This window comes from Halomonas sp. DP8Y7-1 (assembly GCF_019801685.1).
GTDB classification, from domain to species: Bacteria; Pseudomonadota; Gammaproteobacteria; order Pseudomonadales; family Halomonadaceae; genus Halomonas; species Halomonas litopenaei_A.
On sequence record NZ_JAHVIN010000013.1, the window covers coordinates 1 to 55,309 of the forward strand.

Annotated in this window: 58 protein-coding genes and 1 tRNA gene (1 of these 59 cut by a window edge); 29 read left to right on the forward strand and 30 right to left on the reverse strand. The window is 60.1% G+C overall.

What is annotated here, in order from left to right:
- From KUV41_RS15940 to KUV41_RS15950, 3 genes are all read left to right on the forward strand, one after another.
- A partial coding sequence (locus KUV41_RS15940; RefSeq protein WP_222486828.1) for a TRAP transporter large permease subunit occupies positions 1 to 177 on the forward strand: 177 nt, incomplete at its 5' end.
- A gap of 88 nt (positions 178 to 265) precedes the next feature.
- Positions 266 to 934, forward strand: coding sequence for a 2-dehydro-3-deoxy-6-phosphogalactonate aldolase (locus KUV41_RS15945; protein WP_222238757.1), 669 nt, complete (start codon positions 266 to 268; stop codon positions 932 to 934).
- Positions 931 to 1,851 (forward strand): 2-dehydro-3-deoxygalactonokinase, encoded by a 921-nt coding sequence (locus tag KUV41_RS15950; RefSeq protein ID WP_222238756.1) that lies wholly within the window; start codon positions 931 to 933, stop codon positions 1,849 to 1,851. Before KUV41_RS15945 ends, KUV41_RS15950 begins: the two co-directional genes overlap by 4 nt.
- 278 nt (positions 1,852 to 2,129) lie before the next feature.
- On the opposite strand, the gene KUV41_RS15955 is transcribed toward KUV41_RS15950, so the two are convergent.
- From KUV41_RS15955 to KUV41_RS16000, 10 genes are all read right to left on the reverse strand, one after another.
- A complete protein-coding gene (locus KUV41_RS15955) occupies positions 2,130 to 2,438 on the reverse strand; it encodes a hypothetical protein (protein ID WP_206943606.1) in 309 nt (102 codons plus the stop codon).
- 299 nt (positions 2,439 to 2,737) lie between these two features.
- On the reverse strand, positions 2,738 to 3,289 hold the full coding sequence (locus KUV41_RS15960) for a gluconokinase (protein WP_261396084.1): 552 nt from the start codon (positions 3,287 to 3,289) through the stop codon (positions 2,738 to 2,740).
- Between the two features lie 88 nt (positions 3,290 to 3,377).
- Complete coding sequence (locus tag KUV41_RS15965) at positions 3,378 to 4,235, reverse strand: nitrilase-related carbon-nitrogen hydrolase (RefSeq protein WP_222486745.1); 858 nt, start codon at positions 4,233 to 4,235, stop codon at positions 3,378 to 3,380.
- A 60-nt stretch (positions 4,236 to 4,295) separates the two neighbouring features.
- The gene (locus KUV41_RS15970) at positions 4,296 to 4,472 is read right to left on the reverse strand and encodes a hypothetical protein (protein ID WP_222486746.1); all 177 of its coding nucleotides are present in this window, start codon (positions 4,470 to 4,472) and stop codon (positions 4,296 to 4,298) included.
- Positions 4,473 to 4,753: 281 nt separating this feature from the next.
- Positions 4,754 to 5,503: an SDR family oxidoreductase gene (locus KUV41_RS15975; RefSeq protein ID WP_222486747.1), complete on the reverse strand. Its 750-nt coding sequence runs from the start codon at positions 5,501 to 5,503 to the stop codon at positions 4,754 to 4,756.
- A gap of 95 nt (positions 5,504 to 5,598) precedes the next feature.
- Positions 5,599 to 6,906: an MmgE/PrpD family protein gene (locus tag KUV41_RS15980; protein ID WP_222486748.1), complete on the reverse strand. Its 1,308-nt coding sequence runs from the start codon at positions 6,904 to 6,906 to the stop codon at positions 5,599 to 5,601.
- 99 nt (positions 6,907 to 7,005) lie between these two features.
- Complete coding sequence (locus KUV41_RS15985; protein ID WP_222486749.1) at positions 7,006 to 7,887, reverse strand: glycine betaine ABC transporter substrate-binding protein; 882 nt, start codon at positions 7,885 to 7,887, stop codon at positions 7,006 to 7,008.
- Positions 7,888 to 7,949: 62 nt separating this feature from the next.
- Positions 7,950 to 8,681: an ABC transporter permease gene (locus KUV41_RS15990; protein WP_206943593.1), complete on the reverse strand. Its 732-nt coding sequence runs from the start codon at positions 8,679 to 8,681 to the stop codon at positions 7,950 to 7,952.
- 4 nt (positions 8,682 to 8,685) lie between these two features.
- Positions 8,686 to 9,840 carry an ABC transporter ATP-binding protein gene (locus tag KUV41_RS15995; RefSeq protein ID WP_206943591.1) on the reverse strand — a complete coding sequence of 385 codons (1,155 nt, stop codon included), beginning with the start codon at positions 9,838 to 9,840 and terminating at the stop codon, positions 8,686 to 8,688.
- A gap of 108 nt (positions 9,841 to 9,948) precedes the next feature.
- Positions 9,949 to 10,614: an ABC transporter permease gene (locus KUV41_RS16000; RefSeq protein WP_206943589.1), complete on the reverse strand. Its 666-nt coding sequence runs from the start codon at positions 10,612 to 10,614 to the stop codon at positions 9,949 to 9,951.
- Between the two features lie 455 nt (positions 10,615 to 11,069).
- Here KUV41_RS16000 and KUV41_RS16005 point away from each other — a divergent pair, with 455 nt between their 5' ends.
- The 7 genes from KUV41_RS16005 (at position 11,070) to KUV41_RS16035 (ending at position 18,063) form a co-directional block, all read left to right on the forward strand.
- Complete coding sequence (locus tag KUV41_RS16005; RefSeq protein ID WP_206943587.1) at positions 11,070 to 11,531, forward strand: SUF system Fe-S cluster assembly regulator; 462 nt, start codon at positions 11,070 to 11,072, stop codon at positions 11,529 to 11,531.
- Between the two features lie 73 nt (positions 11,532 to 11,604).
- Positions 11,605 to 13,047: a Fe-S cluster assembly protein SufB gene (sufB, locus tag KUV41_RS16010; RefSeq protein WP_206943584.1), complete on the forward strand. Its 1,443-nt coding sequence runs from the start codon at positions 11,605 to 11,607 to the stop codon at positions 13,045 to 13,047.
- Positions 13,048 to 13,121: 74 nt separating this feature from the next.
- The gene (sufC, locus tag KUV41_RS16015; protein ID WP_206943582.1) at positions 13,122 to 13,874 is read left to right on the forward strand and encodes a Fe-S cluster assembly ATPase SufC; all 753 of its coding nucleotides are present in this window, start codon (positions 13,122 to 13,124) and stop codon (positions 13,872 to 13,874) included.
- On the forward strand, positions 13,871 to 15,241 hold the full coding sequence (gene sufD, locus KUV41_RS16020) for a Fe-S cluster assembly protein SufD (RefSeq protein WP_222163672.1): 1,371 nt from the start codon (positions 13,871 to 13,873) through the stop codon (positions 15,239 to 15,241). The genes sufC and sufD overlap by 4 nt, the downstream gene beginning before the upstream one ends.
- Before the next feature lie 2 nt (positions 15,242 to 15,243).
- Positions 15,244 to 16,485 carry a cysteine desulfurase gene (locus tag KUV41_RS16025; RefSeq protein ID WP_222486750.1) on the forward strand — a complete coding sequence of 414 codons (1,242 nt, stop codon included), beginning with the start codon at positions 15,244 to 15,246 and terminating at the stop codon, positions 16,483 to 16,485.
- 78 nt (positions 16,486 to 16,563) lie between these two features.
- Complete coding sequence (gene sufT / locus KUV41_RS16030) at positions 16,564 to 17,136, forward strand: putative Fe-S cluster assembly protein SufT (RefSeq protein WP_222486751.1); 573 nt, start codon at positions 16,564 to 16,566, stop codon at positions 17,134 to 17,136.
- A 54-nt stretch (positions 17,137 to 17,190) separates the two neighbouring features.
- Entirely contained in the window at positions 17,191 to 18,063 is an 873-nt protein-coding gene (locus KUV41_RS16035; RefSeq protein WP_222486752.1) for a vancomycin high temperature exclusion protein, read from the forward strand.
- Between the two features lie 54 nt (positions 18,064 to 18,117).
- Here the strand turns inward: KUV41_RS16035 and KUV41_RS16040 are convergent, their stop codons facing one another.
- From KUV41_RS16040 to KUV41_RS16055, 4 genes are all read right to left on the reverse strand, one after another.
- A complete protein-coding gene (locus KUV41_RS16040) occupies positions 18,118 to 18,615 on the reverse strand; it encodes a hypothetical protein (RefSeq protein WP_206943572.1) in 498 nt (165 codons plus the stop codon).
- A gap of 330 nt (positions 18,616 to 18,945) precedes the next feature.
- Positions 18,946 to 19,860 (reverse strand): 30S ribosomal protein S6--L-glutamate ligase, encoded by a 915-nt coding sequence (gene rimK, locus KUV41_RS16045; protein WP_206943570.1) that lies wholly within the window; start codon positions 19,858 to 19,860, stop codon positions 18,946 to 18,948.
- A 33-nt stretch (positions 19,861 to 19,893) separates the two neighbouring features.
- The gene (locus KUV41_RS16050; RefSeq protein WP_206943569.1) at positions 19,894 to 20,331 is read right to left on the reverse strand and encodes an ATP-dependent zinc protease; all 438 of its coding nucleotides are present in this window, start codon (positions 20,329 to 20,331) and stop codon (positions 19,894 to 19,896) included.
- A gap of 43 nt (positions 20,332 to 20,374) precedes the next feature.
- Complete coding sequence (locus KUV41_RS16055) at positions 20,375 to 21,412, reverse strand: DUF3549 family protein (RefSeq protein WP_222486753.1); 1,038 nt, start codon at positions 21,410 to 21,412, stop codon at positions 20,375 to 20,377.
- 589 nt (positions 21,413 to 22,001) lie between these two features.
- On the opposite strand from KUV41_RS16055, the gene KUV41_RS16060 reads away from it, so the two are divergent.
- The 5 genes from KUV41_RS16060 (at position 22,002) to KUV41_RS16080 (ending at position 25,269) form a co-directional block, all read left to right on the forward strand.
- Complete coding sequence (locus tag KUV41_RS16060) at positions 22,002 to 22,748, forward strand: amino acid ABC transporter substrate-binding protein (protein WP_206943567.1); 747 nt, start codon at positions 22,002 to 22,004, stop codon at positions 22,746 to 22,748.
- A 17-nt stretch (positions 22,749 to 22,765) separates the two neighbouring features.
- On the forward strand, positions 22,766 to 23,440 hold the full coding sequence (locus KUV41_RS16065) for an amino acid ABC transporter permease (protein ID WP_206943566.1): 675 nt from the start codon (positions 22,766 to 22,768) through the stop codon (positions 23,438 to 23,440).
- On the forward strand, positions 23,437 to 24,195 hold the full coding sequence (locus tag KUV41_RS16070) for an amino acid ABC transporter ATP-binding protein (protein WP_222486754.1): 759 nt from the start codon (positions 23,437 to 23,439) through the stop codon (positions 24,193 to 24,195). Before KUV41_RS16065 ends, KUV41_RS16070 begins: the two co-directional genes overlap by 4 nt.
- Positions 24,196 to 24,258: 63 nt before the next feature.
- Positions 24,259 to 24,603: a YqcC family protein gene (locus KUV41_RS16075; protein WP_222486755.1), complete on the forward strand. Its 345-nt coding sequence runs from the start codon at positions 24,259 to 24,261 to the stop codon at positions 24,601 to 24,603.
- A gap of 165 nt (positions 24,604 to 24,768) precedes the next feature.
- Complete coding sequence (locus KUV41_RS16080) at positions 24,769 to 25,269, forward strand: gamma-glutamylcyclotransferase family protein (protein WP_222486289.1); 501 nt, start codon at positions 24,769 to 24,771, stop codon at positions 25,267 to 25,269.
- A 111-nt stretch (positions 25,270 to 25,380) separates the two neighbouring features.
- Here KUV41_RS16080 and KUV41_RS16085 read toward each other — a convergent pair whose 3' ends face one another.
- Both KUV41_RS16085 and KUV41_RS16090 read right to left on the reverse strand, forming a co-directional pair.
- Positions 25,381 to 26,022 (reverse strand): OmpW/AlkL family protein, encoded by a 642-nt coding sequence (locus KUV41_RS16085; protein WP_222486756.1) that lies wholly within the window; start codon positions 26,020 to 26,022, stop codon positions 25,381 to 25,383.
- Between the two features lie 202 nt (positions 26,023 to 26,224).
- Positions 26,225 to 26,833 carry an OmpW/AlkL family protein gene (locus tag KUV41_RS16090; RefSeq protein WP_206943560.1) on the reverse strand — a complete coding sequence of 203 codons (609 nt, stop codon included), beginning with the start codon at positions 26,831 to 26,833 and terminating at the stop codon, positions 26,225 to 26,227.
- 554 nt (positions 26,834 to 27,387) lie between these two features.
- Between KUV41_RS16090 and KUV41_RS16095 the strand changes: the two genes are divergently transcribed.
- Positions 27,388 to 27,681 (forward strand): hypothetical protein, encoded by a 294-nt coding sequence (locus KUV41_RS16095; protein ID WP_222238741.1) that lies wholly within the window; start codon positions 27,388 to 27,390, stop codon positions 27,679 to 27,681.
- Between the two features lie 164 nt (positions 27,682 to 27,845).
- Here the strand turns inward: KUV41_RS16095 and putP are convergent, their stop codons facing one another.
- The 4 genes from putP to KUV41_RS16115 all read right to left on the reverse strand — a co-directional run bounded on the left by putP (position 27,846) and on the right by KUV41_RS16115 (position 34,164).
- On the reverse strand, positions 27,846 to 29,324 hold the full coding sequence (putP, locus tag KUV41_RS16100) for a sodium/proline symporter PutP (protein WP_222163665.1): 1,479 nt from the start codon (positions 29,322 to 29,324) through the stop codon (positions 27,846 to 27,848).
- Positions 29,325 to 29,500: 176 nt separating this feature from the next.
- A complete protein-coding gene (gene putA, locus KUV41_RS16105; RefSeq protein WP_222486283.1) occupies positions 29,501 to 32,692 on the reverse strand; it encodes a bifunctional proline dehydrogenase/L-glutamate gamma-semialdehyde dehydrogenase PutA in 3,192 nt (1,063 codons plus the stop codon).
- Positions 32,693 to 32,851: 159 nt separating this feature from the next.
- Positions 32,852 to 33,700, reverse strand: coding sequence for an AraC family transcriptional regulator (locus KUV41_RS16110; RefSeq protein ID WP_206943552.1), 849 nt, complete (start codon positions 33,698 to 33,700; stop codon positions 32,852 to 32,854).
- Positions 33,701 to 33,792: 92 nt separating this feature from the next.
- On the reverse strand, positions 33,793 to 34,164 hold the full coding sequence (locus tag KUV41_RS16115; RefSeq protein ID WP_206943644.1) for a hypothetical protein: 372 nt from the start codon (positions 34,162 to 34,164) through the stop codon (positions 33,793 to 33,795).
- 277 nt (positions 34,165 to 34,441) lie between these two features.
- Between KUV41_RS16115 and KUV41_RS16120 the strand changes: the two genes are divergently transcribed.
- The 5 genes from KUV41_RS16120 to KUV41_RS16140 all read left to right on the forward strand — a co-directional run bounded on the left by KUV41_RS16120 (position 34,442) and on the right by KUV41_RS16140 (position 39,914).
- On the forward strand, positions 34,442 to 35,359 hold the full coding sequence (locus KUV41_RS16120) for a YeeE/YedE thiosulfate transporter family protein (protein WP_222486281.1): 918 nt from the start codon (positions 34,442 to 34,444) through the stop codon (positions 35,357 to 35,359).
- A gap of 237 nt (positions 35,360 to 35,596) precedes the next feature.
- Positions 35,597 to 36,094: a phosphate-starvation-inducible PsiE family protein gene (locus tag KUV41_RS16125; RefSeq protein ID WP_206943550.1), complete on the forward strand. Its 498-nt coding sequence runs from the start codon at positions 35,597 to 35,599 to the stop codon at positions 36,092 to 36,094.
- 1,057 nt (positions 36,095 to 37,151) lie between these two features.
- Positions 37,152 to 38,843, forward strand: a complete 1,692-nt coding sequence (locus tag KUV41_RS16130; protein WP_222486757.1) for a glycoside hydrolase family 55 protein — start codon at positions 37,152 to 37,154, stop codon at positions 38,841 to 38,843.
- Between the two features lie 92 nt (positions 38,844 to 38,935).
- The gene (locus KUV41_RS16135; protein ID WP_206943548.1) at positions 38,936 to 39,235 is read left to right on the forward strand and encodes a hypothetical protein; all 300 of its coding nucleotides are present in this window, start codon (positions 38,936 to 38,938) and stop codon (positions 39,233 to 39,235) included.
- Positions 39,236 to 39,404: 169 nt separating this feature from the next.
- On the forward strand, positions 39,405 to 39,914 hold the full coding sequence (locus KUV41_RS16140) for a M15 family metallopeptidase (RefSeq protein ID WP_224907448.1): 510 nt from the start codon (positions 39,405 to 39,407) through the stop codon (positions 39,912 to 39,914).
- A gap of 34 nt (positions 39,915 to 39,948) precedes the next feature.
- Here KUV41_RS16140 and KUV41_RS16145 read toward each other — a convergent pair whose 3' ends face one another.
- The 8 genes from KUV41_RS16145 to KUV41_RS16180 all read right to left on the reverse strand — a co-directional run bounded on the left by KUV41_RS16145 (position 39,949) and on the right by KUV41_RS16180 (position 47,191).
- A complete protein-coding gene (locus tag KUV41_RS16145; protein WP_206943547.1) occupies positions 39,949 to 40,344 on the reverse strand; it encodes a helix-turn-helix domain-containing protein in 396 nt (131 codons plus the stop codon).
- Positions 40,345 to 40,778: 434 nt separating this feature from the next.
- A tRNA-Gly gene (locus KUV41_RS16150) sits at positions 40,779 to 40,852 on the reverse strand.
- A gap of 269 nt (positions 40,853 to 41,121) precedes the next feature.
- Positions 41,122 to 42,375, reverse strand: coding sequence for a PAS domain-containing methyl-accepting chemotaxis protein (locus tag KUV41_RS16155; RefSeq protein WP_222486758.1), 1,254 nt, complete (start codon positions 42,373 to 42,375; stop codon positions 41,122 to 41,124).
- Between the two features lie 279 nt (positions 42,376 to 42,654).
- The gene (locus KUV41_RS16160; protein WP_206943545.1) at positions 42,655 to 42,996 is read right to left on the reverse strand and encodes an AzlD domain-containing protein; all 342 of its coding nucleotides are present in this window, start codon (positions 42,994 to 42,996) and stop codon (positions 42,655 to 42,657) included.
- Entirely contained in the window at positions 42,993 to 43,718 is a 726-nt protein-coding gene (locus tag KUV41_RS16165; RefSeq protein WP_222486759.1) for an AzlC family ABC transporter permease, read from the reverse strand. Before KUV41_RS16165 ends, KUV41_RS16160 begins: the two co-directional genes overlap by 4 nt.
- The gene (locus KUV41_RS16170) at positions 43,715 to 44,281 is read right to left on the reverse strand and encodes a helix-turn-helix domain-containing protein (RefSeq protein ID WP_224907450.1); all 567 of its coding nucleotides are present in this window, start codon (positions 44,279 to 44,281) and stop codon (positions 43,715 to 43,717) included. Before KUV41_RS16170 ends, KUV41_RS16165 begins: the two co-directional genes overlap by 4 nt.
- 995 nt (positions 44,282 to 45,276) lie before the next feature.
- The gene (locus KUV41_RS16175; protein ID WP_206943543.1) at positions 45,277 to 45,699 is read right to left on the reverse strand and encodes a CBS domain-containing protein; all 423 of its coding nucleotides are present in this window, start codon (positions 45,697 to 45,699) and stop codon (positions 45,277 to 45,279) included.
- 25 nt (positions 45,700 to 45,724) lie between these two features.
- Positions 45,725 to 47,191: a dihydrolipoyl dehydrogenase gene (locus KUV41_RS16180; RefSeq protein ID WP_206943541.1), complete on the reverse strand. Its 1,467-nt coding sequence runs from the start codon at positions 47,189 to 47,191 to the stop codon at positions 45,725 to 45,727.
- 277 nt (positions 47,192 to 47,468) lie between these two features.
- On the opposite strand from KUV41_RS16180, the gene KUV41_RS16185 reads away from it, so the two are divergent.
- The 8 genes from KUV41_RS16185 to KUV41_RS16220 all read left to right on the forward strand — a co-directional run bounded on the left by KUV41_RS16185 (position 47,469) and on the right by KUV41_RS16220 (position 54,030).
- Entirely contained in the window at positions 47,469 to 48,110 is a 642-nt protein-coding gene (locus KUV41_RS16185; protein WP_222486760.1) for a YqaE/Pmp3 family membrane protein, read from the forward strand.
- A gap of 184 nt (positions 48,111 to 48,294) precedes the next feature.
- Positions 48,295 to 49,164: a DMT family transporter gene (locus KUV41_RS16190; RefSeq protein ID WP_206943538.1), complete on the forward strand. Its 870-nt coding sequence runs from the start codon at positions 48,295 to 48,297 to the stop codon at positions 49,162 to 49,164.
- Between the two features lie 71 nt (positions 49,165 to 49,235).
- Positions 49,236 to 50,117, forward strand: coding sequence for an NAD(+) kinase (locus KUV41_RS16195; protein WP_222486761.1), 882 nt, complete (start codon positions 49,236 to 49,238; stop codon positions 50,115 to 50,117).
- 10 nt (positions 50,118 to 50,127) lie between these two features.
- Positions 50,128 to 51,114 (forward strand): metallophosphoesterase, encoded by a 987-nt coding sequence (locus tag KUV41_RS16200; RefSeq protein WP_222486830.1) that lies wholly within the window; start codon positions 50,128 to 50,130, stop codon positions 51,112 to 51,114.
- 201 nt (positions 51,115 to 51,315) lie between these two features.
- Positions 51,316 to 52,161, forward strand: coding sequence for a rhomboid family intramembrane serine protease (locus tag KUV41_RS16205; protein WP_222486762.1), 846 nt, complete (start codon positions 51,316 to 51,318; stop codon positions 52,159 to 52,161).
- Between the two features lie 9 nt (positions 52,162 to 52,170).
- The gene (locus KUV41_RS16210; RefSeq protein WP_206943524.1) at positions 52,171 to 52,455 is read left to right on the forward strand and encodes a YeaC family protein; all 285 of its coding nucleotides are present in this window, start codon (positions 52,171 to 52,173) and stop codon (positions 52,453 to 52,455) included.
- Positions 52,439 to 53,275, forward strand: a complete 837-nt coding sequence (locus KUV41_RS16215; RefSeq protein ID WP_374107044.1) for a DUF2797 domain-containing protein — start codon at positions 52,439 to 52,441, stop codon at positions 53,273 to 53,275. The genes KUV41_RS16210 and KUV41_RS16215 overlap by 17 nt, the downstream gene beginning before the upstream one ends.
- A 74-nt stretch (positions 53,276 to 53,349) precedes the next feature.
- The gene (locus KUV41_RS16220) at positions 53,350 to 54,030 is read left to right on the forward strand and encodes a glutathione S-transferase family protein (protein WP_222486763.1); all 681 of its coding nucleotides are present in this window, start codon (positions 53,350 to 53,352) and stop codon (positions 54,028 to 54,030) included.
- Positions 54,031 to 54,110: 80 nt separating this feature from the next.
- Here KUV41_RS16220 and KUV41_RS16225 read toward each other — a convergent pair whose 3' ends face one another.
- Positions 54,111 to 54,575 (reverse strand): hypothetical protein, encoded by a 465-nt coding sequence (locus KUV41_RS16225; RefSeq protein WP_222486764.1) that lies wholly within the window; start codon positions 54,573 to 54,575, stop codon positions 54,111 to 54,113.
- A 13-nt stretch (positions 54,576 to 54,588) separates the two neighbouring features.
- Positions 54,589 to 55,309, reverse strand: the 3' portion of a protein-coding gene (locus tag KUV41_RS16230; protein WP_222486765.1) for a sulfite oxidase. 596 nt of this gene lie beyond the right edge of the window; only the last 721 of its 1,317 coding nucleotides appear in the window; its start codon lies off the right edge, out of view — the gene reads right to left on this strand; the stop codon is at positions 54,589 to 54,591.

The window sequence follows — 55,309 nt, forward strand, 5'->3', positions numbered from 1 at the left end:
GTGTCGTTCCTGTCGCCGCCATTTGGCCCGGCCGCGTTCTACCTGAAAGGGGTGGCGCCGCCGGAGATCAGCCTGAAAGACATCTTTGTGTCACTGCTGCCGTTCATCGCACTGCAATTATGTGTGCTGGCCGCGCTGCTGATGTGGCCCGAGATGGCCATGTGGCTGGTCGATTGATTGACCTGAGAGGGCGGCCTTGGCCGCCCTTCGTCGTATCATGTGAAACCGTTATTTCTCCGTTGTCGACTCGATGAGGACTGCTGACATGAATGATGCCCAGCGCGCTGTGCTTGATGCTGCCATGAAGGAGATGCCGCTGGTGGCCATCCTGCGTGGCATTACGCCCGATGAGATCGAGCCGGTCTGTGGTGCTCTAGTGGACGCCGGCTTTCGTCTGATCGAGATTCCACTGAATTCACCGCAGCCCTGGGACAGCATCGAGCGTGCCGTTGCCTGTAGCCCTGAGAACGTGTTGATCGGCGCCGGTACCGTGCTGGAAGCGGACGACACGGCCAAGCTGGCGTCACTTGGCGCACCGCTGATGATCACGCCGAACACCGATCCTTCGCTGGTCACGCTGGGTGCTGAGCGGGGGCTTGCCCCGATGATCGGCTGTATGACGCCGACGGAAGCGCTGGCTGCCGCGCGCGCCGGTGCCGTTGCGCTCAAGCTGTTCCCCGCCGCACGTCTTGGGACGGGGTACTTGAAGGACATCAGCGCTATTCTGCCCAAGCACCTGCCGGTGCTGGCCGTCGGTGGTATCGAGCGTTCCAACATGGCGGAGTGGCATGCCGTGGGCGTGGCCGGGTTTGGTTTTGGCAGCAATCTGTACAAGCCAGGCCGCAGCGCAGACGAGGTCGGCAAGATCGCCCGTGAGCTGGTGGACGAATGGCAGAGCCTGGCCGGTAGCGCCAGTGCAGGAGCCGGGGCATGAGCGAGCGCCTGATTGCGATTGATTGGGGAACCAGTAACTTCCGTGCCTTTCTGGTCGATCGGCAGAGTGGAGAGTGTCTGGAGAGCGTACGTTCCGATGCGGGGCTGCGCTCGCTGACGACAGCCGAATTCCCCCATTACTGTGAAGCCCAGGTGGGTGCCTGGCGTGAGGGCGGCAAGGTGCCGGTGTATCTGTCCGGTATGGTCGGATCGGCGCGGGGCTGGAGCGAAGCACCGCAGCTGGAGGTCCCCCGTTCGGCGCTGGATCTGGCCGACAATGTGGTGCCCGCGCCGGGGCTCGACAACGCCTGGATCGTTCCCGGTCTCAAGGTGGTGCGAGACGATCACGTGGATGTGATGCGGGGCGAGGAAATTCAGGCGTTTGGTGCCTTCGCCCTGAAAGGACTCAGTAGCGGTGTATGCTGCCTGCCAGGCACCCACAGCAAGTGGGCCAGACTGGAAGGCGATCGCTTGGTGGATTTTTCGACCATGATGACCGGCGAGCTCTATCACGCCGTGCGCTTCCACACGCTGCCGGGAGAGCCGTCGAGGACGGCCGACAACAGCGGCGATGCCTTCGATGCTGACGGCTTTGCCCAAGGGTTGGCAGCAGCGGAACATCCCGCTGGGCTGATGCACGCGCTGTTCGAAGGCCGCAGCCGCCACCTGTACGCGGGCCTGCAGGCTTCTCAGGTGGGCAGTTTTCTCTCCGGAGTGTTGATTGGTGCTGAGGTGCTTGCCCAGCGCGAGCATCTGATCGAGCAGCAGGCCGGTGTCGTGCTGGTGGGGTCCTCGGGGCTCAACCCGCTGTATCGCCAGGCGCTGGAACGCCACGCTATCGCGGTGGATGAGGTAGACAGCGACAGCGCGACCCTGGCGGGATTGATCGCACTGGCGGAGCGTCATCGGCTGACGTAACGCGGGGGGAGTGGTGCTCGTACGCTCCCCCGGGGCGACTGTCCTGATAAACTGCTCTGACGACCTGCCCTGACGACCTGCCCTGACGAATTGTCTTGGCGGATGACTATCGTCAGGAAAAGACCGGCTCCCATGGAGCCGGTCTTTTTGCTTCTAGTGGATGGCGACTGACGGATAGTCTTTGAGGGACCGCTGTAGACAGACAACTCCGTCGCTTAGCCGGTCATTGGGCGGCATAGTTCCAACGGCACCAACGAGAGGCAGAAGCTGGCAGCCCTTCAGGACGGACGGAACTCGCCGCGGTAGTCGGCGCGAGGGTCGGCGAAGGCTCCGTGGCCAATAAAGGTCATGCTATTGAAGTCGAGGACGTAACGTAGTGCCAGACCTTTGTCCTCCAAGCCATAGACAAAGATTCGGTGATCATCCACAGGTGTTGCGAGATAGGCGCAGCTGGTGTCGCTTGGCTGCGATGTGGTGGGCGAGCCATGCAGGCGATGACGCATGCGCGTAGCGTTTTCGAAGACCACGCCCCAGGTCTTGCCGTCACAGCTGAACTCAAACGTCTTGCCTACCATCGGATCGGACATGGGATTCTCCTTGTTCGACGATCGACTGCGAGAGCCGAGGTAGTGTTGGACATATCAACGGGAAAAACGCCTCATACCCCCTAGTCGGTGACAAAGCTGACGGTCGGTGACAAAGCTGACGGTCAGTGACAAAGCTGACTTGTAACGACATGGCTGACGATCAGCGTAGGGATGAGACGAAACATGACGACTAAGTGACAGAGTGTAAGGCGTTCATTACTGCTGCATTGGCGAGAAAGTATGCTCATGCAGGAAAGGGTAGGAGAAGTCAGCGTTTTCCACACCGCTGGTCATCTTTTTCAGCGCGCTGCATCCGGCGATGTCGCCAGTTCCGAGATAAAGCGGTCGATGATGGCGTCAGGGGTGCTCTCGATGTCGCAACGAATCGCTTCGTCGTCACCAGGCATCTCCAGCGTGGCCAGCTGGTTTCGCAGCATATGCTCACCAGCAAAGAAGTGCTGCCCGCGGCTGTTGAGGCGCGATAGCAGCAGTTCCTGACTGCCGTGAAGGTACAGGATCTTCAGGTCCGCGGCGCCGGCGCGCAGCATGTCTCGGTACTGTCGCTTCAGGGCCGAGCAGCCGATCACCAGGGGCTGGCCGTTCTGCCGATGTTCGCGATACAGGCCGGCCAGGGTGTCGAGCCAGCCCTGGCGATCTTCGTCGTTCAGTGGTTCGCCCCGGGACATCTTGGCGATGTTGTCGCGGCTGTGGTAGTCATCGCCGTCGATGAACTTGGCTCCCGTCCGCTCGGCCAGCAAACGCCCGATGTGGGATTTGCCTGAGCCCGAAACGCCCATGACGAGCATGCTCAGAGGGGGAGTGGACAGGCGAGGGCGAGAAGCTGTGTTCATGTAGAGGGGCGCGCCGATGTTCAGAAAGTGAAAGGCGATTCTAGCATTTCTGGCTCGCGTTTTCGCGGCAGCCTGACCCCGTGTTTTGCTAGCGATAGCCTGCCATCAACTCACGTATCAAGGGGCTGTCCGCATCTCGCAGGGTGGGCAGCTCGAAGCGCGCACGGGCGATGGCGGTGCGCGACAGTTCGGCGTGAATCAGCATTTCGCGATCCTCCGCCTCGGCCAAGGTGTCGCCGCGGGGCCCGAGAATCCGCGACCCTCCCCAGAAGTGACTGTCACCCTCTGCTCCGTATCGATTGGCCATCAATACCGGTGTGCCGTAGGTCATGGCGTAGAAACGCACATTCAGCACCCAGTTGTCTTCATTGGAGAAGTCCTCGGAGACGATGCCGGATGCGGAGTTGATCGGCGCACAGAGGACGGCAGGCCGTGCCAGCAGGGCAGCATGAACCAGCGCTGGGTTCCACAGGTCGGCGCAGATCATCGAGGTGGTGCTCCATCCCGGACGAACCGGAACTTCCGTCAGGCGGCTGCCGTGGCTGAACCACTTGCCTTCCTCAAGACCGCCATAGGTGGGCAGGTTGAGCTTGCGATGCACGGCGGCCACTCGACCGTCCTGTAAAATGGCCAGGGCATTGTAGATCTCGCCGGGGCTGGCTTCCTCGACGAAGCCGACGATGACCTGCATGCCGGCGGCCGCCTTGGCCAGCTGGATCAGCCGTGGGTCCTCCGATGGCATGGCCACCTCCAGCACCCTTGGGCCCAGGCCGTAACCGGTCAATGAGAGTTCGGGAAAGACCAGCAATTCCACGCCACGACGGCGGGCGTCGTGGATCACGTCGAGGTGATGGGCGAGATTGGCCTCGATGTCACCGAGGCGCGTGTTGATCTGGGCGCAGGCGACCTGTAGCTGTTCCTGGTGCTGCTTGGCCTGATGCTGCATGGCTGGGATTCCTGAGGGTGGGGGCAGGGCGCCACAAGGTGCCGTAATTCGCTCGGCGGATCAACGTTCGTCACGACTATCGCTGTTGTCTCTGGAAAGCCCGGGCGTGGCGTCGTGGGGGGTATCGCTTTGCTGGGGCGGTTGCAGCTTGCGCTTGAGCAGGCGAAAGCCGATCCAGTGGATGACGCCCAGCCCGACGAGGACCGCGACGATAAGAAGATAGAAGCGAGTGTCCATGGAGGAGGCTCCGTGTGAGGCCCCGGACCGCCCGGGGCAAAAAATGCCTGACAGCACCATCTTCTATACGTCAACACGACCGACGGCGAGACGACCTGGGTCAAGTCCCGACGAGCTCAGGCACTTTTCGTGCAAGCCCTAGGCTCTGTCCGAAAAGTCGACGAGCGAAGGTGAGACAAGGCAAAAATCGGTGAGAAAGCGCAGTTTACGTGGTGTAAATGAGCATTTTGATCCGATTTTTAACGCCGTATTACCGAGCGCAGGCACTTTTCAGACAAGCCCTAGCGTCCTCCGGCGGGATCAATAAAGGTCCCCGTCACATAGGAGGCCGCGTCGGACAGCAGCCAGACGATGGCCTCGGCGACCTCTTCCGGTCGACCGGCACGTCCCAGTGGGCAGCTGGGACCCAGTTCAGCCAGCCGCTCTGGGCGCCCCGCGCGGGCATGGATCTCGGTCTCGATCAGCCCTGGGCGCACGGCATTGACGCGAATGCCACGGGGGCCCAGTTCCTTGCTCAAGCCGATGGTCAGTGTATCCAGTGCGCCCTTGCTGGCGGCGTAGTCGACGTACTCGTTGGGCGAACCCAGGCGCGAGGCCATGGAACTGACGTTGACCAGGGCACCCTGGTCGACCAGCGCGCGCGCGGCTTCCCGGGCGACCAGCAGGGCGCCCAGCACATTGGTGTCGACCACCTGACGCAGGCGCTCCACTGCCATATCCGCCAGTGGCATGGAGGGCGCCACGATACCGGCGTTGTTGACCACCCCGGTGATCGGGCCCAGGCGTTGTCGCGTACTGGCGAACAGCGCCATCACCTGAGCCTCGTCGACCACGTCGGCCTTGACGGCCATGGCGCCGTCTTCACCGGTCAGTGCCTGACAGGCTTCCAGGGTGTCCCGGGCGGCGGCGTCATCGCTGCGATAGCTGAAGGCGACCCGCGCACCGGCACGGGCGCAGGCCAGGGCGGTGGCACGGCCGATACCGCGGGAGCCGCCGGTGATCAAGATGACGTCGGAGGGGGCGAAAGGCATGTCGAATCCTCGGGTAGCGATGTCGTCTGCCTATCCTTGGCACTTTTACTGCCCTTGTCACCTCCCGTCATGTTCGACGCCTTGGACTCGCACGTTCAAGGTTGTCCCAGCACTCTCAACAACTCGCCGATGGGGCGTGTTTCCAGGGTGGCGACGACCTTCTCGATCTCGCTGGCACGTGCGCCCAGCACCGGGCTCGCCAGGGCCTGAAACTTGGCAGAGATCTCGTCATCGCTCAGCGGATTGTGGGGGTTGCCGCGGGCTTCCATGGCAGGGCTCTGGATACGGCGACCATCGCGTAGATACAGCGTGACGCTGGCCCAGCGCTCGGCCGGGAAGCGTGCGTTGTAGTCATCGCATTCGGTGATCGTCACCCGCCGTGACAGTGCCACCAGAGCATCGTCGCCGAGATCGCGACTGATGGCGGCGACGTCGATGGTGCCGCGATCGAGGGCGCAGGCCACCGACCAGGGCAGGCTGTACTGGGCCTGTTCGGTGGTGGTCGGGGCGATGGTGTGCAGGCGCCTGGCCTCGTGGAAGGTGGTGATCTCGATGCGTTCGATATTGTCCACCTGGCGTTCGGCGGCGGGTATGGCGAGTACCGCCTCCACCGCCGGCTGGGCCCAGCGGCACACCGGATAGGCCTTGAAGTACTGCTCCGACAGGTAGTCGCGTCGTCCCAGATCGCCCCATACCGCGGCGTGCTGCTCGGCACACAGGGTCACCGCCGGGGCGCCGGTGAAGCCGTCCTCGGCCAGCAGGGTGGCCGCGACGCCTGCCTGGGCGCCCCAGCCGGAGCCATCCTTGAGCATGGTCGGGTGATCGATGCAGCGCATCATCTGGCTACGCGGACCATAGAATTCGGCGATGCCGAGGGCGTGTTCCAGCTGGGCCGGGGCGAGGCCCTTGAGGCGCGCCGTCACCGCTGCCACGCCCAGTGCGTTCCAGGCCCCCGAGGTGTGATAGTCGGGACTCGAGGCGTGCAGCGCGATGCCGGCCCGGGTGGCGATCTCGTAGCCCATCGCCAGCAGGCCGAGAAAGGCCCTGCCGCTGACCTGCTCGATCTCGGGCAGCGCCAGCAATCCCGGCAGGATGGCGACGCCGGCGTGGCCCTTGGTCAGCACTTGGCCGTCGTGGGCGTCGAGTGCATCGATCAGCCAGGCGCCGTGCAAGGCGACGCCGGTGGCCGACGCCGTCGACGAGGAGAACAGCAAGGGGCGATCACCTGCGTGCTGCACCCTGACATAGCGGCGGGCGTGTTCGGCCAGGGCCGTGTCGGTGGCGCCGGTGGCGACGCCGAGAAGGTCCAACAGGCAGCGCTTGGCGTGGCGGCACTGAGCGTCATCTAGGTGGTCCAGAGGAGACGTGAGGATCCAGTGGATGACGTCCCGGGAAGTGCTCATGGGGAGGTCCTTTGTCGAACTGGGGGAGCCGCAGGGGGAGAGCGCTCACTGCGCGCTGGTGAGGTAGGAATAAGGCCCCCGAACGGGGGCCTTGAAGGGTCACAGCAGGTCGTTGTCCTTGAGGAAGGATTCGGCGACGTCTTCGATGGTTTCCCGCTCTACGTCAACACGCGCATTGAGGCTGGCCATGGTGTCGTCGTCCAGCAGCGCTGAAAGCGCGTTCATCTGGTCGGCCAGCTCAGGGTTGGCGTCGAGGGTTTGCTGACGCACGACCGGGGTCAACGCGTAGGCAGGGAAGAAGCCCTGGTCGTCTTCCAGCACCTGGAAGTCAAAGGCGGGGATGCGGCCATCGGTAGCGAAGACCAGGCCAACGTCGACCTGGGCGTCACGCAGTGCCTGGTAGACCAGGCCGGAGTCCATGCGTTTCACGGCGTTACGAGCGACGCGAAAATCGTAGGCTTGCTGCAGCGGCCGCCAACCGTCTTCGCGGGCATAGAACTCGGCGTTCATGGCAAAGCTCAGTTCCTGACCGTCGTTGACCGCATTGGCCAGCTCGGACAGGCTGGTGATACCCGTTTCTTCCACGCTGTCTGCGCGCATGGCCAGGGCATAGGTATTGTTGGCGGCGGAGGGCTCCAGCCACACCAGCCCCTTCTCGGCGTCCAGCGACTTGACGCGCTGATAGGTTTCCTCAGCGCTGAGAGATTCGGTCACATCGTTGTAGTTGATCAGCGAGGTGCCGGTGTATTCCCAGTAAAGGTCCACCTGGCCGTTTTCCTGCGCCTGGCGCAGCACGGCTGAGCCCATGCCTGCGCGCTTGTCGACGTCATAGCCCAGTCCGTCCAGGTACTGGGTGGTCATGCTGGCCAGCAGCTGTTGCTCGGTAAAGTTCTTGCCGCCAACCACCACGTCGTTGGCGCTCACGGCGGCGCTCGTGGAGACGAGGGCCAGGCCAGTCAGTGCGGTCATCAATGTCTTCATGCTGCATGCTCCAGTTGAGGTCTTGTGAGGGGAGTCAATGGGGGACAAGGGACGACGCTGCATCAAGCGCGCGCCGGATTGACGCCGCGTGGCACGATCACGAAGGCGATCCCCGCTATCAAGGCATCCACCACGATGGCCAGCATGGCCGTGGGAATGGCGCCAGACAGCATCATGATCGGATCGTACAGATCGATGCCGGTGAAGATCAGCTCGCCCAGGCCGCCTGCACCGATCAGAAAGGCCAGGGGCACGGTGCCAACGTTGATCGTCAGGGCGGTTCTGATACCCGCAAAGATCACGTACAGGGCATTGGGCAGCTCGACCTTGAACAGGCGCTGGACCGGCGACATGCCAATACCGGCAGCGGCTTCCTTCAGGGCCGGGGAAACGCCCTTGAGTCCGGCATAGGTGTTGCGCGTGATCGGCAGCAGGGTGGCCACGAACAGGCCAAACACCGCGGGCACGGTACCAATGCCAAGAAAGCTCATGGACAGCGCCAGCACCGCCAGGGTGGGAATGGTCGTGCCGACGTTGAGGACCTGCATCAATGACTCGGCGGCACGACTCATGCTCGGGCGTGATAGCCAGATGCCCAGCGGAATGGCGACCAGAATCGCGAGGCCCCCCGAGAGGAACGTCAACCACAGGTGCTGGGCTGCCAGGTACTGGACGTCCGGCAAGTACCACAGAAAGTCATCGATGGCGCCGCTGGACTGGGCCCAGACGCCGAGCAGGAAGACAAGGATCAGGCCGAGAATGATGCCGGCGCTGGTCAGGCTACGAATCAGCATCCACTCACTCCTTTGGCTCTGCGGTCACTGTTTCGCGCTGTTTGGTGCGAAAGCGTGCGCCCAGGTGGTGGGTCATGGCCCGCTGGGTGATCTGGCCACACACGCGTCCTTCTTCATCGACGCAGGGCAACCAGGTAATGTCCTGGGCAAACATCAGTGAAGCCACCTTGCGCAGGTCATCATCCAGGCTGACCGTGGCAGGCACGTTCTGGAAGTGATCGCGGCAATAGCCCTTGGTGGTTCTGGCCAGGGAGCGGCTGATCAAGCCGACCGGCTGGCGCTTGTCGTTGATCATCAGAATGGAGTTCTGGTAGCCGAAGTCATCAATGCGCTCCAGCGCTGTGGACAGCGTATCTTCCGGCTTCACCGTGCCGATCTCGTCGCTGACCACCTCTGATACCTTGACCAGGTTGAGTCGTTTCAGCGCGCGGTCTTCCCCCAGGAAGGATTCGACGAAGGCATTCTTGGGCGCGGCCAGCAGGTCATCCGGGGTGGAGTACTGCACCAGCTTGCCCTCGCGGAAGACGGCGACGCGATCGCCCATCTTGATGGCTTCGTCGATATCGTGGCTGACGAACATGATGGTCTTGTTGAGTTCCTGCTGCATTTTAAGGAACTCATCCTGAATCACCGCACGATTGATCGGATCGATGGCGCCGAAGGGTTCGTCCATCAGCATGACCGGGGGATCTGCTGCCAGCGCACGGGCAACGCCGATTCGCTGTTGCTGGCCGCCAGACAGTTCAGAAGGAAAGCGCTTGAGGAAGGCATCCGGCTCCAGCGCGATCATGTGCATCAGCTCCCGCGCACGCTCCTTGTAGCGGCTCTTGTCCCAACCCAGAAGCTTGGGTACCACCGCGATGTTCTCTTCGATGGTCATGTTGGGAAACAGACCGATCTGCTGGATCACGTAGCCGATGTTGCGGCGCAGGTCCTGGGTGTTCATGTCGGTGGTATCGTCACCGTTGATGAAGACCCTGCCGGAGGAGGGTTTCACGATCCGGTTGATCATCTTCAGGGTGGTGGTCTTGCCGCACCCGGACGGACCCAGGAGGATGCAGATTTCGCCGGTGGGAACCTCCATGTTGATGTGGTCAGCGGCGACGACGGCGCCCTTGGGCGTATCGAAGACCTTGGTCAGATTTTCCAGACGAATCATCAGAAAGTCCTTGTGGCTAGTCGGCAGACGCGGGCGATGGGTCATTCAACATGCTGGTTGGATGACGGTGCCCGCTCTTTTTATTGGGGAACCAGGTTGTGGGGGACATCAGGCAGCGCTGGCGGCGCCTTCCATACCCTTGGGCGTAAAGCGCTTCTGGATCGCCAGCAGGCCATAGTCGACGATGATGGCCAGCAGGCTGACCGCAATGGAGCCAATGATCAGCTGGCGCGGGTCGGACTGGGAGATCCCTCGACTGATAAAGGTGCCAAGCCCTCCTGCACCGATATAGGCAGCAATCGCCATGACGCCGATGTTAAGGACGACGGCGGTGCGAACTCCCGCCATGATCACCGGCACCGCCAGCGGTATCTCGACCATTCGCAGACGCTGACGGTGGCTCATGCCGATGCCGCGGGCAGCCTCGCGCAGGGCTGGGTCGACGTTATTGATGGCGGTATAGGTGTTGCGAATGATCGGAAGCTGGGAGTAGAGCAGTACGGCGATCACGGCCGGCAGATAGCCGATCCCCTGACCGATCAGCGACAGCACCGGAATCATGATGCCAAAGAGCGCAATGGAGGGGATGGTGACAATGATGGACGCAGCATAGAGCACCGCTTGTGCGACCCTCTCGTTGCGCGTGATCGCGATGCCAATAGGAACGCCGGTCAGGGTGGCGATGCCTACGGCCACACCCACCAAAGAGATATGCTCAAGCGTTCTGGATAGCAGCAAGTCCGCGTTCGCTATCGCGTATTGAATCAATTCCAAGGCAGTTGCTCCTGTTGAGCCGCGCAGCGTCGGTCACGTCGCGCTGTAAGAGGGCGGCGTGCTTTCAGCCCACGGGCAGTCAACTCGCCCGCTCAGGGCGAGGGCCTTCGTTCACTGGCCGTTGATTGGGCACAAGCTTAGCAGAATGCTCTATCTATTTGGTTTGATCATGAATGACGATATGCAATGAAGGGAATTGATGGATCTGATGCATGTCTTGCTGCATAGGTCGTACAAGATGGCTAAGCGTCATTGTTTTAGTGAATGAGAATGATTGTGTTTTTGTATTCATCTGCGTCGATCATGTCGAGATCCTGGCGGCTATCGGGTCAATAGCGTGGTATAGAGCGGCTCGGCTCTTCACATCGGGTTTATACAGGACTAAAATGGTCCCCAATCGAAGCAGGGGCTGAACTCTGCACCGACGAAGAGGGGAGTTCCCCGAGGAGAGGCGAATGCTGAAGCTGTCTCGCATGACAGACTATGCGGCAGTGGTAATGGCGCAGATTGCGCGCCATCCGCGCGAGCCGCACGCCGCGGGAGAGCTCGCCGACGCGGTGCAGCTGCCTCACCCTACGGTGAGCAAGACGCTGAAGATGCTGGTGAAAGCGGGGCTGCTGGTGTCGCGCAGAGGGGCCCAGGGAGGCTACCAACTGGCTCGTGCCGCCTCCGAGATCACGGTGAGCGACATCATTTCTGCCATTGAAGGGCCCGTCGCCGTCACCGAATGCAGCCATGCCGAGGGCGACTGCGATCTGGCATCCACCTGCGGCGTAGCCGACAACTGGCAGCGGGTGTCGCTGGCCATACGCGAGCTTCTGGACAGTATCACCTTGGCGCATCTGGCAGACAGCTCTCCGCTGAAAATGCCGGTTCGCCTGCCGATTCAAAGCGTTAGCCTGGCGGCGGAAGCCTGACCAGCGTCTCATCGACTTCATTACCCTGGGCGGGTGACGCCCGCCGACCGAACCGTCCGGGAGGGGACACATCATGGCAAGTCAGGAAATGGAACAGCTCGTCCGTCGCGAATATAAAGAAGGATTCGTGACCGACATCGAGAGCGACACGATCCCGCCGGGACTCGACGAAGATACTATCGCGTTCATCTCCAACAAGAAGGGTGAGCCGGCATGGATGCTGGAATGGCGGCTGGATGCCTATCGTCAGTGGTTGAAGATGACGCCCCCTTCCTGGGCTCATCTGGACTATCCGCCGATCGACTATCAGGCGATTTCCTACTTCAGCGCCCCGAAGCGTGAAGAAGACAAGCCCCAGAGCCTCGATGAAGTCGACCCCAAGCTGCTCGAGACCTACGAGAAGCTGGGTATCCCGCTGCATGAGCGTGCCGCACTGGCCGGGGTGGCGGTCGATGCCGTCTTTGACTCCGTGTCCGTGACCACCACGTTCAAGGACAAGCTGGCCGAAGCGGGCGTGATCTTCTGCTCCATTTCCGAGGCGATTCGCGACTATCCAGAGCTGGTAAAGCAGTATCTGGGTACCGTCGTGCCCACCAGCGACAACTACTTCGCGGCGCTGAACTCGGCAGTGTTCACCGACGGCTCCTTCGTGTTCGTGCCGGAGGGCGTGACCTGCCCGATGGAGCTGTCCACCTACTTCCGTATCAACGCCGCCAACACCGGCCAGTTCGAGCGCACCCTGATCGTGTGCGAGAAGAAGGCGCAGGTGTCCTACCTGGAAGGCTGCACGGCGCCGATGCGCGACGAAAATCAGCTGCACGCCGCAGTGGTCGAGCTGGTGGCTCTTGAAGACGCCAGCATCAAGTACTCCACCGTGCAGAACTGGTACCCGGGCGACGAAGATGGCAAGGGCGGCATCTACAACTTCGTCACCAAGCGCGGTGATTGCCGCGGTGATCGCTCGCACATCAGCTGGACCCAGGTGGAAACTGGCTCGGCCATTACCTGGAAGTATCCGTCCTGCGTGCTGCGCGGCAAGGACTCCATCGGCGAGTTCTATTCCGTGGCGGTGACCAACGGTCGCCAGCAGGCCGATACCGGTACCAAGATGATTCACCTGGGCGAGGGCAGCAAGTCCACCATCGTCTCCAAGGGTATCTCTGCCGGCCGCTCCAACCAGTCCTACCGCGGTCTGGTCAAGGTGGGGCCGCGGGCCAAGGGTGCGCGTAACTTCACGCAGTGTGACTCGCTGCTGATCGGCGACACCTGTGGGGCCCATACCTTCCCCTACCAGGAAATCGGTAATTCCACGGCGACCGTGGAACACGAGGCCACGACCTCCAAGATTGGTGAAGACCAGCTGTTCTACTGCCAGAGCCGCGGCATCTCCGAAGAAGACGCGGTCAACATGATCGTCAACGGCTTCTGCAAGGATGTGTTCCAGGAGCTGCCGATGGAATTCGCCGTCGAGGCAGAAGCACTGCTCAACGTGACTCTGGAAGGTGCGGTGGGCTGATCGCCCGCGCCCTCCGCCAACCCTGTTAGTTACACCCCGTCGCCTGGAGCGGCGGGCACTGCAAAGGTGTCAACATGCTCGAAGTCAAGGATCTCCACGTCACCGTCGAGGGCTCTGAAATCCTCAAGGGTCTGACTCTGTCCATCCAGCCCGGTGAAGTGCATGCCATCATGGGCCCCAACGGCGCAGGCAAGTCCACCCTGTCTGCGGTGATTGCAGGCAAGGACGGCTATGAGGTGACCGCCGGAACGATCACCTTCGAAGGCCGCGATGTGCTCGAGATGGAGATCGAGGAGCGTGCTCAGGCGGGCCTGCTGCTCGGTTTTCAGTACCCGGTGGAGATTCCGGGAGTCAAGAACATCTACCTGCTCAAGGCAGCGCTGAATGCTCAGCGTGAAGCCCGTGGAGAAGGCGAGATTCCCGCGCCCGAGTTCATGAAGCTGATCAAGGAAAAGGTGTCCTTCATGAAGATGGACAACAGCTTCCTGCAGCGCGCGGTAAATGAAGGCTTCTCCGGTGGCGAGAAGAAGCGCAACGAGATCCTGCAGATGCTGGTATTGCAGCCGAAGCTGGCGATGCTGGATGAAATCGACTCCGGTCTCGATATTGATGCGATGAAGGTGGTGGCCGAAGGCGTCAACTCGCTGCGCAGCGAAGATCGCGGCATCCTGCTGGTGACCCACTACCAGCGCCTGCTGGACTACATCGTGCCGGATCATGTGCACGTGCTGGTCGATGGTCGTATCGTCAAGAGCGGTAATGCCGACCTGGCGCGTGAACTCGAAAGCCGTGGCTACGACTGGGTCGTAGAGGAGTCTGCTGCATGAACCAGACAGCAAGCCAGGGAGCAAGTGAGGTCCAGCGCTTTCTGGATCGTCTGAGCGAGCGCAGCGCACGTCGCAGCGGTGAGCCGACCTGGATCGCCGCGCGGCGCCAGGCGGGCGCTGCCCGCTTCGAAGCGATGGGGTTTCCCGATCGCCGCGTCGAAGAGTGGAAGTACACCGACGTTCGTGCCATCAGTCGCGGTGATTTCCAGCTGGCAGAGGATGCGGAGTTTTCGCCTGCCAGCGCAGCGGCGCTGACGCTGCCAATGGATGCTCATCGACTGACCTTCGTTGATGGTGTCTTTTCCAGTGCCTTGTCGGACCTGACCGAACTGCCCGGCGGTGTTCAGGTGCAGCCGCTGTCCCAGGCGCTCGAGGAGAATCATGAAGCTGTCGGCGGTCCCTTAGGGCGGCTGACAGGCGTGGAGTTCTCGGCCTTTTCTGCGCTGAATACCGCGTTCTTCGAGGAAGGTGCGCTGGTGCGTCTGGCGCCGGGTACGGTGGTGGAAAAACCCATCGTGCTGCAGTTCCTGTCCCGGGCCAACCAGGCGGCGGTGATGAGCCATCCGCGCATCCTCATCGAAGCGGCCAGTCGCAGCCAGGCCACCGTGATCGAGCATCACGTGGGTGAAGAGGGCGCTGCCAACTTCACCAACCTGGTGGAAGAAGTGATGCTGGATCGTGGCGCCCACCTGACCCATTACAAGTTGGTGGAGTCGCCGGAGCAGGACCTGCACGTGGCCAGCATCCACGTCGAGCAGTGTCGCGATGCCCAGTTCACCTCCTTCAACCTGACGCTGGGTGGTGGTCTGGTGCGCAACGACCTGATCAGTGACCTCAATGGCCAGGGTGCGGAAGTCACCTTCAATGGGCTGTTCTATGGTCAGAATCGTCAGCATGTGGACAACCACACGCTGGCCAACCATAACGCACCCCACACCTTCTCCCACGAGAACTACAAGGGCATCCTCGACGACCGTGCGCATGGCGTGTTCAACGGCAAGGTGATCGTCAAGCGCGACAGCCAGAAGATCGAGGCGGATCAGAGCAACGCCAACCTGCTGCTGTCCGATCGCGCCCAGATCGACACCAAGCCTGAGCTGGAAATCTACGCGGATGACGTCAAGTGCTCCCACGGCGCGACGACCGGCCAGTTGGATGAAGAGGCCGTGTTCGCCCTGCGTACCCGTGGTTTGGACCAGGCGACCGCGCGAGGCCTGCTGACCCTGGCCTTCGCCGGTGAAGTCATGGATCAGGTCGACCTGGATGCCGTGGCGGAGCGGGTCGAGCTGACCGTCGCCGGCAAGCTGCCCGAGCGCTTCCATCTGGCTGGTCTGGTCGAGGCTGCCGTCGCCCTCAACGAGGACTGAGCATGACCCACTTCAGCGATCTGTTGCTCGATGTGGCCCGTGTCCGCAGTGACTTCCCGATCCTTGATCGGGAGGTTCACGGCAAGCCACTGGTGTATCTGGACAATGCGGCGACCAGCCAGACGCCGCGGCAGGTGATCGAGACCTTTGATCACTACTATCGCCAGATCAACGCCAATATCCATCGGGGCTTGCACACCCTGGCGGACGAGGCGACTGCCGCCTATGAAGGCAGCCGAGAAACGGTCCGAGCCTTCATCAATGCGCCCAGCACGCGTCAAATGGTGTTCACTCGCGGCACGACCGAGGCGATCAACCTGGTTGCCCAGAGCTGGGGTCGGGCGAACCTGGGACCTGGTGATGAAGTGCTGGTGTCCCAGCTCGAGCACCACTCCAACATCGTGCCCTGGCAGCTGCTGTCTGCCGAAAAAGGTTTCACCATCAAGGTGATTCCGGTCGATGAGCGTGGTGTGCTCGACCAGCAGGCGTATCAGGACCTGATCGGTGAGCGCACGCGACTAGTGGCGGTCAATCACGTGTCCAACGCGTTGGGGACGGTCAACCCCGTCGCCGACATGGCGCGCGTGGCTCATGACCACGGTGCCTTGATTCTGGTGGATGGCGCTCAGGCGGCACCGCACCAGCCCATCGACGTTCAGGCGATCGACGCTGACTTCTACGCGTTTTCCGGGCATAAGGTGTACGGGCCAACCGGTGCGGGTGTGCTCTATGGCCGTGAGTCGTTGCTTGAAACCATGCCACCCTGGCAGGGCGGTGGTGAGATGATCGCTACCGTATCCTTCGACGCCCCGACCACCTTTGCAGCGATACCCCACAAGTTCGAAGCGGGGACTCCCGCGATTGCCGAGGTCATTGCCCTTGGCAAGGCGATCGAGTGGGTCAACGGCATTGGTCTTGAGCACATTGGTGCCTGGGAGCAGCGCTTGCTGGAGCATGCCACCCTCAGTGTGGGGGCCATTGACGGTCTGCGCATCCTGGGGACGGCCCCTGACAAGGCCGGAGTGCTGTCCTTTGTGGTGGACGGTGTGCATAGCCAGGATATCGGCCTGTTGATCGATCAGTTGGGTGTCGCCATTCGCACCGGGCACCATTGTGCGCAGCCGTTGCTGGCGCAGTTTGGTGTCGATGCGACCTGTCGCGCCTCCTTCGCTGCCTACAACACCCCCGAAGAGATCGATGTGCTGGTCGAGAGCCTGGATCGCGTCATCAGCATGTTGCGTTGACAGGGTCATGGACCTGGGTGCGTCGCGTGGCCCAGGTCCATCGACCGGAGTGACTGGCATCGCCAGCTAAGGATGTGCATGAGCGAGTACGATCAGATTGCTCAATTGAGCAAGGGGCAGCAGCTGCCGCTGCAGCGAGACGTGGACGTCATCTCGATCCCTTTCGGCAAGACCGTAACACTCAACGAAGACAGTGTTGTCTCGGTGATGCAGGCCAAGGGCAGCACGGTCAGTGTCGCCTATGAAGGGCGTCTGTATCTCATTGAAGGCGCCAATCTCGATGCGGTAGGGCTCGAATCGTTGCCGCGACCGACCCTGGATCCCGCAGAGGATGATGACGCCATCGAGGCCTTCGTGTGGGAGCAGCTGCGTACCTGCTTCGACCCTGAAATCCCGGTCAACATTGTGGATCTTGGGTTGGTCTATGGTTGCCGCATAGAGCGGCTGATCAGCGGTGAGCGAATCGTGACCATTCGCATGACGCTGACCGCGCCCGGCTGTGGCATGGGTGACGTGATTGCTGCGGATGCGCGCAACAAGATTCTGGGGGCGCCTCAGATCTCGAAAGTGCATACCGAGATTGTGTTCGATCCCCCCTGGAGTCGTGAGATGATGACCGACGAAGCCAAGCTCGAACTTGGCATGTTCTGATCTTCGCCCCAGCGCTGGATCGGATCCGGGCTCCCGCTGTTACTTGGAACTGCCATGCGCGATTCGCTGCTGAGCATCTTTCGTCGTCTATTACTGGTGCTTGGCAGCCTGGCACTGCTGCTGGCGCTGGCCTTCGTGGCGGCCAACGCCTGGATGGTCATGTCCACCCGCCAGCGGATCGCCCCCAGCCTGGCAGAGTGTCGACCCCATCAAGTCGGGATTGTCTTCGGCACGTCCCACTGGACCCGTAGCGGAGCGCGAAATCCTCATTTCGAGGGGCGGATGATTGCAGCGGCCCGGTTGATGAATGACGGAGTCTTGCGGCACCTGCTGGTATCGGGTGACAACTCGACGCGCTATTACAATGAGCCGGTGACGATGTGGCGAGACCTCAAGGAGCGGGGTGTCCGTGAAGTGGACATGACGCTGGATTACGCCGGATTCAGCACCTTCGACACGCTGGCCCGAGCGCGTGACGTGTTCGAGGTCAAGCGCGCGCTGCTGATTACCCAGGACTGGCACCTGCCGCGAGCGCTGTTTATCGGCGATGCGCTGGGGCTTGAGGTGGCGGGGTGTCCCGCACCGGAGAGAGAAAATACCTGGTGGCTCATTCTCAGGGAGTGGGTGGCTCGGGTGGCAACCTTGGGTGACCTCTACCTGTGGGATCGGGAGCCTCGTTTTCTGGGCCCCCTGGAGCCGCTGAGTATCGTTCCCCCGGAAGCGTCACCCGATGCTCGAGATCTCCACGACATCATTGAGGATGCGCTGGAAGTCGGGATATCAGACGAGGAAGTGCCGGCACTGCTCAGCGAGCCGGCAGACACGTCTGGCGTCGATTCTCGCCGAACGTCTCCTGCCAGTTCCTACGCTGACGCTCATGTCGACCCCGTCGACCAGGCCGAGGAGTCAGCGCCAGCTGGGCGCTAAGATACGCGCTGGTGCATGACGGGACATCCGCCATGGGGGACAAGCGCTGAGCGATCAGCGCTTGCCCGGACGAGAGCCTGCGCGGTTGGGCTTGCGTCCAGTCTGACGGCGTGGGGTTGTCGACTTCTGCAGGTCGTAGAGCTCGCGAATCAGTGCGCGACAACCTTTCCAGATGCTGTCCAGCACCGGCTCGATGGGGGCCGGCAGGGGATGGGTGAACAGCGTCGACAGGGACTGCATGAGCACGCGCTCCTGCTCCAGCAGTTCGTTGATCAGGACCTGAGAATCGTTGCCGACAAAGCTTTTGAGGCGACTCCATAACCACATGTAGTCGTCGCGTTCCACGTCGGCATCGCGAGGCAGAAGATCCAGGTGTTCGCGGGCCAGGCTCTGTAGCTCGCGCATGGTCTTCTTACGCGTCTCGAAATGGGGCTCCAGCGCGTCGCGCAGCGACGGCCGCAGGCGCTCGAGGTTGTCCTGGAAATAGTCAATGCTGTCTGCCAGGGCTTCCAGCAGGCTGTCCATCGCCACCTGGCGATTATCGAGAAACATGCGCGTCACCTCCTCCGGTGACGCAAATTGTGGGGCTCTGACACGAGTTTTGCCACCCCTAATCTGTCAAATATTTATGATTCTTGCCGCGCTGCGCAATTGACTGCGACCTTCGTCTATCTTTGTAAGATATAGCGTCGACTATTTGCGGAAATGTCGCCTTTAGGGACGGCGAAGTCGCGCGAAATAGGTAGCCTGGGCGTCCTCACGTGATCAAGGCGATCATGCTTTCGGCTACCCGGGATCTGGGATGCGGATAACACAAGGGCGACCGCTGATGCGGTCGCCCTTGTGGTGCCCGGCGTTCAGGTCGTCATCGGCGTGACGTCCTCAGCCTTTCGGTTTGGCGGGGGCCCGTGTCCTCGGTCTTGCGGTGGCGCTCTTCTCGAGGTGTTCAATGACCAGGCCGGCGATGTCCTTGCCGGTTGCCGTCTCGATGCCTTGCAGGCCCGGAGAGGAGTTCACCTCCATGACTACGGGACCGTGGTTGGACCGCAGCAGATCTACCCCAGCGACGCGCAGGCCCATGGACTTGGCAGCACGGATCGCGGTGGAACGCTCTTCCGGTGTGATGCGGATGACGCTGGCGCTGCCGCCACGGTGCAGGTTGGAACGGAACTCACCCTCGGCGGCCTGACGCTTCATGGCCGCCACCACCTTGTCGCCGATCACAAAGCAGCGGATGTCGGCGCCCCTGGCTTCCTTGATGTACTCCTGCACCATGATATTGGCCTTCATTCCCATGAAGGCCTGAATCACCGATTCAGCGGCCTGGTTGGTCTCCGCCAGGACCACACCAATTCCCTGGGTCCCTTCCAGCAGCTTGATGACCAGTGGAGCGCCCTTGACCATGGTGATCAGGTCGGGAATGTCGTCCGGCGAGTGGGCAAAGCCAGTCACCGGCAGGCCGATCCCCTTGCGGGACAACAGCTGCAACGAGCGTAGCTTGTCGCGTGAGCGAGTGATCCCGACGCTGTCGTTGAGAACGGTGACGTTCATCATCTCGAACTGTCGCAGGACCGCACATCCATAAAAGGTGACCGACGAGCCGATCCGGGGGATGACGGCGTCGAAGGGCTCCAGCTCTTCCCCCTTGTAATGAATGGAGGGGTGGTGCGAGGCGATGCTCATGTAGCAGCGCAGGGTATCCACGACGCGTGCTGTGTGGCCGCGCTGTTCGGCGGCTTCCACCAGACGACGGGTGGAGTAGAGATTGCGATTGCGGGACAGCAGTGCGATGTGCATGTGCGAGTCTCCAGAGCTGGGGCGGTGGAACCGTCAGGGTTCGCCGTGAAGGAAAGTGGCACCCGGCGCCACCAGCAGGCGGCGTAGGGCACGGCGTCCCAGAAGCATGGGGTGGCGCATATTGCGCCTGTCGGTCAGCGACAGCTCGACGGGAAACTCCAGGTCCCCCATCTGCATGCGTGTGCGCACGAAGTAGCGCCACTCAGCGTGACCATTGGAGCTGGTGACCTTGCGCCGGTCATGCAAGTGCATGCGGTATTGGTGCGCCGGGCTATCAGGCCCGCCCGCGCGACTGACGAAGCTGACCCACAGAATATCGTCTTCCTCGAAGGACTCGATGTCCTCGGCATGCAAGGCTGATGTGCGTGCGCCGGTATCCACCTTGGCACACAGATGCAGGTGCAGGTCCGGCAGGATCACCATCTCGCGACGACCGACAACCGCTTGTGCCTGAAAGGGCAGGTCCTTCATATCGTCTCCTTGTAGGGGTAACCCGAACACACCAGTGGGCAGCTCAATGACCCTGGCGTCCCTTGACGATTGCCAGGCGGCTGGCAGTCGCTGAGCCCTCAGGTGCCTGGCGCAGGGTCATCAGCACCGGCAGGCGTAGCCGCGGGATCTGTGCCAGGTCCCTGGCGAGTGCCATAAAGTCGGCATCCTCGTTGGCTGCCAGTCGCTCGAGAAAGCGGGGCAGGCGTTCGGCGTCCTCTAGATGTTGCCATCCGCGCGCGGCCATGGCCGCCAGCGCATCGGGACCGCAGGCATGGCGGTCGGCCAGTAGTTGATCGAACCAGTCGGCAGCAACCCGACGGGAACCTCCACCGACGGCCCTGATGCAGGCGCAGTAGGTCTCGATATCGCCGTCACGGGCAGCTTGCTCGCCCCGTTGCCGCAGGCTGTCTGCCACGGCCTCATCGATGGCGACATGTTCCAGACAGTAGCATAGCGATGTCAGTACTTCGCTGTGCAGCTGCGGGATTGCATGGCGCAGCTGACGCTCTGTGTCAGTGGACAGTCGCACCACGTAGTCGGCAAGGCCTTGCAGTCCCAGTGCCTGCCAATCATGGCCGGCCTGTCCGGTGAAGAAGGCCTCGACGGGCTCGAGGTGTTCGCTGGCGGGGCGCTCGAGCTCGGCGCTGGCGCGGGCGTGCAACACCGCCTGGAAAGCCAGTGACGGCGTGAAGGCCAGCGGATTGTCCTTCATCAGGTTGTCAATCTCGTCCTCGGCCGATGACTCAAGTTGCTCGGCGCTTCGCCCCAGGGTCGATAGCAGGCGCTCCAGAAAAGCATCCCGTTGAGCCGCATCCAACAAGCCCTGCTCATCCAGCGGAAGGGCCAGAAACCAGATCAATGGGTCCTGCATGTCGCCAAGGCGGAAGACCATGGCCAGCCTGGCCTTGCCTTGCCAGGGTTCTGGCCAGGGCACATCGCCGGCCTCGAAGTCAGCCAGGGTGTCCAGTGAGCAAGGATGTACGCGACGCCCCATATGGTAAAGATGCACATCGGCACCGGTGAGGCGGAAGAAGTCGTGAAGAGAGTGGATCGCTTGCATGGTCGCTCCGGAAGATCAGCGTGCACTCTATCGTGCAGCGGCAGGTCTGTCAGCCGTCTGACCGCTAAATTTACCGCTATGGAATACATGGTGGCACGATCCGCTGGCGATTTTTTGACCAGCTGCCGCTAAAGGCCGCCAGTAGCGCGCTGTGCCAGTCTGTTCAGCGGTTATCCACAGGGACATGCAGGGCTTCTGTGCATGAAAGCGGTCGCTGGTCCCTGTGGGTGTCATGCCTGTCGCTGTTGATAGTGATAAGGCTGCTCTTGCCGCCTAACCACTGCTGCCGGAGGCTCCATCAGGTGTCTCTTCACGTATAGCTCCTCCGCTGTGATGTCCCAGGTCGATGCTGTGGGCGGGACCGACCAGGCGATAGGCGTTGCCAGGAGGGCTGTTGTCTCCTGGTCATAGCCGCAAGCTATGGCTGCTAGGCAGCTTTTCCACTGCGTCTGCTATCTAAATGGAATATAATGGGGGTCGTTTATTCCAAATTATGCTGAGGCGAGGGTGGGCCGTTGGTTGAAATTGTTCAGGTTGCCTCCAACTGTCTCTCCCTTTGCTGTCCATTACTGTCTTGAAGGAGTCGTCCATGGTTCGCCAACTGGCCGCATCTCTCGCTATCGCTGGTGCTCTCGGTCTCGCCAGCAATGCCTACGCTGATCCGCTCAAGGTGGGCATGTCGGGTGGTTATTTCCCCTTCACCTTTGTCGAACAGGACACCCTGAAGGGATTCGAGGTCGACGTCATGGAGGCGGTGGCCGACGAAATGGGCGTTGAGGTTGAGTTTGTCACTGCCAATTTCTCAGGCCTCTTTGGCATGCTGGAGTCGGGCCGTATCGACACCATCGCCAACCAGATCACCATCACTGAGGAGCGCGAACAGAAGTATCTGTTCACGTCGCCCTATGTCTACGATGGCGCCCAGGTGGTTACCCGGGAAGGTAATGACGAGGTGACCGGTGTCGAGGACCTGGCAGGCAAGACGGTCGCCGTCAACCTGGGGTCCAATTACGAGCAGCTGTTGCGTGAGCTCCCTTTCGCTGACGAGGTGGACATTCGCACCTACGAAAGCAATATCGAGCAGGACACCGCGCTCGGGCGTGTTGATGCCTTTGTCATGGACCGCGTCAGTGCGACCCAGGTGATCAAGGAGAAACCGCTGCCGTTGGCCCTCGCCGGCAAGCCGTTTTCCGAGATTCGCAATGCGCTTCCCTTCCGCCAGGAAGACGAGGCACTGCGGGATCAGGTGGATCAGGCGCTCGAGACCCTGCGTGACAATGGCACTCTGGGCGAGATTTCACAGCGCTGGTTTGATGCCGACATCACCACGCCCTGAGTGAGGGTGGCCAGCACATGAAGCTCCTCGATCTCGATTACATGCTTGGGCTGGTGCCCATTCTGTTGAGCTATCTGCCGCTGACGCTAGGCATGGCATTGGCTGGAATGGTGCTGGCCCTGGCCCTTGCCAGTCTGCTGGCGGTGGTTCGGGTCCTCAAGATACCGGTGCTCAATGGATTGACGCTGTGGTTTATCTCGTTCTTTCGAGGTACGCCGCTGCTGGTGCAGCTTTTCCTGTTCTATTACGGGCTGCCCCAAGCGCTGTCCTTTCTGACCGCTATTGATGGCATTACCGCGACCATTATGGGGCTGACCCTGCATTTTTCCGCGTATATGGCAGAGTCCATACGTGCCGCCATTGTCGGCGTCGACCGCAGCCAGACCGAAGCCGCGCTGTCGATAGGCATGACCAATGGACAGCTGATGCGTCGGATCGTGTTGCCCCAGGCAACTCGCATCGCCGTGCCGACGTTGATGAACTATTTCATCGACATGATCAAGGCGACCTCGCTGGCGTTTACCCTCGGCGTTACCGAGCTGATGGGAGCCACCCAGAAAGAGGCGGCGGGCAGTTTTCTGTACTTCGAAGCCTTTATCACCGTCGCGCTGATTTATTGGGCCATCGTGGAGGCGCTGGCGTGGTTGCAGCGACGTCTCGAATACCGACTCAATGAGGCCTATCGGCGATGATCAAGATAGAACAGCTAAGCAAGCGCTTCGGTGATACGCGAGTGCTTGATGGCATCGACCTGAACATCGAGCAGGGCGAGATTATCGTGGTCATCGGGCCGTCCGGTACCGGCAAGTCGACCTTGCTGCGATGCCTCAACTTTCTTGAGCGGCCTGATGGCGGACGCCTTACCCTGGGCTCGCTGAGCCTGGACCTGGCATCTGCCAGCAAGTCCTCCATCCTGGAAGTTCGACGCAGGACTGCCTTCGTCTTTCAGAACTACGCGCTGTTCGCCAACAAGACTGCCCTGGAGAACATCGCGGAGGGCTTGATTGTCGTCAACCGCTGGCCCAAGGCCAAGGCCCACGCCCGTGCCCGCGAGATTCTCGAGCGCATCGGCATGGCGGAAAAGGCGGATGCCTATCCGGCATCGCTTTCTGGAGGGCAGCAGCAGCGCGTGGGTATTGGCCGTGCCATGGCCGCCCAGGCAGAGGTCATTCTGTTCGATGAACCGACCTCGTCACTGGACCCTGAATGGGTAGATGAAGTGCTCGCACTGATGAAGCAGCTGGCCCGGGAGCGACAGACCATGCTGGTGGTGACCCACGAGATGGCATTCGCGAGGGACGTGGCCGATCGTGTGGTGTTCATGGAAGGTGGGCGCATTATCGAGCAGGGGCCACCCTCGGTGCTGTTTACATCGCCCCAGGATCCGCGGACCCGCGATTTTCTACGCAAGGTGCTGCCTGCGGATGACGCACTCTCGCCCGGCTAGGGCGGGCCGGTCCATTGGCTTCAGAGCCCCATCTTTATTCATTTTTAACGACAGGGAGGCTGCATGCCGACCGAACCCACTGTACATGATGATCTTGCCGCGGCCCTGAGGGAGCTTCAGGCCACCATGAAAGCCGCCAACATGTGGCGCATGGACAAGCCTGCGCCGGCGGCATTCAACAGTCAGCAGCCGTTTTGTATCGACACCATGTCACTGCCCCAATGGCTGCGCTTTGTGTTCATTGCACGCCTTGAGGTGCTGGTAGATCAACAGGCAGCGCTGCCCGCCAGCTGTGATGTCGCTCCTGCGGTAGATGCCTATCTGATTCAGGAAGGGGCCAGCGCTCAGGATCGCGTGTTGCTGCGCAAGGTGGTGGAAGATATTGACCGTTTAATCACCGACAACTGAGACCGCACCAGCCTCGGCAGAGCGAGTATCGCCGGTGCGCACCGTGATGCGGATACTGTTCTAGATAGTGTTCTAGATAGCGTTTTAGGTAGTGGTCTAGAGAGTGTCCAGTAGGTCAGCCGACGCTGTCATGAACACTCATGCGTAGATGATGAGGAGCGAAACGTGCCCTGGTACTTTGCCTACGGCAGTAACATGAACCTGGCACGGGTCGAGGCCCGTATCGGAGACACGCGACGCGTGTTGCCTGCGACCCTTGAGGGATACGCCCTGCGTTTCAACAAGGCCTCGAAAGTACCGGGAATCGCCCACGCCAATGTGGTGCCCGCCGCTGGCGAGCGCGTAGAAGGGGCTCTGTTCGAGCTGATGGTGCCTGAGCAGATCGCGTCCATGGATCCCTTCGAAGGCTATCCCCAGGAATACACGCGCCAGCGCTTGCCACTGCAGACGGCCGAGGGGGTGATCGATGCCTGGGTGTATATCGCCAGCGCCGAGCGCCAGGGGGAGGGGCTCAAGCCCGCCCGCGAGTACCTCGAGCACCTGCTGGCCGGTCGTGACTTCCTGAGCGAGGGCTACCACCAGGCGCTGGCAGCGGTGGAGGCCGTCGAGCACCTCGATGATGCCACCCTGGGGCGGTTGGGACTTTCTCGCCACCATCCCCGCTAGAGCCGCTGCCTCGCTCGAGCTTCACGCAGGCTCAGCCACTGGCATCGACAGCACAGCGCCCGCGCCTGCCTGGCAGGAGCGGGCGCTGCATGTATGCGGACGTGCTCTGGATCAGAAGCGGTAGCTGATGCCGGCCATGATCACGTAGGGGTCCACCTCGATCTCGCCGATATCCTCGCCGTTGAGATCGACGTCGCTGTCGATATCCAGGTACCACACCGCCATGTTGGCCGCCCAGTGATCGTCGATCAGCAGGTCCAGTCCCGCCTGGCCAGCCCAGCCCCAGGACTCTTTCAGGTCCAGGTCAGCACCCTGAAGGTCGATGTCTTCATCAGAGAAGTGGGTGTAGTTGACGCCGATGCCGGCATAGGGCTGGACACGGGAAGCGGTGCCACCGAAGGGATAGTATTGCACGGTCAGAGTCGGCGGCAGATGCTCGACGCTCGCGCCAATATCGTTGCCACCCACGTTCAGGTCCACGTCGTGTTCGAACGGCTCGGCGGCCAGCAGTTCGACGCCAAACTTGTCGTGGAAGCGGTAGCCGAGGGTGAAGGCAAAACCGTTGTCGTCATGGACATCGGTGTCCATGGTGCCGCCCATCAAGGAACCGTTGTCGGAGTCAGGCTTGACCTTGGCCACACCGACGCGGGTATAGAAGTCGCCCTTGCCATAGTCGGCAAGCGCTTGTGTGCTGACGAGGGCAGCGGAGCCAAGGGTGGCAATCAGTGCGGTAGTGACCAGGGGATGGCGCATGCAGTTCTCCTTGCGTACTGGCGAATGGGCGGACCCGATGTGAGCCAGTCTATGCTGTAGTGAGAATGCAGTTATTGACCTGCCTCAATACCTCTTTCGGTTCATGCCAATGGATTGGCCAACGAAAACGGCGCCTGGAAAGCCAGGCGCCGTGGTGTCAGCGATCTATGGAAATCAGACGCTGTCTTTCAATTACTTCTGGTTAGAAGCGGTAGGTGACGCCTGCACCGATGGTCATCGGATCGATTTCGGCTTCGCCGACGTCGCTGCCATTCACTTCGATATCGGAGTCGACGTCAGCGTAGCGTGCGTAGGTGCCCACCAGCAGGTTGTCAGTGACGCTCAGGTCAAGACCAACCTGTGCGGCTGCGCCATAGGAGCTATCCAATTCGGCGTTGAAGCTCTCGTCCGAGAAGTGGGTGTAGTTCATGCCCACGCCAACGTAGGGGTGAACACGGGCGTTTTCGACGCCACCCAGCGGGTAGTAGTTGAGCATCAGGTTGACCGGGGTGCGGTCCACGCTACCAATGTTGCCGCCGCCGACAGCAATATCATGCTCCATGGCTTCGGAGCCGTTCAGCTCGACGCCGAACTTGTCGTGGAACAGGTAACCTGCGCCATAGGCAAATCCATTCTCTTCGGAGACATCAATGTCCTGACCAGCGATGTCACCATTGTCTGAAGTGGGATCGGCCTTCTCAAAGCCACCGCGCACATAGAAGTCACCAGCCTGGTAGGCCATGGCGGACTGCGCAGCAAAAGCAGTGGTGGCGAGAAGAGCAGCGGTTCCCATCAGTCGTGTCATTTTCATGGTGGACCTCCTTGATGATCCTATGGCTTCGAAAGGTGAAGCTATGTTGTACAGGGCACAGTTTACGAACAGTGTTTCTAAATGTCTTGTAGAAATAAATAATCGAGTCGATAGGGATAACTAGCGAAAAACTATGGAACTAACGAGCTGGTACCGTGTCACTGAATCAAATCTGTACAACTTTTTTGCACATTTGGGGTGTGTGACGGGCCAAACAGCGGAGTGCCACGAGACAAAAGCTGAGTCCACGGCGCAGGAGCGACGGCCCGAGGGGCAAACGCTAGAGGTCAGAAGGCCAGGTGCCAGAAGGCCAGGGACTAGAAGACCAGGGGATAGCAGTGAGAAAGCCAACACGGGGCGGTCAATTGCCGTGGACGACGCCTCAGGCGAGCAGGGGACACCTGGGCAATGGCAACGGGTGGCCCACGCGAAACCTCGCTGAACGGACGGAAATCGTCTTCACTGTGAGGTAATCATCTACCAATGGCGGGGGCGGCATTGTGATCAGACGTAACCGAAGCCGGTTGCTGGGCGTCTCCAACGTGCCTTGGGGGATGGCAGCCTTAGCGCTGGGCGCCTCCGCCTTGCTGGCGGTGTGGCTGCTGCTGGAGCCCTGGCTGATCAGTGGTCTGACACTGCCTGCTCGTGTGTTGATGGTGGGGCTAGGGCTTTGGGTAGTCGGCGTCGGCTTGGCACTGCCATTGTGCTACCCGTTGGTCACAGCGCCCACTGTCGGCGCGTCTCGCATGCTCATGTGGCTGCGGAGAGCGAGCGCCGCGCCCTGGTACCCCTTGGCCCTGGCGACCTTCGTCACCTTGTTGTTGGCCCGCTCCATTGGAGTGATATAACGGCGACCGAGTGATGCAACGGCCGAGGCGCAGTGAGCAGTGAGCAGTGAGCAGTGACCAGTGACTAGTGACAGGCCAAATACCGCCCCATATGAGAAGGCCGTCCCATATGCAGAAGGCCGCCCATCTGGGCGGCCTTCTGCGTGACGGCTGTCATTCAGCGCTTATGCATCTTCCAGTGTATCGAACTCTTCGGTGATCTCGCGGCTAGGCTCCTGAGTGGCAAGACTCACCACCACGATGGCGATGTAGGCAAAGATCACGCCCGGTACGATTTCATACAGATCAAACAGGCCACCTGACAGTTCAGCCCAGGCCACGACGGTGACGCCGCCGACCACAATGCCGGCCAGGGCGCCCCACTGGTTCATGCGGCGCCAGTACAGCGACATGATCAGGGCAGGACCGAAGGCGGCACCGAAACCTGCCCAGGCATAAGACACCAGACCCAGTACGGTGGAGTCAGGGTTCATGGCCAGCAGGTAGGCGACGATGGCGATACCCACGACAGCCAGGCGTCCCACCCAGACTAGCTCTGATTGGCTGGCATCGGGGCGGAACAGCGCCTTGTAGAAGTCGTCGGTCAGGGCAGAGGAGGACACCAGCAGCTGCGAATCCGCGGTGGACATCACCGCCGCCAGAATGGCTGCCAGCAGAACGCCTGCGACCAGAGGGTGGAAGATGGCGTTGACCATCACCATGAAGATGGTCTCACCGTCACCCAGGTCACGGGTCATGTAGACCAGGCCCAGCAGGCCCACGGCCATGGCGCAGACCAGGCACAGTCCTGACCAGGTCACGGCGATGCGGCGTGCAGTGGGAATGTCCGCTTCGGAGCGAATGGCGGCAAAGCGCGCCAGAATGTGGGGCTGACCGAAGTAGCCAAGGCCCCAGGCCAAGGAGCTGATGATGCCGATGGCACTGAGAGTTTCGCCGGTGGAAGCATCGACGAACCAGCTCAGCATGTCGGGGTTCTCTGCCAGGATCTGCTGGCCGCTGGCACCGAGCCCGCCCAGCTCAGTCAAGGCGATCACCGGAACGATCAGCAGCGCGGCGGCCATCATCAGGCCCTGGATAAGGTCCGTCCAGGATACCGCCAGGAAGCCACCAAAGAAGGTGTAGGAGATGATCGCGAGGGTGCCGACGGTGACCGCGATGGTGTAGTCGAAACCAAATACGGTCTCGAACAGCTTGCCGCCTGCCACCAGACCAGAACTGGTATAGAACAGGAAGAACAGCAGGATGAACACCGCCGAGATGACCCGCAGCAGAGGCGCCTTCTCGCGGAAGCGTTTGGCGAAGAAGTCCGGCAGGGTCAGCGCATCACTGGCCTTGAAGGTATAGATGCGCATGCGGCGTGCGACGATGAGCCAATTCAGCCAGGTGCCGATCAGCAGGCCGACGGCAATCCAGGATGCAGACAGTCCGCTGACGTAAGCGGCGCCGGGAAGACCCAGCAACAGCCAGCCCGACATGTCCGAGGCACCCGCCGAGATGGCCGATGTCCAGGGACCCAGGGAGCGGCCGCCAAGAATGTAGTCTGACAGGTTGGTGGTGCGCTTGTAGGCGATGATGCCGATGACCAGCATCAGTATCAGGTAGAGCGCGAACGTAATGCCAATCGTGGCGTTATTTTCGACCATGGGGTGCGTTCCTTGTGGTTTTTGTCGTGGGTGAATGGCGTTCTCTCGTCACCGTCTTTATAGCAAGACCGATGACCCCTTCAGTGGGCGCGGTGGTCGTTCGCGTCCCTGCGGTGTGGTGGCCTTCCCCGGGGTAACGGAGAAGACCACCGATGCCAGCGGCCGTGGCCGACCGGTCATTCGTCTCCCAGTGCCAGCAGCGACGCATTGCCTCCCAGCGCTGCAGTGTTGTTCGTTACCGTCTTTTCGGTCGCGAAGCGCAGCAGGTAGTGCGGCCCACCGGCCTTGGGGCCTGTGCCGGACAGACCTTGCCCGCCGAAGGGCTGAACGCCTACGACTGCGCCAATGATATTGCGATTGATGTAGACGTTACCAACTCGCATTTTCCGCGCTATTTCAGCGGCAAAGGATTCGTTGCGGCTGTGAACACCAAAGGTCAGCCCGTAGCCACGGCCATTGATGGAGGCAATGACCTTGTCGAGGTCCTTGGACTTCCAGCGCACTACGTGCAATACCGGCCCGAACTGCTCGCGCTCCAGGGCATCGATGCTGTCGATGTTGAAGGCGGCGGGGGCGATAAAGGTCCCATTGCGGGTGTGCTCAGGCTTCAGCGGCGTCTCACTGATCAGGCGTCCCTCGCCCTTGAGCTTGTCGATGTGTGCCTGAAGGTTGCGAGACGCATCCTCGTCGATCACCGGGCCTACGTCAGTACCCAGGTCACGGGGGTCGCCGACGTGCAGCTCTGCCATGGCGCCATCAAGGATTTCCAGCACGCGGTCGGCAACGTCGTCCTGCAGGTAGAGAACGCGCAGTGCCGAGCAGCGCTGACCGGCACTCTGGAAGGCAGAGTGAATCACGTCCGCAACGACCTGCTCTGGCAGGGCGGTAGAGTCCACGATCATGGCATTCATTCCCCCGGTCTCTGCCACCAGGGTAGGCAGTGCAGCGTTCTCACGCTCGGCCAGGGCACGATTAATGATCTGTGCTGTGTCTGTTCCACCGGTGAACACTACCCCGGTGATGCGAGGATCACTGGTCAGCACGCTACCCACGGTAGGTCCATCACCCGGCAATAGCTGGACGACGTGGCGGGGCATGCCGGCCTGATAGAGCAGCTCGACCACGCGATGGGCCACAATCGACGTCTGCTCCGCTGGCTTGGCCAGTACCGTATTGCCCGCAACGGCGGTAGCCACCAGCTGCCCACAGAAGATGGCGACAGGGAAGTTCCAGGGGCTGATGGCGGCGAATACCCCCTTGCCACCCATGTGCAGGCGGTTGGACTCGCCGGTTGGGCCGGGCAGATCAGTAGGCTCGGCAAACAGCTCTTCGGCGCGAACGGCGTAGTAACGACAGAAGTCGACGGCCTCGCGGATTTCATCCACGCCATCGGTCAGCAGCTTGCCCCCTTCGCGAGAACATAGCGCCATCAGTTCCGCCAGGTGCTCTTCCATCAGGTCGGCGAAGCGACGCAGGATATCGGCGCGCTGCTTGACGGGGGTGGCTTCCCAGTCGGGGAAGGCTGCCCAGGCAGCATCAATGGCTTTCTCCGCTTGTTCGCGGGTGGTCCACTGCACGCTGCCGACGGTCTTGCTGCGGTCATAGGGGCTGGTGACCTGATGCGTCTGTGCGGCGTCCTCGGCAATGTCGAAGGCCAGCAGGGGCTGGGCCTTGTAGGTGGTGTCCATGTGCGCGGACATGGCCTCCATCAGCGGCTGGTACTGACTGTTGATGGTCAGGTTGACGCCCTTGGAGTTGGGGCGATGGGCACCGTAGATGTCACGCGGCAGAGGGATCTGCGGGTTGGCGATGGTCTTGTACTGGCGCAGGGTCTCGATGGGGTGTACGCAAAGAGACTCCACCGGCACCTTCGGGTCGACGAGCTGGTGCACGAAGGATGAGTTGGCACCGTTTTCCAGCAGCCGGCGGACCAGGTAGGGCAGCAGGTCCTTGTGTGCCCCTACCGGCGCATAGATGCGGCAGTAGGTGCCTTCGGGCGCGCGCTGAAGTGCGGCATCGTATAGCGCTTCACCCATGCCATGCAGGCGCTGGAATTCAAACGGTCTGCGCGTGTGGTTGGCCTGCTCCAGAATGGTGGAGATGGTGTGGGCATTGTGGGTCGCGAACTGGGGAAAGATGCGGCCCTTGGTGGCGTCCGACAGCAGGAAGCGGGCGCAGGCGAGATAGGCCACGTCAGTGGAGGCCTTGCGCGTATAGACCGGGTAGCCGTCGACTCCCAGCTGCTGGGATTCCTTGATTTCAGTATCCCAGTAGGCGCCCTTGACCAGACGCAGGGGGATTTCGTCGCCCTGGAAGTCGGCCAGACGGTTGAGGTAGTGAAGGACCGGCAAGGCGCGCTTGGAGTATGCCTGTACGACCAGTCCGAAATGGCCCCAGCCCTTGCAAACGTCGCTTTCGTAGACGGCGCGGAAGACCTCCAGGGAGAGCTCCAGGCGGTCGACTTCCTCGGCATCGATGGTAACGGCGACGTCGTTCTCGCGGGCAAGTGCCGCGAGTTCCTTGACGGTGCCGACGAGCTCGTTCAGCACTTGCTCGCGACGGCCGAATTCGTAGCGGGGGTGCAGCGCCGAAAGCTTGATGGACACAGACGGTGCTGGGGTCTTGTCACCCAGCTGACGGCTGGTCTTGCCGACCTGACGGATGGCGGTGGCGTAGTCTTCGTAGTAGCGGCCGGCATCACGGCGAGTACGAGCGGCCTCACCCAGCATGTCATAGGAATAGGTGTAGCCCTTGTCGAACAGCGGCTTGGAGCGCTTGAGCGCTTCGTCGATGTCGCGGCCGAGGACAAACTGCTTGCCCATGACCTTCATCGCCTCAACCATGGCCCGGCGAATCACCGGCTCACCCATGCGATTGACCATCTTGTTGATAAAGCCGCTGGGCTTGCCGTCCTTGGGCTTGTCCAGGCTGACCACGCGCCCGGTCATCAGAAGCCCCCAGGTAGAGGCATTGACCATCCACGACTCGCTCTTGCCGAGGTGCGCTTTCCAGTCCGCGGGACCCAGACGATCTTCGATCAGCGCGTCAGCTGTTTCCTTGTCGGGGATGCGCAGCATGGCTTCAGCCAGACACATCAGCATGAGGCCTTCATGGGTGTCCAGGCTGTACTGCTGCAGCAGCTCGTCGATGGTATCTACTGCGGTGTCCATCTCGCGGACCTCGCGGACGAGTGACGCTGTCTTCTGTGCGACGCGCTCGATGTGCTCGTCCTTGCCATCGATCAGCGCGATCAGCTCACCCACATAAGCGTCTTCCGCGACCACGTAATGGTCGCTGATACGGGTAAAGAGGGTGTCCAGATCCTGCTGCCAGGTGGCGTTGTCGAGCATGTTGTTGGCGTTGAGCATGTCAGTCCCCAAAGAGTGAACCGCCAGGGGGCGGGAAGAGCGAATCGCGATCCGAGTCGCGAAACTTGGGCATGGTGGCAAGCCTAGGTGGCAGACATCTTTCATGCTTGCCATATCCACCGAAGGATTTGCTAAATCCCCGGTCCTTGTGTCTTAACCCTAGCCTTGTTGTGCAGTTTTGGCAGGTTGAGCCGTGTTGGCAGAGAGGTGAGCGTGATTCAACGCGGCAGCGCCGCTCAGGTGGCGTCGTGCTTGGCTGGGCGGGTGGCCAAAGTGCTTGCGGTAGGCACGTGACAGGGCGCTTTGATGGGCAAAACCCGTGAGGGCTGCAATCTCGGAAAGAGGCAGGCGGCTGCGCAGCAACAGCCGTTGCGAGGCCTGAAGGCGTCGGCGCATGACATATTGCCAGGGAGATAACCCTGTCTGGGCGCGGAAACGCTCGGTGAAGTGGGTTTCGCTGAGACAGGCGAAGGCCGCCAGATCAGCGACCTTGAAGCGCCTTGCCAGGTGATCATCGATGTAGCGGTCGAGGGCGCGCAGGTCGATGCGTCGGTGCTGGGCATTGGTTCCGCAGTCAGCCGCTAAGCGCGCATGAAGAGAGCCGAGAAAGGTCGTGGCAAGTCGCTCCTGGTGGAGCGCTGGCACCGGGCCTTCTTCGGCCAGATGGTCAAGCTCTGCCACCAGGAAATCCAGGTAGCGTCTCAGCGGTGCGTCCAGCGTAAAGAAGCGCGGTGCGTCGAACAGGCGCGATAGCTCGTGATGATGGCCGGTCAAGGCGAGGGCGTCATGGGGGAGGTCGACGATCAGTTGGCGGTTGTTGCCAGTGCCAGCGTAGTAGTGCAGATGGTTGGCAGGAACGATGCAACCACAGAAGGGCTCTATGGTGCCGCCAAGGCCCTCGATATCGAAGTCAGCACGACCGGCCAGGGCGATAACGATCTGGTGGTAGTCGTGAGAATGGTGTTGCGTCGCGGTATCCAGGGGAATTCGCCTGATGGCGCTGCTCATCCCATGCCTCCCGCCTAGGCTCATGAAGGGGCTATCATAACTCATCGGTGCACAATTCTCATCGCACACCCGACTTTCGCTACGATCCTGGCTTACGGCTGCTGGCGGCGTTCCTGCAGACGTGTGTGAGCGGCCAGGTGGTCCCGCAATGCCCGCAGGTCCTCATGCCCAGCAGGGTCCAGCAGCGACTTGCCTCGACTGACGCGCCCAAACCGACCGTGCTCTTCTACCAGGTGGCGGGCCCGCCGTCGGATGCCTTCCAGATACTCGTCGTGGCGAATCGGATAGAGGATGACCGCGTTCCACTCATCTTCGCTGACTGTGCTGTCTAGGGCACGGTCGAACAGGTCCAGCAAGTGGCGGGGTTCCGTCCGATATCGCGGTGTACCCGATAACATCAGCACCGCAAGCACCGCCAGAAAGATAACCAAGCAGACGGCAAAAACGAGGAGAAACAAGGACAAGGTCATGGTGGAGCTGCGCAAGAGTGGTGGAAGCGAGCGACGCTGGGACAGCCTCTCATATCTTGGCGTGAATGTCCCGTGACGCGCCTACGCGCTGGGGGACTGTGGTACACCCATCGTGGATTGCATATTGTTACATGATGAATGAATGATCCTACGCAGGGCACATGCGTTGGCTCAGAGCGGCGGCATCACGGGAGACGGCCTGCCCGATGGATGACTCAAGGTTGCCTCTGTCGCATCCGTGGTGGGGATACCGAGACAACGAGGGGTGCTGATGGTATTAGGGGTAACGCTGGTACTGGCAGTGCTGCTCGGTTGGCTGGCCCAGCGAACCGGGCTATGTATGGTCCGAGCGGTACAAGGCCTGCGCATGTGGCGCCCTGGACTGCTACTGACCATTCTGGGCTGTGGCGCCTGGTTCTGGATGATCAGTCCATGGTTGGTGCATTTTCCCCTGGGTGACGTGTTGATGCGGCATGCCGCCGGTTGGCCCTTCGTCCTGGGAGGAGGCTTGTTCGGCCTGGCAGCAGCGGTCAATCATGGCTGCTCGATTTCGACCCTGTCGGCGCTGGCCAGAGGCCAGTGGCATATGCTGGCCACTATTGCCGGCTGGGTCCTGGGATGGTGGCTGTTGTATTGGCTATCCCCCGACATCTCCTATACCACTCTGAACATGACCTTCGCGCCTGCCTGGTGGGCGGTGATGGGGGTCGTCGCGCTATCACTGCTTGCGATCTGGCGCCTTTCTCCTGGTCATCGCCGTATCTATGCTGGCGTGGTGGTGTTTGGCGCTATTGGTGGCGTACTCGGCGCGCTCGAACCCCACTGGTCACCAAGTCAACTGATTCGCGATGTTGCCCAGAGGCCATTGATGGAACACATGCCCATCGACTGGCCAAGCGTCTCGCGAGTGTTGATCAGCGTGTTGATCGTGGCGGGAATGATGGCTGCAGCGCCACGTCGTGGACGCAAGGAGCCTGAGCCCTTCATGGTGGCGCGCTGGATGAAACACCTTGTCGCCGGGGTGGGGATGGGGGTCGGCGCTGCGCTGGCGTTAGGAGGAAATGACCTACAGCTACTGATCGCACTCCCGGCCGGTTCACCCGGCGCGGTCGTCGCCCTCCTGTTCATGATATTGGGGATATGGCTCGGATTGGTGCTGGAAGAGCGTTTCACCCAGCGCTCCCGTTGAGGCGGCATACAGCAAACCTCTGGCCAGTGGCGGGTATGGGGAAACGTCTCAGGCAGTCACGTTGATACCTTTGACGGTAGGCCCAGGCCAAACAGACTACGTTCCTATTGATCATACGTGCGCCGCGCTACCGCCACGATAAACGGCCACCGACATCGCCAGCGCTATTGGCACTATTATCGGCAATATCATCGGCACCGTTTCCCCAAGCCCCGCAATGCGGTTCAGAGGTGAACTATGACCACGACGCCAGGCGATACCTCCCAGAAGGATGTTGCGGATAAGCGCCAACAATTGATTCATGATGAGCTGCCTAAGGAGCATGAGGACCCCCTCATCAGTGCGCTGCATCGTATCATTCGCTTCGGTGTCAAGATCCTCGCTGTGCTAATGGTGTTTGTCATCCTCTGGGGCATTATTGATGTTGTCTATGTACTCTACCAACAGCTATCGTCTCCTCCGATACTACTGCTGGAGGTCGGAGATATCTTTCGGCTTTTTGGCGCTTTTATGGTAGTGCTTATCGCGATAGAAATATTTATTAATATTCGCCTCTATCTGGGTACGGATGTACTTCCCATTCAGCTTGTTATTGCGACAGCGCTAATGGCAATTGCAAGAAAGGTGATTGTCATGGATTTCGATGCGGTCACTCCCCAGTATGTGTTGGCAACCGCTGCCGTCGTGCTTGCGTTGGGAGTGACACACTGGCTAGTGTCTCGAAAGTCTAGGTAAGTCCGTCCAACCTCCATGACAGCATTCGCCGCCGCTAACTCTTGGTGCACACAAGTTCTTCTAAGGGGCCATAGGCTGACAAATGTCCTGCAGACCTTCGCCGCCATGTCAGTAAAATTCGCTCCATTGTTGAAGTATCGGTGAGGTGGTCACGTGGAAATATGTGGAAGTTGTATTTTGTATAATACAGCTATTGGCTGGGCGTGAGAGTGTCATGAATCCCTATTCTTGTCGGTGAGAGCGGGCCAGAGGTGTGGGGAGGGAGCAAGCTTGTCGCTGGCCCGCTGCGCTGTGGGTCAGCATTGCAGTCGCATACAAGTTCGCATCAAGCTGCACATATCGTTTGGTGGAAGGAGTCTAAAAGCGGTGGCCAAGTGAGGTAACGTGGCGCTATCAACGTGGGCTAGTCAGCCTACCATCTTGCGCGTCATACATCGCTCTGATGGGCGATGGTTCGAATTCCTATGTAACACATCCCGTCAACAAGTCATCTTAGATGCATGGACTTTCAGCAACTTATCGCCTTGACGTGGCTGTCTCCTGGCCGAGCCCAGTGGTAGGTGAGTGTTATCTCATTGAAAAGTACAGCGTGCTTTACCTTCAGGGCTTTACGTCATCATGATGGCCAAGGTGGAATGAATATATCCTTTGCCTTTCAGAGGCTTGTATATCTGCGTCTTGGTATCGCACTTATGGATTGTTCGCTAACTGGCGTGCTGCCACCTGGGTAAGTAAAGGATAGATGTAGCTACCCTGTTAGTGGTGGTGAGGTTTACAGTGTGTATTTCGCATAATACATTTCAGAGTGTCGCGTTATCAATGCGACATCATCACCGTGAAGAAGTCGGTATGCCATTGTCAGTTGGGAAGAGTGTTATTGAGCATTGGAGGGCATATCTCTGAAGCACGACCTTGCCAGTTTAACGTTAACCATGGCCTATGAAGCTAACGGGCAATGGAAAGGTGTGGTGCTGGTTGAACTGGCCTGGCAATAACTCGCCTGGCACCGGCGAGAAAACGACATTCGCGCTAGCGAGAATGTCGGGAGCGTACGGAAATGGCTACACACCATATTGATAAACTGTTGTCTGAAGGATCTCCGATTATTGTTCGTGATACCGTCAGGGCGCCAGCGTCGGCGCGGGCGGTTCACGCCGGGACTGTCGAGGTAGGAGATATCGGTAGCGTATCTGTCACGACACCTGCCGGCGGCGTGCCAAGGACCTTGGCCGAGAGATTTCACGAGTACATCAATGTGAAGGACTACGGAGCCGTGGCTGACGGTGTGACCGATGATGGTCCCGCCATTGCAGCGGCCATTGAGGCCGCGGGCATCGGGCAAACGGTGTACTTTCCCAGTGGCGTTTACCTTGTCAGTGCGCCGCTGCTGATCAACAAGGTGGTCTCTCTTAAAGGAGATGGGTCACGTTCAACCGAACTCGTTTTCTTGCAGGGTGGGATTACCCTAGGCACAACGACAGATACGGGAAGGGATACTGCTGTTATCTCGGAGCTAGGGTTTCTTGCCAAGTCGAGAGGCATTCATACTGGCTTAACGCTAGTGTCACATGACCAATCTGGTCCGAAACCCCCAGCCTTCTTCCTCCAAAACCTGAAGTTTCATGGGTTTGATACGTCTTCAGTGGGTGTGAATAATTACGAATGGAAGACGGCAATACGGATGGAGAATGCCGACAAGTCTATTCTTAGTTCTGTCTTTATATATGGTAAAGAGCGCTCCAGTATTGACAACTATGATACCAACACTATTGGCGTAGATGTCTGCAGTAGTACAGGAGTAGTATTCTCTAAAGTCGATGTCTATCGGATGAAGACTGGGTTTTCAATATCCGGACAGAGTGAAGGAGATAATTGGGTCGATGGAGTAGTGGTTGCAGCTAATGTGGGAATTCACTTCCATGACCTGATAACGCCATCGAATAACTTTAGTATACGTGGTGGGCATTATTCCTGTGAGCAGTATGGCATTTGGATGGAGGCCTCTCAAGCAGGTCTACACCATATGAGCAAATACAATAATATCTCTAACTGCTTTTTTCTTCAGCGGAGGTGTGATGGTAGCAGGGCTAACAGCACCAATGGCAAGGCAATGAAGGAGTATTGTGCACTGTTAATGACGACAAGTTACAGTACTCTATCTGATGTGGTGGTGTTGAGTAGCCTTGGCGATGACTTTCGGCCTGATCTCGACCAAAATCGCGGCATTCAGCTGCAGGGCGGGGAATGTAATGTCCTGTCGAACATCGTGTGTGTTCGATCGGGTATATCGGTGGACACGATGGCGTCTAGAGATAATGTCATTACCAACGTGGTAACGGAAGGCGTTGTGGACTCAGCTGTCCAGGGAAATGCTCTGGAGCAGGGGCCCGGGGATGTCTCGCTGACACGCTCAGAGGTAAACGGGTGGTCGTTGTCTTCCCGTAATATTCTATTCTCAGTCGAAGCAGGGCCAGTGCTTAAGCTAATAAATGGTGCTGGAAAAGGGCAGGCAGTCAATCAGCTTGAGGCGTTTTCTACGGGGGCTGATAAGCGCTGGGTGGGTATCAGGGCAACGAGCACAGATGATGCCTATCCAGACCAGGATATCGCGCTCCTATCATCGGGAGCAGGGCATGTCAGGTTCGGGCGCTTTTCGCCAACTACCTCGGCGGCTATCACAGGATCCATCGAGATCAAGGATATGTCGGGAAGGGTCAGGAAACTGGCGGTCGTAGAGGATGTTCATTGACTAGACGGAGGGGCAGTCGCCACCTGACAGGTGATGGCTGCCCGCTGCACGTCTGAGGCATCTGGGTTGGACGAACCTCAGGAATATCAAAAATGGATGGAACTCATGATGCGGTGATGCTGCTTTATACCAGCGGCGCGGTAGCGCTTGGTTCCATCGTCAGATGGTTGGATAGCTTTCGCAAAAGAGACATTACCAAGTTAAATGTGCCTCTTGTTGCAACGGAAGTCTGCGGTGGGATCCTGTTAGTGGTCGTAAGTATAGGATTAAGTGATTACTTCTATCTCAAGAATTGGACAGAAATCGCTGTGGCGGTGATGTTAGGAAGAGTCGGTCCATCCTTTATCGGCCGGTGGGCGATTCATCTGATCGAGCGTATGGTCGTCAAGTAGTTTGCATGGTTAGCCATGATAACCGTCGACAGCCAATCTAGGGCTAACGTACTGGTGTCGTGTGATCGAGGACTTCCTGGTTACATGTTTGAAGCCGACGGCACACAGCGCAGTGATTGATGAGGTGATAATGTTCGAGTGGTACGGTAATGCTAAAAAGTGATCTTGAATGAGTTTTTTGTATGTAAGTGATACGGTGATAGCAGGTGGTGTCATGATGACGACATTAGAGAGAAATAGCAGAAATACCAAAGGAAGTAGTGACTACAACGCTGGGCAGCACGACAGGCCTTCCGGTTTTTCGCTTGGGAAGCGGAGTGTCGACAACCTTGCCGGTGTTCATCCTGACCTGCAAGCGTTGGTGTACCGCTGCATTACGCTAAGTCAGATTGATTTCTTTGTGAATGAAGGCGTTCGAACGCTGGAGAGACAGCGGGCGTTATTGGCATTGGGGGTGACGAAGACGCTCAATAGCCGGCATCTTACCGGGCATGCTGTAGATCTTGTGGCACTCAAGGATGGCCGCGCCTCTTGGGAGTGGCCCGACTATCGGGCGATTGCTGACGCAATGAAAGCCTCTTCCTCGCGGCTGGGCGTACCCGTTGAGTGGGGAGGGGACTGGAAGAGTCTCAAGGATGGGCCGCATTTTCAGCTTCCATGGGAGTACTATCCCTTATAGTCGTTACACGATAACGCGCCAGGGGCTACATGTGTCATGTCGCCCCTTTTCTCTGATCAATCTTGTCGATCAGCTCCAGAAACTGAGTCAGCTGTGAGGCGGTCAGCTCTTTCTGAAAGGATAGCAAGTAATAGCCATTCTCTGTGTTTCGTATATCAATCCACTCGGCGTGCGGCGCTTTTTCATCAGCCTGTGTAATGCCGGTGAGTTCGCCCGGTGTTACTGCAAGAACCTTTGCCAGACGTGTTGCATACTCACTACTGGGTATAGACTTTCCTCTGGCATAAAGGCTGATGCAATTTCTTGGCATATTTGCCTTGCGAGCCAGCTCTGCCTGACTCCAGCCATGGCGATGCATCGCATCAAGCACGAGAGCCTGTACGCGCTCACGAAGATGTGATCTGGCGTCTTTTATGTTTTGATCACTCATATCTTTCCCCTTCCGATAGGTCGTCATTCAACGTTGCCGAGAAAAGGTGTTGTCAAACATTGGTGTTATTGGATATTAAGAGACGGATTTTGGGAGAACAAGCATATAACGGAAGGGGGCGGCCAGCACATTTCTTGAATATGCTAGTCGAGTGGCAGGCATCGGTACGGTAGGAATGATGGGGCCTTCACTATTATTTGGTTCAAGGAACTGCCATTCGTTGCGAGGTGGTGCAGGGAAAGATGATGCATGCCAGGAAGATTGGCGACATCACAGCTGCCTGGGCGAGGGGACATTGATGACTCAATAATGCCGGAAAGGCGTTCGGTAGACACTGCGGAGTCGTGCAAACGAAGCGCTGCTTTTTGCCAATAGCGAGGTGTTGGTTAAACAAGGTAAGAGGTGGTGCGAGAGGACCGGGAGGACGAGGGCGCTGGAGCGGGTGAAGGGAATCGAACCCTCGTCTTAAGCTTGGGAAGCTTCTGCTCTACCATTGAGCTACACCCGCAAGGCGGTTTCGATAGTAAACTCAGTTGCTTAAGCCTGCAAGAAAAAGACGGGGCATGCCGGCTCCGGCCTATCATCACCGCGACCGCCTGGTCGCTATATGGCTGACGCGAGAGTCGCCTTTGTCGTCGATCTTGCCGCCGATGTTGCCGATATGCGGTCCTGTTCCAGCATGCAGGATGTGGCCCCTGAGGGTCCCTTTTACTGACGGGATGGCTGACAGAATACCTGGCAAAGGGCTCAATTCCGCTTCGCCAGGTTCTATGATGGTTAGAGCGCGCTTACCGCAGTGGAAGTGCGACGAGCACCCTCCATGATCTCTTCAATGACCTGCTGGGCGTCGCTGACGCTCGCTTGACTCGATTCACTGACGCTGACGATCTCGGTCATCTTCTTGCTGGCGAGGCGTATCCGCTCGTTATTTTCATGAAGTACGTCGGCGATTCTCGATGCCGCCTGGGTAGACCCCTGGGACAGTGAGCGAACTTCCTGGGCGACCACGGCAAACCCCTTGCCGTGCTCGCCTGCTCTTGCGGCTTCCACGGCGGCGTTAAGGGCCAACAGGTTGGTTTGATGTGCGATGGAGGAAATGGATGCCGTAATGGCGTTGATCGCTCGCGTCTGCTCCTCTAAAGCGATCACGATGGCCTGGGTTGCCTTGATATCCGAGCTGGCCTGCCGGGCAGCGGCTACCGCTTGCTGGAGCTGCTCAAGCCCTCCTGCGGCAATCGACTCGGTCTGCTCCGCCGTGACGCGAGCCGCTTGTGCAGCAGCTCTCGCAGCATCCTCGGTTGCCACCGCTCGGGTAATATCGGTGGCGAATTTGATGATGCGACATACCCTGCCTGCTGCATCGGTCACAGGGTTGTAGGTGGCCTCCAGCCAGATGGGCTGCCCCGTGGCAGTGAACCGCTGGAACCTTCCCTGTTTGTAGTGGTTGCTGCTTAGCTCCTGCCAGAAGTGTGGGTACTCAAGGTAAAAGGCGTCGTCACAGAACATGCGGTGATGCTGGCCCTGAATCTCCTCGAGCGTGTAACCCATTGCCGACAGGAAGTTGGTGTTGGCGTTGGTGATATAGCCATCGGGAGTGAATTCGATCATCGCCATGGAGCCATCCAGGGCGTCGAGAATGGCACTTTGGCCGGCCGCTGAAAGCCGTTGCCGAGTGACGTTGCTGGCGATCTTGAGAATGCGCTTCACCTTACCCCGGCGGTTCTTGATGGGCAGGTAGCTTGCCTCTAGCCAGAGCGTATTACCGTCGGCATCGATGCGCTCGAAGGTACCGCTGGCAGGCTTGCCGTTGGCCAGTGCTTGCCAGAACGCCTGATAGGAAGGCGATGACACCACACTGTCAGGACATAACATGCGGTGATGCTGCCCTTTGACCTGCTCGAGCCGATAGCCAACCGTGCTGAGAAAGTGGGCGCTGGCGTCAAGGATGGTGCCGTTCGGGAGGAAGGTGATGCAGGCGGTGTGGCTGTTGAGCGCATATCGCAGCGCGCTTGTTCTTCTTGCCAGAACCATGGGAAAGCCTCGGAAGCGAAAAGGGGATGCTTCCGAGGTATCGGCGGCAGGGCGCAGGTCTGAAGGACTTTTCTCTCGATATGTCAGTTATTTAGGGCATATCAGGGAAAAATCACGCGTAAACGTTGCAAACGTCATCGGTGGCGATGCTGTGACTCACGCTTTGGCTGTGCTGCTAAAGTATTAGATAAATGAAGTGATTCATGCTTAAGCATTAGTCATGGTTAGGAAGAAGATATAGGGTTGGCGTCAAGGCAGTGCGCTGCTTGGCCGACCGCGTTACAGCCCCGACAACAGTAACGTTGCGCCATAGGCCGCGACGCCCACGGCGACTGGCCAGCCAAGGGATCGAGTCCGACGCCAGGTGATCAAGGTCGCCAGGACTCCCAGCAGGGTAGCGGTCCAGCCAGCCAGGGTGTTCTGGCTCGGTGCAAGCGACACACCCAGCACGGCAGCGATCATCAGAGGCCCCAGTACAGACAGCCACTGTGGCAACGTATCGACGCCCGCTTCAGCGCTTGAACGCGACAGACGTTTGCGCATCCAGATGAGCGGCAGCATGCGCATCAGCAGGGTACCGACGGTGGTGGCGGCGACGGCCAGCCAGAGTTCCATGCTCATGCGCAGCGTCTCCGGGTGGGGGCATGCTTGACGGTGTAGAAGCACAGCGCGCCAGTCAAGGCGGCCAGGGGGATACCCGCATTGGCAATCCCGCCAAGGGCGAGGGCAAGACCGGCAAGCACGGTAACAACGGTGGCGCAGGCCCAGCGAAAATTGCTCATGCGGGGCGCTACCAGAACCAGAAACAGAGCCGGCAAGGCGAACGGCATTACCTCGCCGAGCAATGGCCAGCGCTGGACGACCCACTCTCCTCCTATCGCGCCAGCGGCAGTTCCGACAATCCAGGCGAACCAGGCGAGCAGCGCCGCACCGCTGTACCAGCCCAGCCGCTGCTCGCTGGCCAGCTGTGGCAAGCGTGTCAATGCCAATGCAAAGACTTGATCGGTCAGGCCATGCATCAGCGCAGGCCACCATCGGCTGGAAGACATGTGAGCCGCCAGATTGGGTGCGTAGACCACATGACGCAGGTTGATCAGCAGCGTCATCCCGACCACCAGCCACAGCGGAGCTCCTGCTGCTGCCATGCCGACAAAGACAAACTGGGACGCTCCGGCGTAGATCAGCGTCGAGATGGCGACAGCTTCCCATGTAGTGAAGCCAGCCTGTACGGCCACCAGCCCAAAGGAGATAGCGATGGGAATGTAACCACCCAGCAGCGGAATGGCTTCGCGTACCCCGACCAGCCAGGCGCTCGCGGTCAACGGGGGAGAGGTGGTCGTCATGTCGGTACAGTCCTTGTTGGGTAGACGATGGTGACGATTGCCGAAGAGGCTTGATCCTCGGTGGCGTACAGGTGAGGGCCGTCTGCAGCAAAGCTGTGGCTGTCGCCGGGTGCTAGCGTCCTTGTCAGCTCCTCTGCGCCGGTGCAGAGGCTGCCCGAGATCACGGTGATGGTCTCTCTAACGCCTTTGGGGTGACCGAGACTCCAGCGTTCTACCTGAGCGTCCAGGTGCATCCAGTAGACATCGACGCTGGGGCGGTCGTGTCCCTGGTCGATCAATTGGATCTGCACGCCCTGGTCGTCGAGTACAGCAGTGACGGGCTTGATCAGCGTGCCGAAAGGCACCTCCAACTGTGCCGCCAGTCGCCAGAGGGTATCCAGCGTGGGATTGCCGTTTCCCTGCTCCAGACGACACAGATTCGATTTAGCAATCCCTGCGTCGTTAGCGAGACGTGACAAGGACCAGCCTCGGGTTTCCCGCAACTGCTGAAGGTGGCGACCCAGGGCCTCAGCGTCGATAGAGGCTTCCGGCATGGGGTCCAGGCGGAGGTGGTCGTCAATCATGGGCGCGTTCCATTAGGCGATCGCTCGATGGATGAATCACTGTGACGTTACCGTGTTCGCTCAACGAAGCGTTCGTCGCTTAGGCGCTCGAAGAGTAGAGCGTTCGATAAATAGAACGTTCGATAAATGGAACATAGCCGTCTTTGTGCCGTGTCGTCAACGTGGACGCTGAGCTGTGTTCCGCCGCCGCTCTGAATGCTGGCAACAAAACGGCGCAGGGGGCGTCTCTGCCCGCCTGCGTTGATACCCACCTGTGTTAGTGCCCACCTGCGCTGGTGTTGGCGCCTCGCGATACGAACGATGGGTAACCGCCCGTCGCAGCGGTGGAGATCACCCCCCAGGAGCGTCGGCGGGTAAGCCCTTTATAGCGGCGTTGATGTCGCCATCTACCATGGTCTGGGTACGCAGTGGGAGGGGAGGGTGAGGTCCGTTCGTGCGTTTCTGTGCTGGTTTTGCCAGAAAGCAGGAAAAAAAAATTCTGGTGAAAGGAGAACTTTTCTGGTGACGACTGTCATATGTGGTACAGACAGCATGCGCGATGGCAGTCGTTAGCAGTGTTGATCTGGTTTGCTAAATCGATCGTTGCGCCCCATGGCTTCCATGGGGCGTTTTTTTTGCGCCAGCTGAGCCATGGGCGTGCGCCGACGGTAGGTCGACAGAGACCAAGGTTGGCTGGCCAAGGGCTTATGTCCCAGGGCTTATAGCCAAGGGCCTGGCGCGAATGGCGGGAGACGAGGGGCAAGCAGCCTTTTGCGCACAGCCGGACGACAGGATAATAGACCGGCATGAGTCCTGCCATAGGACGTTGCTCAAGGCATCGTGGACTGGTTTGGCGCCAAGGGCGGGGCGAGAAGGTCTGGGGGGAGAAAGGAAGGGCGAGAAACGAAGGGCCGAGCAAGCAGCACGCCATCTTTCGTGGGGCTGCGATGGGGGACTGAAACCCTCTCCCCCCACAGGGGCGACCCAGCAGGGGAAGAGGACAGTCAGCAAGTGCGTCAGGCGCTACGTTGATGACGACGCATCGATAGCACCGCGTTAAGCACGTCGCGACGCGTCACAATACCGACGAGCCGGCCCTGTTCGGTCACCGGGTAGACCTTGGGCTTAGCACCGAGCATTTCCTGGGCCAGGTCGACGATGCTCTTGGTGGGTGACACTGAAAGGACTTCGTTGCGCATCAGTTCACTGACCAGTGGGGCTTCATGGTCCAGATACAGGCTTTCTATCACCTTGCCGAGTACGTCCTGCTCCGAAATGAAGCCGACAAGGTGATCGCCGCTATCCACGACCGGTGCACCTGGCAATCGATGCAGCGCCAGTCCTTCCGCGAGGGTAGAGATGGACGTCTGGCCGCTGACGCGGTAGCAGTCCTTCGACATGATGTCGCGGACGATAGATGGAGGTGCCTTGTGTGGCATAGCCGCTCTCCTGTGTGCTTGACCGTCAAGCCCCGGGGCCGCATTCCAGACAGCGCTCGGTGATGGCTGGACCTCTGCGCAGGCTGACATTCAGATCCCTCAGCGCAGTTCTCAGGCCTTCCTCCACCACCGGATGGTAGAAAGGCATTTCCAGCAGACGGTCAACGGTCAGTCGTTGGTCGATGGACCAGGCCAGCAGGTGGCCCAGGTGTTCCGCCCGAGGGCCGAACATTTCCGCGCCGAGGAGAATTCCTGTGCCGTGTTCAGCGTAGAGCCGCAGCTTGCCCCGGTTCTGACGCATCACCGTGGAGCGTCCCTGATCCTCAAAGGAGACCTCTCCGATGGCCACGTTGCTCAGGTGTTCATCCCGACGCTTCAGTTCAGCGTAGCCCATCCCCGCGCTTGCCATCTGTGGATCGGTAAAGACAACTGCCAACGGTGTGCGTCGCCGCCCGGCTCGGATCTCCGGGTAGCGACCAGCATTGTCTCCAGCGATACGTCCTTCATCGGAGGCCTCGTGCAGCAAGGGCAGGTCCTGATTGGCATCGCCGGCGATAAAGATGGGAGCCGCTTGGCCGTCATCAAAGCGACACTGCATGGTAAGCCGGTCAAACAGCGGTACACCGCGCTCGTTAAGCTCGAGCCCCGTCTTGTGAAGGTCCAGGCGATCCACATTCGGTCTGCGTCCCGTGGCGGCCAGCAGGTAGTCGAAACGTTCGCTCTTTTCGGTGTCGCTGTCGCGGCAGTGGAAGGTCACCACCACCTGGTCTCCCTCACGCGCTACGCGTTTGACCGTGGCGTCCGGATCCAGCGGGAAGTCGTCATTGAAAGTCCTGTCGGCTACCTGCTTGAGCTCAGGGTCACCCAGCGGACCAATCGCCCCACCCACGCCGAACATGCGCACCCTGACGCCCAGATGACTGAGCGCCTGGCCCAGCTCAAGCCCGATGACGCCGGGACCAAAGACCACCACCGACTCCGGTAGATCCTGCCACTCGAACAGGTCGTCATTGATGATCAGTCGGTCACCTGCACCATTGAGGAAATCGGGCCAGGAAGGGCGAGAGCCGGTGGCAATGACAATGCGCTTGGCCTTGATGCGCGTGTGCTCGCCCACCACCAGCGTGGTGGCATCTTCAAAGCGGGCCGCTCCCAGGATGCGATCTTCGTCCTCGATGCGGGACATTGACGACATCACGCTGCCTACGAAGCGGTCGCGCTCACGTCTCAAGCGTTCCATCACTGCCCGGCCATCGACGCTGACACCGCTGACCTTGATACCGAAGCCTTCGGCGTCGTTGGCTTGGTGCGCCACATCGGCTGCCGATATCAGCAGTTTCGACGGCATGCATCCCACCCGCGCACATGTCGTGCCGAATGCCCCCGACTCGATCAGCACCAGCTTGTCGGTGTGCTGGCGGGCTGCGTGCCAGGCGCCGAGTCCGGCGCTTCCTGCACCGATAATTGCGATATCGACCTGTCTTTCCTGCATGATATGTCTCCTTGAGCGATGGCAGCCTGGGGTAAGGGAACCCATAGGCACAGCCTCTATCAAAAAGGTAGGACAGGAGGTACTCATTGCCCCATAGATCAGGCGTCACTGTTACATCAAAGCCTGCATTGGCACACTTGCACGATCAGACCCGTGACGGCCCTCGATGAGGTTGAGGGTGCTGGCGTGACAAAGGGCGGCAACACAGGCGCCTTGCCGCGTCGATCATTGGGCTCCCGTGCCGATGACCATGACAGAATGAGGAGGAAACGGATCCGTGGATGCGCGTGAATATCTAGCCCGTAAAGGGCTTGATGGCGAACGAGATCGAGAGCGCCCCAACACCCTGGAAGAAAAGGCCTGGGATCGTGCTCGTGAGTCCAACGACCACCGTCCCAAGGCGGGCACGCCCCATGACTGGGAGGACTGGGAGCGCTATCACGAGGTGCTGGCTGAGGGCGCGGATCGGCTGGAACAGAAGATCGACGTTGATGCCCATCGTCAGGCGTCACCGACCAAAGCCGATAAGCCATCGTCACAGGCGTCGGGGGTGGAGCAATACCTTCCCCCGATAAAGCAAGACGGGGGGGCCGAGGAAAAGACGTCGAGTGAGCCAGCCACAGATGACGCGGCCTCGAACACACCCACCGCAGAGGCCAACCAGCATGGGGTAAGTGATACGGACAGCAAGGCCTCGGGTAAGGCGACCAATAGTGAGTCCCAAGTGGCATCGGCCTTGATGGCGTCTCCGGCAGCCAGGCTCGCGCTGATGCTGCTGGTGCTGTTGGTCCCTCCACTGGCCGTCGCTGTCACTGAGGGTGGGGCGCGCCGCGTCTCCATTGCCTTTCTGCTGACCTTGCTGGGTTGGTTGCCCGGCGTGTTGTATGGCGCCTGGTGGCTGAAGCGCATCAATCACTGATGCCAGCTCACCGCCACACCCGCTGAGGCTAAGGCGACAGGCGATGACGTTCTAAACTGACAGCGTGGGCGCTGCGGCGCTGCGCTGGAGGTGTTGTGGACTTCATCGCGTTCGTCGGATCTGTTCAGCGCTTGCTGGGTATCGCGTATACTCCCGTAAACTTTTTAGGCGGAAGGAGTTTACGGTGGGCTATCTGGTCGTGGTCACTGTCCTTTGGGCATTTTCGTTTTCGCTGATCGGTGTCTATCTCGCCGGCCAGGTAGACAGCTATTTTGCCGTGATGCTGCGCGTCAGCCTGGCGGCACTGGTCTTTCTGCCCCTGCTCAAGCCACGCCTGCTGGCAGGTCAGCAGCGCCTGATCCTGATGGCGCTGGGTGCCGTCCAATTGGGCGTGATGTACATCTTCTTCTATCAATCGTTCTTGCTGCTGTCGGTACCTGAAGTCCTGCTGTTCACCATCTTCACTCCGCTTTACATCGCTGTTCTGGACGACCTGGCGTTTTCCCGATTCACCCCTTTTCACCTGGTCACGGCGGGCTTGGCGGTGTTGGGGGCGGCGGTCATTCGCTACCACGGCGTCAACGAGGACTTCTGGTTGGGCTTTCTTGTCGTCCAGGGGGCGAACCTCTGTTTTGCGCTGGGCCAGGTCGGTTACCGGCGGCTGTCCGCGGCGCTTCCGGAGGAACTGCCGCGTCACAGCGTGTTCGCCTGGTTCTACCTTGGCGCTGCCTGTGTGGCGCTACCGGCCTTTGCCCTGTTGGGCGACAGCAGCAGCCTGCCCACGACCTTGACCCAATGGGGCGTACTGCTGTGGCTGGGGCTGGTTGCCTCAGGGCTCGGCTTTTTCCTGTGGAACCTGGGCGCCGTCAGGGTGGACGCCGGAGCCTTGGCCATCATGAACAACATGCTGATCCCCGCGGGCCTGGTCGTGAACCTGGTGATCTGGAATCGCGACGCTGACCTGCCGCGCTTGCTGCTGGGTGGCGCGATCATCGCCGCCTCGCTGTGGCTGAATGGTTGGTGGCAGCGGCGTCGAGGCCAAGCGTTGGTGTAAGCGTCAGGCCTCGTTTGCCCCGCCGCGTCCCCCTCGCCATAATGAGCGGTCGTCAAGGGAAGGATGCGTGGATGCAATCGTTCAAGAACATCGGGCTGATCGGGCGCCTGGGCAGCGCCAAGGTGGTCGAGACCCTGAAACGCCTGATTCGGTTTCTGGATGATGGCGGGTACCACGTCATCATTGAAGATCGCACGGCGTCAGCGCTGTTGGAAAGAGGCCATGCCGAGGCCAGTAGACGCATGCTTGGCGAGCTGTGCGACCTGGTGATTGTCGTCGGTGGCGATGGCAGTTTGCTGGGAGCCGCGCGCACCCTGTGTCGCAGCGGAACCTTGGTGCTAGGGGTCAATCGAGGCAGGCTGGGCTTTCTGACCGATATCTCGCCAGACGAGCTGGAAGCCCGGGTAGGGGAGGTGCTGGCGGGCCATTTCGAGGTCGAACAGCGCTTTTTACTGGACGCCGAGCTGTATCGTGGTGATGCGTTGGTCGGCAGCGGCGATGCGCTGAACGAGATCGTGCTGCACCCGGGCAAGGCGGTGCGCATGATCGAGTTCGAACTGTTCATTGATGGTCAGTTCGTTTACAGCCAGCGTAGCGACGGTCTGATTGTCGCGACGCCCACTGGATCTACCGCCTATGCGATGTCCGGTGGCGGCCCGATCATGCATCCCAAACTCGACGTGGTGACCCTGGTCCCCATGTTTCCCCACACCCTGTCGAGTCGCCCCATCGTCATCGATGCCGACTGCGAGATCCGCTGTCATATCGGTGAGACCAACCAGACCTACCCGCACATCAGCTGCGATGGGCAGACCCGTGCCGTCGCCAAGCCTGACGATGTCCTGGTGATTCGCCGCAAGCCTCAGAACGTTCAACTCGTACACCCCCTCGGGCACAATTTTTACGACGTCCTGCGCAGTAAGCTGGGCTGGAGCAACAGGTTGGGAGACTGAGGTGAGTCGACTGGACGGTTACGATCTGATCGGCGATGTGCACGGCTGCGGGGCGACCCTGGCAACCCTGCTCGAGCGTCTTGGCTATCACCTGCGCAATGGCGTCTATCGCCACCCCCATCGCAAGGTCATCTTCCTTGGCGATCTTATCGATCGCGGACCGCGTATTCGCCTGGCGGTCACCATTGCGCGACGCATGGTGGAGGAGGGCGAAGCCTACATTGTGCTTGGCAATCACGAAATCAGCGCCTTGACCTACACCCAGAAGGCGCCGCCAGGCCATGGCCGTGAATGGCTGCGTCCGCATACGCCTCGTCATAACCGCATCATTCGGGAGACGCTTGAGCAATATCGCGATCATCCCCAGGAGTGGGACGATGCTCTTGCCTGGTTCCGAGAGATTCCGCTGTATATGGAGATGGATGGCATTCGTGTCGTGCATGCCTGCTGGGATACGGCTCTGGTCCAGGCCTTTCAGCAGCTACGGCCTGACGGGCGTGTGGATCAGGAATTTCTGCTTCGCGCCTCCCAGCATGGCACCCTCGAGTCGCGTATCCTTGAGCGCCTGACGCGTGGCGGTTCCATTCCATTGCCTGAGGGCATTGCGATTCATTCTGGAGACGGCTTTACTCGACGCAGTTTTCGCACCCATTTCTGGGCAAACAGCCCCGTCACCTGGGGGGATGTGGTGTTTCAGCCGGACAACCTGCCCGGCGATCTCGAGAGTCGTCCACTCAGCGATGCCGAGCGTGCCTCCCTCAGCTACTATGGGCCCGATGAGCCACCGCTGTTCATTGGCCACTACTGGTGCGAAGGAATACCGGCGCTGCCAGCCCCCAACGTGGCCTGCCTGGACTACAGTGCGGTGAAGTACGGACGCCTGGTCGCCTATCGCTACAGCTTCGAGTCGCGACTCGATGCCAACCATTTTGTGTGGGTGCCAGTGCCTCGAGATGTCAGTCAGCGACCCCTGCCGAGGGAGATTACTTTCGACTGATACAAAGCGTTACATTAAATTTTGCCGACGAGTTGAACCCTTTGGGCAAGTGGACGTCTGAATAGGTGTTCCCTTGAATGATCCCTTGCTCTTGTCCGGCGGCCCCCTCCGCCGGACTTTTTGTATGCGCAGCATTTGTATGGGGAAACCCGTACACAGGCATGACGTGCAGCGCGTTTATCGCCACTCCATGGAGACGCCATGTATCGGGTCTTGCTGATACCACATGAGATCGACACCCGCGAACTGCGTCAGGCGCTGTGGGCGCAGCGCATCAGCCATCGCATCACGCAAGACGAAAAGGGACAAACCCTGTGGCTGGCCGATCTCAAGCAACGTGATGCCACGGCCGAGCTGGTCAGGCGCTGGCAACAGGGTGAGGCGATGCCTCCGCCGACAGCCTCGAGGTCGCGTAACCAGGTAGATTGGGCGTTGCTGTTGCGTCAGCATCCGGTGACGCTCGCGACGCTGGCGCTGTGCGTTGTGGTATTTGCAGCGATCGCCGTGTGGGGAGACATGGTGCTTGCCTGGTTGGCGATCGTGCCGCTGGGCATCAGTCAGGACGCCCTTGCTGTCGGTACCATTCCTGACGCCCTGGCATCGGGGCAGGTGTGGCGGCCCTTGTCGCCGATCTTCCTGCATTTTGGCTGGATGCACCTGGTCTTCAACATGATGTGGTTGTGGTACTTCGGACGCCAGGTAGAGCGCCTGAATGGGCCAGGAAGAATGCTGATCATCGTCGTGCTGGCGGGGCTGGCGGGCAACCTAGCCCAGTATGCCACCGGCACGGTGCTGTTTGGTGGCATGTCCGGCGTCGACTTTGGCCTGCTGGGGTATGTCTGGTTGATGTCTCGGCGGGCTCCCAGCAGCGGCTTCTTCGTGCCCCAGATGCTGGTGGTGTTCATGCTGGGCTGGATGATCTTCACCATGACCGATCTGGCGGGTTTCGTCGGCTTTGGCAATGTGGCCAACGAGGCGCACCTGGGCGGATTGCTCGTGGGGCTGCTGCTGGGCTGGTATCATTCACGCACATCACGCCGACACTAGAGCGATCCCATGAGCGACATGACCTTCGAGCGAATGATTTCCCAAATGACGCCGGCGATCTATCAGAGCCTGAAACAGGCGGTATCGCTGCGCAAGTGGCCAGACGGGCGGATGCTGACCCCCGAGCAGACCGAGCTTTGCATGGAAGCCGTGATGCGCTACGAGCATGAAAATAACGTGCCTGAGGACAGCCGTATTGGCTATCTCGAGCAGCGTACCTGCGGTGCGGCTGCCAGTGGTGCGGGGGTATCCGCGGAGATGGCGGGGCTTGCCCGGGATGCCAGTCGTGACTGAAGTGCTTGCCCACGGTTGTCTGTCCAAGATGGGGGTCGAACCCGACTCCCCCGCGCGCTATACCCTCAAGGCTGGCGAGAACCGTCTGCCGCTCAACGACTACCTGGGCCACACCCTGCGCCTCGAGTGGAGTGGCGCCATCGCCTGCACCCACTGTGGGCGAGCCACCAAGAAAAGTTTTGGCCAGGGGCACTGCTATCCCTGCTTCAAGCGCCTCGCCCAGTGTGACAGCTGCATCATGAAGCCTGAGCTGTGTCACTTCTTCGCGGGGACCTGTCGTGACCCACAGTGGGGTGAACGCTTCTGTTTTCAGCCCCATGTGGTGTACCTGTCCAATGCTTCCGGGCTCAAGGTCGGTATCACCCGCGGTACTCAGGTACCTACTCGCTGGCTGGACCAGGGTGCCATTCAGGCACTGCCCATTCTCGAGGTCGATACGCGCCAGCAGTCGGGCTTCGTCGAAGTGCTGTTCAAGGAGGAAGTCTCTGATCGCACCAACTGGCGAGCCATGCTCAAGGGCCAGGTCGAGGAGCTGGACCTGGTGGCCGAGCGTGATCTTTTGCTGGAGCGGCTATCGAGCGGGCTATCGAGCCTGCGTGAGCGTTTCAGTGCTGATGCCATCCGGGTGCTGGATGATAGCGTTCGGCATTTTGCCTACCCTGTACTGGAACATCCCACCAAGGTGACGTCGCATAACCTGGATAAACATCCGGTGGTGGAAGGTACCTTGATGGGCATCAAGGGGCAGTACCTGATGTTCGATAGCGGAGTGATCAACCTGCGCAAGTACACCGGGTACGAGATTTCCCTCGCTGCTTGAGGTTCCTCTGTCGCCTTGCCAGGATCGCCCCCAGTCAATGACGCGGTGGATGGTAAGAGCCAAGGAGAGGTGCCATGTACGTGCTGCATATTGCCAATCGTCAGATGTCATCCTGGTCACTGCGGGCCTGGATGACCCTGCGCCAGGGGGATATCCCCTTCGAGCTGGCCTTTCATCCGTTTGATGAGCAGGGCGACAGCTTTGACGCCTTTCGTCGCTTCTCACCCAGCGGCAGGGTCCCTTGTCTGCATGATGGCCATCAGGTCGTGTGGGATTCTTTCTCCATTGTCGAGTATCTGGCTGAGCGCCATCCTGGCGTCTGGCCCGCTGACCCCGGGGCTCGGGCCTGGGCCAGAAGTGCCTGCGCCGAGATGCACTCAGGGTTTCTCGCACTGCGCGAGCAGTGCCCAATGCACTGTGCCTTGCGCGTCAGGCTCCATCAGCTGAGCCCCGAAGTGTTGCGAGATATCGAACGTCTCAATGAGCTGTTTGAGGATGGCTTGGCGCGCTTTGGCGGCCCTTACCTCGGCGGCGGGGCGTTTTTTGCCGTGGATGCCTTTTTCGCCCCGATAGCCTTCAGGCAGCAGACCTACGATCTTCCCATGGAGGGTCAGGCGCGAGACTATCTTGAGCGCCTGCGCGCGCTACCTGCGATGCAACAATGGCAAAGCGAGGCGCTGGAAGAGCCCTGTCGCGAGCCGGAGCTTGAAGCGCAGATCCGCGCCAGTGGAACCGTACTGACAGATCTGCGCTAACGGACGGCTAGCGTGCCTGTGCTGACCGGATTGTATAAACCAACCTATGCTTACTCACCTGTGCTGGCCGGCCGGATGCGTCAATCTTTTGAATCGGGTTCGCTGGCCTGCGCTGTTGGTGGCATCAGGTGCCTGGGCAGGTTCTGGCGTCTGGCATCTGTCCTCGGTCCATAGTAGGTCGACAGGTAGTCGAGAATGGTGTCTTCCATTTCCGGGTTGAATTGCCAAAGGCCCTGGGTCTCCTGCATCCAGTCGATCAGGTAGGCCCAGTGGTCGCGTGAGCCGCGATTCTGGGTCACCAGGGCGGCCGAGTGACAGATGGTGCAGTTGCCCTTGACCATTTGCCAGCCTTCGCCCATCACGAAGCCACTGTCAGGATCGATACCAGGTCCCTCATCGACAGACGCCACCGCCGACGTCGCCGGTCCATCGTCCTGGGCGGCTGCCGGAGCCAGGCCCAACGGGCTAAACAGTACCGGGCCGACCAGCAGGCTGACCAGCAGTGGTCTGGACTCCCTGCTCGCTAACGTGATACGTAACCCCATGCCTGTTCCCCCCTCAGCCGACGTGAACCGCGATGCGATGGCAGGCGTTGTTGAGATAGCCCTTGGGATTCCAGCCAGGGACCACCATGGGCTGCGACGCGCCGTGCTGGTCAACGGCCCTGGCCCAGACCTCGTAGTAGCCGGGTTCGGGGAACGCAACCTGGGTGGTAAAGCGCTGCCAGGCCAGGCGGTTGGGCGCGTCTCTCAGGCTGGCCTTGTGCCAGGTGGCGCCGAAGTCAATCGAGGTGTAAACCTCCGAGACGGACAGGTCACCGGCCCAAGCGTGGCCGCGCACCTCCAGCGGCTGGCCCTGTGCGTGTTCGATGCCAGAGCGGGGATAGGTGATCAGTGACTTCACCGGCATCGACTGGATGGTGACAAAGTCCTCCTTGACCACCTCGGTGCCCGGGGCCACTGGGTTGGCCGGTATGCTGTAGGAAGGTGGCGCCATCTTGGCCCCATCGTGCTTCTGATTGCGCACGACGATCTGCTTGAGCCACTTGCCCGATACCGAGCCCGGCCAGCCACCGCACACCAGGCGTAGCGGGTAGCCATTCTGGTAGGGAATATCCTCGCCGTTCATGGCCCAGGCGATCAGCGACTCATCCTCCAGGGCTTTTTCCATCGGCACGCCGCGAGAGATCGCTTCCTTGTCGGCGGCCCCGCTGGCATGGCGATCGGCGCCGTAGTAGCCGATATAGACGGCGTCATCGGCCACGCCGCAGGCTTCCAAT

Excerpts from the sequence above, each read along its gene's own strand:
- KUV41_RS15945 (WP_222238757.1), top strand. The coding sequence starts at position 266 with ATGAATGATGCCCAGCGCGCTGTGCTTGATGCTGCCATGAAGGAGATG.
- KUV41_RS15950 (WP_222238756.1), top strand. The coding sequence starts at position 931 with ATGAGCGAGCGCCTGATTGCGATTGATTGGGGAACCAGTAACTTCCGT.
- KUV41_RS15955 (WP_206943606.1), bottom strand. The coding sequence starts at position 2,438 with ATGTCCGATCCGATGGTAGGCAAGACGTTTGAGTTCAGCTGTGACGGC.
- KUV41_RS15960 (WP_261396084.1), bottom strand. The coding sequence starts at position 3,289 with ATGAACACAGCTTCTCGCCCTCGCCTGTCCACTCCCCCTCTGAGCATG.
- KUV41_RS15965 (WP_222486745.1), bottom strand. The coding sequence starts at position 4,235 with ATGCAGCATCAGGCCAAGCAGCACCAGGAACAGCTACAGGTCGCCTGC.
- KUV41_RS15970 (WP_222486746.1), bottom strand. The coding sequence starts at position 4,472 with ATGGACACTCGCTTCTATCTTCTTATCGTCGCGGTCCTCGTCGGGCTG.
- KUV41_RS15975 (WP_222486747.1), bottom strand. The coding sequence starts at position 5,503 with ATGCCTTTCGCCCCCTCCGACGTCATCTTGATCACCGGCGGCTCCCGC.
- KUV41_RS15980 (WP_222486748.1), bottom strand. The coding sequence starts at position 6,906 with ATGAGCACTTCCCGGGACGTCATCCACTGGATCCTCACGTCTCCTCTG.
- KUV41_RS15985 (WP_222486749.1), bottom strand. The coding sequence starts at position 7,887 with ATGAAGACATTGATGACCGCACTGACTGGCCTGGCCCTCGTCTCCACG.
- KUV41_RS15990 (WP_206943593.1), bottom strand. The coding sequence starts at position 8,681 with ATGCTGATTCGTAGCCTGACCAGCGCCGGCATCATTCTCGGCCTGATC.
- KUV41_RS15995 (WP_206943591.1), bottom strand. The coding sequence starts at position 9,840 with ATGATTCGTCTGGAAAATCTGACCAAGGTCTTCGATACGCCCAAGGGC.
- KUV41_RS16005 (WP_206943587.1), top strand. The coding sequence starts at position 11,070 with ATGCTGAAGCTGTCTCGCATGACAGACTATGCGGCAGTGGTAATGGCG.
- sufB (WP_206943584.1), top strand. The coding sequence starts at position 11,605 with ATGGCAAGTCAGGAAATGGAACAGCTCGTCCGTCGCGAATATAAAGAA.
- sufC (WP_206943582.1), top strand. The coding sequence starts at position 13,122 with ATGCTCGAAGTCAAGGATCTCCACGTCACCGTCGAGGGCTCTGAAATC.
- sufD (WP_222163672.1), top strand. The coding sequence starts at position 13,871 with ATGAACCAGACAGCAAGCCAGGGAGCAAGTGAGGTCCAGCGCTTTCTG.
- KUV41_RS16025 (WP_222486750.1), top strand. The coding sequence starts at position 15,244 with ATGACCCACTTCAGCGATCTGTTGCTCGATGTGGCCCGTGTCCGCAGT.
- sufT (WP_222486751.1), top strand. The coding sequence starts at position 16,564 with ATGAGCGAGTACGATCAGATTGCTCAATTGAGCAAGGGGCAGCAGCTG.
- KUV41_RS16035 (WP_222486752.1), top strand. The coding sequence starts at position 17,191 with ATGCGCGATTCGCTGCTGAGCATCTTTCGTCGTCTATTACTGGTGCTT.
- KUV41_RS16040 (WP_206943572.1), bottom strand. The coding sequence starts at position 18,615 with ATGTTTCTCGATAATCGCCAGGTGGCGATGGACAGCCTGCTGGAAGCC.
- rimK (WP_206943570.1), bottom strand. The coding sequence starts at position 19,860 with ATGCACATCGCACTGCTGTCCCGCAATCGCAATCTCTACTCCACCCGT.
- KUV41_RS16050 (WP_206943569.1), bottom strand. The coding sequence starts at position 20,331 with ATGAAGGACCTGCCCTTTCAGGCACAAGCGGTTGTCGGTCGTCGCGAG.
- KUV41_RS16055 (WP_222486753.1), bottom strand. The coding sequence starts at position 21,412 with ATGCAAGCGATCCACTCTCTTCACGACTTCTTCCGCCTCACCGGTGCC.
- KUV41_RS16060 (WP_206943567.1), top strand. The coding sequence starts at position 22,002 with ATGGTTCGCCAACTGGCCGCATCTCTCGCTATCGCTGGTGCTCTCGGT.
- KUV41_RS16065 (WP_206943566.1), top strand. The coding sequence starts at position 22,766 with ATGAAGCTCCTCGATCTCGATTACATGCTTGGGCTGGTGCCCATTCTG.
- KUV41_RS16070 (WP_222486754.1), top strand. The coding sequence starts at position 23,437 with ATGATCAAGATAGAACAGCTAAGCAAGCGCTTCGGTGATACGCGAGTG.
- KUV41_RS16075 (WP_222486755.1), top strand. The coding sequence starts at position 24,259 with ATGCCGACCGAACCCACTGTACATGATGATCTTGCCGCGGCCCTGAGG.
- KUV41_RS16085 (WP_222486756.1), bottom strand. The coding sequence starts at position 26,022 with ATGCGCCATCCCCTGGTCACTACCGCACTGATTGCCACCCTTGGCTCC.
- KUV41_RS16090 (WP_206943560.1), bottom strand. The coding sequence starts at position 26,833 with ATGAAAATGACACGACTGATGGGAACCGCTGCTCTTCTCGCCACCACT.
- KUV41_RS16095 (WP_222238741.1), top strand. The coding sequence starts at position 27,388 with ATGGCAGCCTTAGCGCTGGGCGCCTCCGCCTTGCTGGCGGTGTGGCTG.
- putP (WP_222163665.1), bottom strand. The coding sequence starts at position 29,324 with ATGGTCGAAAATAACGCCACGATTGGCATTACGTTCGCGCTCTACCTG.
- putA (WP_222486283.1), bottom strand. The coding sequence starts at position 32,692 with ATGCTCAACGCCAACAACATGCTCGACAACGCCACCTGGCAGCAGGAT.
- KUV41_RS16110 (WP_206943552.1), bottom strand. The coding sequence starts at position 33,700 with ATGAGCAGCGCCATCAGGCGAATTCCCCTGGATACCGCGACGCAACAC.
- KUV41_RS16120 (WP_222486281.1), top strand. The coding sequence starts at position 34,442 with ATGGTATTAGGGGTAACGCTGGTACTGGCAGTGCTGCTCGGTTGGCTG.
- KUV41_RS16125 (WP_206943550.1), top strand. The coding sequence starts at position 35,597 with ATGACCACGACGCCAGGCGATACCTCCCAGAAGGATGTTGCGGATAAG.
- KUV41_RS16130 (WP_222486757.1), top strand. The coding sequence starts at position 37,152 with ATGGCTACACACCATATTGATAAACTGTTGTCTGAAGGATCTCCGATT.
- KUV41_RS16135 (WP_206943548.1), top strand. The coding sequence starts at position 38,936 with ATGGATGGAACTCATGATGCGGTGATGCTGCTTTATACCAGCGGCGCG.
- KUV41_RS16140 (WP_224907448.1), top strand. The coding sequence starts at position 39,405 with ATGAGTTTTTTGTATGTAAGTGATACGGTGATAGCAGGTGGTGTCATG.
- KUV41_RS16145 (WP_206943547.1), bottom strand. The coding sequence starts at position 40,344 with ATGAGTGATCAAAACATAAAAGACGCCAGATCACATCTTCGTGAGCGC.
- KUV41_RS16155 (WP_222486758.1), bottom strand. The coding sequence starts at position 42,375 with ATGGTTCTGGCAAGAAGAACAAGCGCGCTGCGATATGCGCTCAACAGC.
- KUV41_RS16160 (WP_206943545.1), bottom strand. The coding sequence starts at position 42,996 with ATGAGCATGGAACTCTGGCTGGCCGTCGCCGCCACCACCGTCGGTACC.
- KUV41_RS16165 (WP_222486759.1), bottom strand. The coding sequence starts at position 43,718 with ATGACGACCACCTCTCCCCCGTTGACCGCGAGCGCCTGGCTGGTCGGG.
- KUV41_RS16170 (WP_224907450.1), bottom strand. The coding sequence starts at position 44,281 with ATGATTGACGACCACCTCCGCCTGGACCCCATGCCGGAAGCCTCTATC.
- KUV41_RS16175 (WP_206943543.1), bottom strand. The coding sequence starts at position 45,699 with ATGCCACACAAGGCACCTCCATCTATCGTCCGCGACATCATGTCGAAG.
- KUV41_RS16180 (WP_206943541.1), bottom strand. The coding sequence starts at position 47,191 with ATGCAGGAAAGACAGGTCGATATCGCAATTATCGGTGCAGGAAGCGCC.
- KUV41_RS16195 (WP_222486761.1), top strand. The coding sequence starts at position 49,236 with ATGCAATCGTTCAAGAACATCGGGCTGATCGGGCGCCTGGGCAGCGCC.
- KUV41_RS16205 (WP_222486762.1), top strand. The coding sequence starts at position 51,316 with ATGTATCGGGTCTTGCTGATACCACATGAGATCGACACCCGCGAACTG.
- KUV41_RS16210 (WP_206943524.1), top strand. The coding sequence starts at position 52,171 with ATGAGCGACATGACCTTCGAGCGAATGATTTCCCAAATGACGCCGGCG.
- KUV41_RS16215 (WP_374107044.1), top strand. The coding sequence starts at position 52,439 with ATGCCAGTCGTGACTGAAGTGCTTGCCCACGGTTGTCTGTCCAAGATG.
- KUV41_RS16220 (WP_222486763.1), top strand. The coding sequence starts at position 53,350 with ATGTACGTGCTGCATATTGCCAATCGTCAGATGTCATCCTGGTCACTG.
- KUV41_RS16225 (WP_222486764.1), bottom strand. The coding sequence starts at position 54,575 with ATGGGGTTACGTATCACGTTAGCGAGCAGGGAGTCCAGACCACTGCTG.